The organism is Flavobacteriaceae bacterium GSB9 (genome assembly GCA_022749295.1).
GTDB lineage: Bacteria > Bacteroidota > Bacteroidia > Flavobacteriales > Flavobacteriaceae > Flavisericum.
The window spans coordinates 173,014-230,684 of sequence record CP062007.1 but is presented as its reverse complement, the minus strand read 5'-3'; the positions used below and the strand labels follow the sequence as shown (position 1 = coordinate 230,684).

The 57,671-nt window shown below is 36.6% G+C and carries 54 protein-coding genes (2 of these 54 only partly in view); 10 read left to right on the top strand and 44 right to left on the bottom strand.

The window, feature by feature from the left end; translation table 11 throughout:
- Nucleotides 1-1,494, bottom strand: partial view of an ATP-dependent DNA helicase gene (locus tag GSB9_00217; GenBank protein UKM63674.1) — the 5' portion only. 711 nt of this gene lie to the left of the window's left edge; 1,494 of the gene's 2,205 nt are visible here — the first part of the coding sequence; the start codon lies at nucleotides 1,492-1,494; the stop codon falls past the left edge of the window.
- Nucleotides 1,495-1,691: 197 nt separating this feature from the next.
- On the opposite strand from GSB9_00217, the gene GSB9_00216 reads away from it, so the two are divergent.
- The 3 genes from GSB9_00216 to lptB all read left to right on the top strand — a co-directional run bounded on the left by GSB9_00216 (nucleotide 1,692) and on the right by lptB (nucleotide 4,346).
- Complete coding sequence (locus GSB9_00216) at nucleotides 1,692-2,657, top strand: KpsF/GutQ family sugar-phosphate isomerase (GenBank protein UKM63673.1); 966 nt, start codon at nucleotides 1,692-1,694, stop codon at nucleotides 2,655-2,657.
- Entirely contained in the window at nucleotides 2,657-3,484 is an 828-nt protein-coding gene (gene tatC, locus GSB9_00215; GenBank protein UKM63672.1) for a twin-arginine translocase subunit TatC, read from the top strand. The genes GSB9_00216 and tatC overlap by 1 nt, the downstream gene beginning before the upstream one ends.
- Before the next feature lie 121 nt (nucleotides 3,485-3,605).
- A complete protein-coding gene (gene lptB / locus GSB9_00214; protein ID UKM63671.1) occupies nucleotides 3,606-4,346 on the top strand; it encodes an LPS export ABC transporter ATP-binding protein in 741 nt (246 codons plus the stop codon).
- Nucleotides 4,347-4,444: 98 nt separating this feature from the next.
- Here lptB and GSB9_00213 read toward each other — a convergent pair whose 3' ends face one another.
- Genes GSB9_00213 through GSB9_00211 form a run of 3 tightly spaced genes read right to left on the bottom strand, consistent with a single transcriptional unit; the run spans nucleotide 4,445 to nucleotide 7,702 of the window.
- Nucleotides 4,445-6,049 carry a PQQ-dependent sugar dehydrogenase gene (locus GSB9_00213; GenBank protein ID UKM63670.1) on the bottom strand — a complete coding sequence of 535 codons (1,605 nt, stop codon included), beginning with the start codon at nucleotides 6,047-6,049 and terminating at the stop codon, nucleotides 4,445-4,447.
- 9 nt (nucleotides 6,050-6,058) lie between these two features.
- Nucleotides 6,059-6,943, bottom strand: coding sequence for a DUF808 domain-containing protein (locus tag GSB9_00212; GenBank protein ID UKM63669.1), 885 nt, complete (start codon nucleotides 6,941-6,943; stop codon nucleotides 6,059-6,061).
- A gap of 3 nt (nucleotides 6,944-6,946) precedes the next feature.
- Nucleotides 6,947-7,702 (bottom strand): CDP-alcohol phosphatidyltransferase family protein, encoded by a 756-nt coding sequence (locus GSB9_00211; protein ID UKM63668.1) that lies wholly within the window; start codon nucleotides 7,700-7,702, stop codon nucleotides 6,947-6,949.
- 215 nt (nucleotides 7,703-7,917) lie between these two features.
- Between GSB9_00211 and GSB9_00210 the strand changes: the two genes are divergently transcribed.
- The gene (locus GSB9_00210) at nucleotides 7,918-8,988 is read left to right on the top strand and encodes a PorV/PorQ family protein (GenBank protein ID UKM63667.2); all 1,071 of its coding nucleotides are present in this window, start codon (nucleotides 7,918-7,920) and stop codon (nucleotides 8,986-8,988) included.
- Complete coding sequence (locus GSB9_00209; protein ID UKM63666.1) at nucleotides 8,985-10,163, top strand: DUF4105 domain-containing protein; 1,179 nt, start codon at nucleotides 8,985-8,987, stop codon at nucleotides 10,161-10,163. The genes GSB9_00210 and GSB9_00209 overlap by 4 nt, the downstream gene beginning before the upstream one ends.
- Before the next feature lie 9 nt (nucleotides 10,164-10,172).
- Here the strand turns inward: GSB9_00209 and GSB9_00208 are convergent, their stop codons facing one another.
- The 21 genes from GSB9_00208 to GSB9_00188 all read right to left on the bottom strand — a co-directional run bounded on the left by GSB9_00208 (nucleotide 10,173) and on the right by GSB9_00188 (nucleotide 33,239).
- Nucleotides 10,173-11,564, bottom strand: a complete 1,392-nt coding sequence (locus tag GSB9_00208; GenBank protein ID UKM63665.1) for a sugar transferase — start codon at nucleotides 11,562-11,564, stop codon at nucleotides 10,173-10,175.
- Nucleotides 11,565-11,714: 150 nt separating this feature from the next.
- On the bottom strand, nucleotides 11,715-13,067 hold the full coding sequence (locus GSB9_00207; protein UKM63664.2) for an O-antigen ligase family protein: 1,353 nt from the start codon (nucleotides 13,065-13,067) through the stop codon (nucleotides 11,715-11,717).
- 124 nt (nucleotides 13,068-13,191) lie between these two features.
- A complete protein-coding gene (locus tag GSB9_00206; protein ID UKM63663.1) occupies nucleotides 13,192-14,331 on the bottom strand; it encodes a glycosyltransferase in 1,140 nt (379 codons plus the stop codon).
- Entirely contained in the window at nucleotides 14,328-15,437 is a 1,110-nt protein-coding gene (locus GSB9_00205; GenBank protein UKM63662.1) for a glycosyltransferase family 4 protein, read from the bottom strand. The genes GSB9_00206 and GSB9_00205 overlap by 4 nt, the downstream gene beginning before the upstream one ends.
- Entirely contained in the window at nucleotides 15,437-16,717 is a 1,281-nt protein-coding gene (locus tag GSB9_00204; protein ID UKM63661.2) for a glycosyltransferase family 2 protein, read from the bottom strand. Before GSB9_00204 ends, GSB9_00205 begins: the two co-directional genes overlap by 1 nt.
- A gap of 58 nt (nucleotides 16,718-16,775) precedes the next feature.
- Nucleotides 16,776-17,834 (bottom strand): glycosyltransferase family 47 protein, encoded by a 1,059-nt coding sequence (locus GSB9_00203; protein UKM63660.1) that lies wholly within the window; start codon nucleotides 17,832-17,834, stop codon nucleotides 16,776-16,778.
- Nucleotides 17,835-17,839: 5 nt separating this feature from the next.
- The gene (locus tag GSB9_00202) at nucleotides 17,840-19,012 is read right to left on the bottom strand and encodes a glycosyltransferase family 4 protein (GenBank protein ID UKM63659.1); all 1,173 of its coding nucleotides are present in this window, start codon (nucleotides 19,010-19,012) and stop codon (nucleotides 17,840-17,842) included.
- Nucleotides 19,009-19,797: a glycosyltransferase family 2 protein gene (locus tag GSB9_00201; protein UKM63658.1), complete on the bottom strand. Its 789-nt coding sequence runs from the start codon at nucleotides 19,795-19,797 to the stop codon at nucleotides 19,009-19,011. The genes GSB9_00202 and GSB9_00201 overlap by 4 nt, the downstream gene beginning before the upstream one ends.
- Nucleotides 19,787-20,884, bottom strand: coding sequence for a glycosyltransferase (locus GSB9_00200; protein UKM63657.1), 1,098 nt, complete (start codon nucleotides 20,882-20,884; stop codon nucleotides 19,787-19,789). Before GSB9_00200 ends, GSB9_00201 begins: the two co-directional genes overlap by 11 nt.
- A gap of 1 nt (nucleotide 20,885) precedes the next feature.
- Nucleotides 20,886-21,755: a putative nucleotide-diphospho-sugar transferase gene (locus GSB9_00199; protein ID UKM63656.2), complete on the bottom strand. Its 870-nt coding sequence runs from the start codon at nucleotides 21,753-21,755 to the stop codon at nucleotides 20,886-20,888.
- Nucleotides 21,756-22,152: 397 nt separating this feature from the next.
- Nucleotides 22,153-23,559, bottom strand: coding sequence for an asparagine synthase C-terminal domain-containing protein (locus GSB9_00198; protein ID UKM63655.1), 1,407 nt, complete (start codon nucleotides 23,557-23,559; stop codon nucleotides 22,153-22,155).
- 24 nt (nucleotides 23,560-23,583) lie between these two features.
- Nucleotides 23,584-24,768, bottom strand: coding sequence for a glycosyltransferase family 4 protein (locus tag GSB9_00197; GenBank protein ID UKM63654.2), 1,185 nt, complete (start codon nucleotides 24,766-24,768; stop codon nucleotides 23,584-23,586).
- 2 nt (nucleotides 24,769-24,770) lie between these two features.
- Complete coding sequence (locus GSB9_00196; GenBank protein ID UKM63653.1) at nucleotides 24,771-25,805, bottom strand: glycosyltransferase family 4 protein; 1,035 nt, start codon at nucleotides 25,803-25,805, stop codon at nucleotides 24,771-24,773.
- On the bottom strand, nucleotides 25,798-26,916 hold the full coding sequence (locus GSB9_00195; protein UKM63652.1) for a hypothetical protein: 1,119 nt from the start codon (nucleotides 26,914-26,916) through the stop codon (nucleotides 25,798-25,800). The genes GSB9_00196 and GSB9_00195 overlap by 8 nt, the downstream gene beginning before the upstream one ends.
- A 2-nt stretch (nucleotides 26,917-26,918) precedes the next feature.
- A complete protein-coding gene (locus tag GSB9_00194) occupies nucleotides 26,919-28,055 on the bottom strand; it encodes a glycosyltransferase family 4 protein (protein ID UKM63651.2) in 1,137 nt (378 codons plus the stop codon).
- Nucleotides 28,055-28,861, bottom strand: coding sequence for a sulfotransferase family 2 domain-containing protein (locus GSB9_00193; protein UKM63650.1), 807 nt, complete (start codon nucleotides 28,859-28,861; stop codon nucleotides 28,055-28,057). The genes GSB9_00194 and GSB9_00193 overlap by 1 nt, the downstream gene beginning before the upstream one ends.
- A gap of 2 nt (nucleotides 28,862-28,863) precedes the next feature.
- Nucleotides 28,864-29,886 carry an acyltransferase gene (locus GSB9_00192; GenBank protein UKM63649.1) on the bottom strand — a complete coding sequence of 341 codons (1,023 nt, stop codon included), beginning with the start codon at nucleotides 29,884-29,886 and terminating at the stop codon, nucleotides 28,864-28,866.
- Entirely contained in the window at nucleotides 29,886-30,821 is a 936-nt protein-coding gene (locus tag GSB9_00191; GenBank protein UKM63648.1) for a hypothetical protein, read from the bottom strand. Before GSB9_00191 ends, GSB9_00192 begins: the two co-directional genes overlap by 1 nt.
- Entirely contained in the window at nucleotides 30,818-31,618 is an 801-nt protein-coding gene (locus tag GSB9_00190; GenBank protein UKM63647.2) for a hypothetical protein, read from the bottom strand. The genes GSB9_00191 and GSB9_00190 overlap by 4 nt, the downstream gene beginning before the upstream one ends.
- Nucleotides 31,600-32,559, bottom strand: a complete 960-nt coding sequence (locus tag GSB9_00189; protein UKM63646.1) for a glycosyltransferase family 2 protein — start codon at nucleotides 32,557-32,559, stop codon at nucleotides 31,600-31,602. The genes GSB9_00190 and GSB9_00189 overlap by 19 nt, the downstream gene beginning before the upstream one ends.
- A 416-nt stretch (nucleotides 32,560-32,975) precedes the next feature.
- Nucleotides 32,976-33,239: a hypothetical protein gene (locus tag GSB9_00188; GenBank protein UKM63645.2), complete on the bottom strand. Its 264-nt coding sequence runs from the start codon at nucleotides 33,237-33,239 to the stop codon at nucleotides 32,976-32,978.
- Between the two features lie 579 nt (nucleotides 33,240-33,818).
- On the opposite strand from GSB9_00188, the gene GSB9_00187 reads away from it, so the two are divergent.
- Entirely contained in the window at nucleotides 33,819-34,568 is a 750-nt protein-coding gene (locus GSB9_00187; protein UKM63644.1) for a hypothetical protein, read from the top strand.
- Nucleotides 34,569-35,026: 458 nt separating this feature from the next.
- On the opposite strand, the gene GSB9_00186 is transcribed toward GSB9_00187, so the two are convergent.
- The 18 genes from GSB9_00186 to GSB9_00169 all read right to left on the bottom strand — a co-directional run bounded on the left by GSB9_00186 (nucleotide 35,027) and on the right by GSB9_00169 (nucleotide 51,768).
- The gene (locus tag GSB9_00186) at nucleotides 35,027-35,845 is read right to left on the bottom strand and encodes a sulfotransferase family protein (protein UKM63643.1); all 819 of its coding nucleotides are present in this window, start codon (nucleotides 35,843-35,845) and stop codon (nucleotides 35,027-35,029) included.
- Complete coding sequence (locus tag GSB9_00185; GenBank protein UKM63642.1) at nucleotides 35,842-36,780, bottom strand: glycosyltransferase family 2 protein; 939 nt, start codon at nucleotides 36,778-36,780, stop codon at nucleotides 35,842-35,844. The genes GSB9_00186 and GSB9_00185 overlap by 4 nt, the downstream gene beginning before the upstream one ends.
- A complete protein-coding gene (locus GSB9_00184) occupies nucleotides 36,780-37,664 on the bottom strand; it encodes a glycosyltransferase (GenBank protein UKM63641.1) in 885 nt (294 codons plus the stop codon). Before GSB9_00184 ends, GSB9_00185 begins: the two co-directional genes overlap by 1 nt.
- Before the next feature lies 1 nt (nucleotide 37,665).
- Nucleotides 37,666-38,499, bottom strand: coding sequence for a glycosyltransferase (locus GSB9_00183; protein UKM63640.1), 834 nt, complete (start codon nucleotides 38,497-38,499; stop codon nucleotides 37,666-37,668).
- The gene (locus tag GSB9_00182) at nucleotides 38,499-39,272 is read right to left on the bottom strand and encodes a glycosyltransferase (protein UKM63639.1); all 774 of its coding nucleotides are present in this window, start codon (nucleotides 39,270-39,272) and stop codon (nucleotides 38,499-38,501) included. Before GSB9_00182 ends, GSB9_00183 begins: the two co-directional genes overlap by 1 nt.
- 4 nt (nucleotides 39,273-39,276) lie before the next feature.
- The gene (locus GSB9_00181; GenBank protein UKM63638.1) at nucleotides 39,277-40,077 is read right to left on the bottom strand and encodes a putative capsular polysaccharide synthesis family protein; all 801 of its coding nucleotides are present in this window, start codon (nucleotides 40,075-40,077) and stop codon (nucleotides 39,277-39,279) included.
- 10 nt (nucleotides 40,078-40,087) lie between these two features.
- Nucleotides 40,088-41,002: a glycosyltransferase gene (locus tag GSB9_00180; protein UKM63637.2), complete on the bottom strand. Its 915-nt coding sequence runs from the start codon at nucleotides 41,000-41,002 to the stop codon at nucleotides 40,088-40,090.
- A gap of 49 nt (nucleotides 41,003-41,051) precedes the next feature.
- Nucleotides 41,052-41,726 (bottom strand): sulfotransferase family protein, encoded by a 675-nt coding sequence (locus GSB9_00179; GenBank protein ID UKM63636.1) that lies wholly within the window; start codon nucleotides 41,724-41,726, stop codon nucleotides 41,052-41,054.
- A 4-nt stretch (nucleotides 41,727-41,730) separates the two neighbouring features.
- On the bottom strand, nucleotides 41,731-42,471 hold the full coding sequence (locus tag GSB9_00178) for a sulfotransferase family protein (protein ID UKM63635.1): 741 nt from the start codon (nucleotides 42,469-42,471) through the stop codon (nucleotides 41,731-41,733).
- Nucleotides 42,472-42,494: 23 nt separating this feature from the next.
- The gene (locus tag GSB9_00177; protein UKM63634.1) at nucleotides 42,495-43,754 is read right to left on the bottom strand and encodes an ABC transporter ATP-binding protein; all 1,260 of its coding nucleotides are present in this window, start codon (nucleotides 43,752-43,754) and stop codon (nucleotides 42,495-42,497) included.
- A 60-nt stretch (nucleotides 43,755-43,814) separates the two neighbouring features.
- Complete coding sequence (locus GSB9_00176) at nucleotides 43,815-44,165, bottom strand: four helix bundle protein (protein UKM63633.1); 351 nt, start codon at nucleotides 44,163-44,165, stop codon at nucleotides 43,815-43,817.
- Between the two features lie 178 nt (nucleotides 44,166-44,343).
- The gene (locus tag GSB9_00175; GenBank protein ID UKM63632.2) at nucleotides 44,344-45,177 is read right to left on the bottom strand and encodes an ABC transporter permease; all 834 of its coding nucleotides are present in this window, start codon (nucleotides 45,175-45,177) and stop codon (nucleotides 44,344-44,346) included.
- Between the two features lie 820 nt (nucleotides 45,178-45,997).
- On the bottom strand, nucleotides 45,998-46,285 hold the full coding sequence (locus GSB9_00174; protein UKM63631.1) for a GIY-YIG nuclease family protein: 288 nt from the start codon (nucleotides 46,283-46,285) through the stop codon (nucleotides 45,998-46,000).
- 216 nt (nucleotides 46,286-46,501) lie between these two features.
- Nucleotides 46,502-47,086, bottom strand: a complete 585-nt coding sequence (gene cysC / locus GSB9_00173; protein ID UKM63630.1) for an adenylyl-sulfate kinase — start codon at nucleotides 47,084-47,086, stop codon at nucleotides 46,502-46,504.
- 7 nt (nucleotides 47,087-47,093) lie between these two features.
- A complete protein-coding gene (gene cysQ / locus GSB9_00172; protein ID UKM63629.1) occupies nucleotides 47,094-47,882 on the bottom strand; it encodes a 3'(2'),5'-bisphosphate nucleotidase CysQ in 789 nt (262 codons plus the stop codon).
- 197 nt (nucleotides 47,883-48,079) lie between these two features.
- Nucleotides 48,080-48,397 carry a GIY-YIG nuclease family protein gene (locus GSB9_00171; GenBank protein UKM63628.1) on the bottom strand — a complete coding sequence of 106 codons (318 nt, stop codon included), beginning with the start codon at nucleotides 48,395-48,397 and terminating at the stop codon, nucleotides 48,080-48,082.
- A 131-nt stretch (nucleotides 48,398-48,528) separates the two neighbouring features.
- Nucleotides 48,529-50,970, bottom strand: a complete 2,442-nt coding sequence (locus tag GSB9_00170; protein UKM63627.1) for a polysaccharide biosynthesis tyrosine autokinase — start codon at nucleotides 50,968-50,970, stop codon at nucleotides 48,529-48,531.
- 3 nt (nucleotides 50,971-50,973) lie between these two features.
- Nucleotides 50,974-51,768, bottom strand: a complete 795-nt coding sequence (locus tag GSB9_00169; GenBank protein ID UKM63626.1) for a polysaccharide biosynthesis/export family protein — start codon at nucleotides 51,766-51,768, stop codon at nucleotides 50,974-50,976.
- 105 nt (nucleotides 51,769-51,873) lie between these two features.
- Here GSB9_00169 and GSB9_00168 point away from each other — a divergent pair, with 105 nt between their 5' ends.
- On the top strand, nucleotides 51,874-53,739 hold the full coding sequence (locus tag GSB9_00168) for an ABC-F family ATP-binding cassette domain-containing protein (GenBank protein UKM63625.1): 1,866 nt from the start codon (nucleotides 51,874-51,876) through the stop codon (nucleotides 53,737-53,739).
- Nucleotides 53,740-53,751: 12 nt separating this feature from the next.
- Nucleotides 53,752-54,561: a class I SAM-dependent methyltransferase gene (locus tag GSB9_00167; protein UKM63624.1), complete on the top strand. Its 810-nt coding sequence runs from the start codon at nucleotides 53,752-53,754 to the stop codon at nucleotides 54,559-54,561.
- A 61-nt stretch (nucleotides 54,562-54,622) separates the two neighbouring features.
- On the opposite strand, the gene GSB9_00166 is transcribed toward GSB9_00167, so the two are convergent.
- Entirely contained in the window at nucleotides 54,623-56,716 is a 2,094-nt protein-coding gene (locus GSB9_00166; protein ID UKM63623.1) for a DUF5723 family protein, read from the bottom strand.
- Between the two features lie 145 nt (nucleotides 56,717-56,861).
- Here GSB9_00166 and GSB9_00165 point away from each other — a divergent pair, with 145 nt between their 5' ends.
- Together GSB9_00165 and GSB9_00164 are read left to right on the top strand one after the other, a co-directional pair.
- Nucleotides 56,862-57,434, top strand: a complete 573-nt coding sequence (locus GSB9_00165; GenBank protein ID UKM63622.1) for a cob(I)yrinic acid a,c-diamide adenosyltransferase — start codon at nucleotides 56,862-56,864, stop codon at nucleotides 57,432-57,434.
- 176 nt (nucleotides 57,435-57,610) lie between these two features.
- Nucleotides 57,611-57,671: the start of a DUF2795 domain-containing protein gene (locus tag GSB9_00164; GenBank protein UKM63621.1), read on the top strand. 161 nt of this gene lie beyond the right edge of the window; the window shows 61 of its 222 coding nt (coding positions 1-61); it begins with the start codon at nucleotides 57,611-57,613; its stop codon lies off the right edge, out of view.

Here is a 57,671-nt window from a genome sequence, read left to right as displayed (position 1 = left end):
AGACAGTTTTATAACGCCATAAGTTTCAATGTCCTTTTTAAGGTATCCTGCTACTAAAACTTGCCTTAAAAGCGCCATCCAGTATTTATTGTCTTTCGCTTTTCCTTCGCCAAAAAAGGGTTGTTCGTTTGTTTTGTGTGAGGTTATAAGTGCATTTTCCTTACCAACGATAACATTAACCAAGTCTTTTGATTTGTACTTTTGATTTGTTTTTTCAATGACCTCCAATAATAATTTAACATCATCTTTGGCTTCGGTTTTCTTTTTGGGATGCCTCACGTTGTCATCCATATCGCCACCTTCGCCTGTTTCATTATCAAATTCTTCACCAAAGTAATGGAGAATGAATTTTCTACGCGAGATAGACGTTTCTGCAAATGCAACAACCTCTTGTAAAAGCGCATGGCCTATTTCTTGTTCGGCCACAGGCTTACCAGACATGAACTTTTCTAATTTTTCTATGTCTTTGTAGGCATAAAACGCCAAACAGTGCCCTTCACCGCCATCGCGCCCTGCTCTACCTGTTTCTTGGTAATAGCTTTCAATACTTTTAGGGATGTCATGATGAATAACAAACCGTACATCGGGCTTATCTATTCCCATACCAAAGGCGATGGTGGCCACTACCACATCAACATCTTCCATCAAAAATTTATCTTGATACTGTGAACGCGATTTAGCATCTAATCCTGCATGATACGGAACTGCCTTGATACCGTTAACTTGTAGTACTTGGGCCAATTCTTCAACGCGCTTTCTACTTAAACAGTAAACAATACCCGATTTGCCTTCATTTTGTTTGATGAACCGTATAATATCGGCATCGACATTTTTTGTTTTCGGCCGCACTTCATAATACAAATTAGGCCTATTAAATGAAGCCTTAAAGGTTTTAGCTCCAGTAATTCCTAAGTTTTTAATAATGTCTTCTTGCACTTTAGGCGTCGCCGTGGCAGTTAAACCTATAATAGGAATATTATCACCAATGCGGCCTATAATGTTTCGAAGGTTTCTATATTCTGGTCTAAAATCATGCCCCCACTCACTAATACAGTGGGCCTCATCAATAGCCAAAAATGAAATCTTAACAGTTTTTAGAAATTCAACATTTTCATCCTTAGTCAACGATTCTGGTGCTACGTAAAGCAGTTTGGTAATACCGTTAACGATATCTTCTTTTACGCGTTTTACCTCGGTTTTATTTAACGAAGAATTTAATACATGCGCAACGCCATCTTCTTTAGAAACCCCTCTAATGGCATCTACCTGGTTTTTCATCAGCGCAATTAACGGTGAAACCACAATGGCCGTACCTTCGGTCATTAACGCGGGAAGTTGGTAACAAAGTGATTTACCGCCACCCGTTGGCATTATGGCAAATGTATGGTTTCCTGATAAGAGACTATCTATAACATCTTCTTGAAGTCCTTTAAACTTACTGAACCCAAAATACTTTTTTAGGGCATCATGCAAGTCGGTTTTTGTTATTGACATGAACTGTATTAAAATTTTAACTATTAAAAATAACTATAATTTCTTAAAATCCATAATTGAATTTAATATAGCATTTGAAGAACCCTCATATTTTTTTCGTTAGTTTTGTAACGAAAAACCAAATTACAACAATTTTCAATTTTGATTATCACTAAAGATAATAAAATCTTTAAACATCAACTTAAAATTAACAAAATTTGAAAGACAAAAATGCTATTCTGAGCCTTGCCAAGCAAACTATTGAAATGGAAAGCAAGGCCGTTTTAAATTTGTCAAGATTAATAACAGACGACTTTGCCGATGCTGTACAGGAAATATATAACGGCAAAGGACGCGTTATCATTACAGGAATAGGTAAAAGTGCCATTATAGGCAATAAAATTGTAGCCACCCTAAACTCTACCGGAACTCCGGCTATTTTTATGCATGCTGCCGATGCCATTCATGGGGATTTGGGTTTAATCCTTAAAGACGATATTGTTATTTGTCTTTCTAAAAGCGGAAATACACCAGAAATAAAAGTGGTTGTCCCACTCATAAAAAGGGTAAACAACAAACTCATTGCGATTACAGGGAATAAGGATTCCTTTTTGGGGCAACATGCCGATTATATTTTAAATACTTACGTTGAAAAAGAAGCCTGTCCTAACAATTTGGCACCAACTACCAGTACTACAGCCCAATTGGTTATGGGAGATGCTTTAGCGATTTGCCTTTTGGAGTTACGCGGTTTTTCAAGCAATGATTTTGCAAAGTACCACCCGGGAGGCGCTTTAGGCAAAAAATTATATTTAAGGGTTGAAGATATCTCTTCGGCCAATCAAAAACCAAAGGTCGAAGCCAACACGAGCATAAAAGATGTTATTGTTGAAATTACCGAAAAAATGCTTGGTGTTACCGCCGTTGTTGAAAACGATAAAATAATAGGTATTATAACCGATGGCGATTTACGTCGTATGCTTACAAAAGTCAACGATTTTTCTAACCTCACGGCTAAAGATATTATGAGCCTTAACCCCAAGCGTATTACGGCTAGATCTATGGCTATCGATGCCATTGAGCTTATGGAAGCCCATGAAATTTCACAACTTTTGGTTGAAGAAAACGGCAACTATGCGGGTGTAGTGCACTTACATGATTTAATTAAAGAAGGTATAATATAATGGCAAAAAAGGATATTAACGAGATGTCTTTTTTAGACCATCTTGAAGATTTACGCTGGCACTTAATCAGAATTTGTTTGGCCGTTGTTATTGTTGCCACTTTAGCTTTTATTTTTAGTCGGTTTATTTTTGACCAGATTATTTTCGCTCCCTTAAGAATGAGCTTCCCTACATATCATTTTTTATGTGAGGCTTCAAAGTTTATAGGTGTTGATACCACTTTCTGTGCTGAAAAAATGCCTATGATCATTCAAAACCGTACCATGGCTGGGCAATTTTCTGCTGATATTTGGACCGCTATTTTAGGAGGCTTTATCATATCTTTTCCGTACGTTATTTATCAACTATGGAAATTTATAAGCCCCGGATTACACGACGACGAGCGTAAACATTCTCGAGGTTTCATTATTATTTCGTCATTATTGTTTTTTCTCGGCGTTCTTTTCGGGTACTACATTGTAACCCCTTTGTCTCTAAATTTTTTAGCCAATTATAGCATTTCGGAGGTAGTTGATAACCAAATAGACATCAGCTCTTACATAGCTTTGGTGAGGTCGTCTGCATTAGCCTCCGGCTTAATATTCGAGTTGCCTATAATCATCTATTTCTTAACAAAAATTGGTTTGGTAACCCCTCAAATTTTAAGGAAATACCGAAAATATGCCCTGGTAATTGTTTTAATACTTTCTGCCATTATTACACCGCCTGATATTGCCAGCCAGGTTATTGTGGCTATTCCTATTTTAGTGCTTTACCAAGTGAGTATTTACATTTCTAAAATTGTGGTTAGGAACCAAAAGCGCAAAGAAAAAAGCAACAAAGCGTAAAATAAAGCTTAGGCTTTAATAGTTGCATATGATTTTAGTATTTTTAGCGTTTATTAAAACAAGATTGATTTCGAGGAATGTATAGTAGTATTTAAATCGCGATTATCACGTAAACAAAACTATGATTTTAGAGGCCAAAAATTTAATGAAGTCCTATAGCGGACGAAAGGTAGTAAAAGATGTTTCGCTTAAAGTTGAACAAGGGGAGATTGTTGGACTTTTAGGCCCAAATGGTGCTGGAAAAACCACGTCGTTTTATATGATCGTGGGGTTGATAAAGCCCAATGGCGGCCATATATTCTTAGACAAAACCGAAATCACCAAATACCCGATGTATAAGCGTGCCCAAAACGGTATTGGCTACTTGGCTCAAGAAGCTTCGGTATTTAGAAAGCTAAGTATTGAAGACAATATTTTAAGCGTGTTACAGCTTACCAAACTCAGTAAAAAAGAACAACTTCATAAAATGGAATCGTTAATTGAAGAGTTTGGTTTAGGCCATATACGCAAAAACCGTGGAGATTTATTATCGGGAGGTGAACGTCGCCGAACCGAAATTGCAAGGGCCTTGGCCACCGACCCCAGTTTTATACTTCTAGATGAACCTTTTGCAGGGGTTGACCCTGTTGCAGTTGAAGATATTCAACGTATTGTGGCGCAACTTACCAAAAAGAATATTGGCATTTTAATTACCGACCACAACGTACAAGAAACTTTGGCCATTACCGATAGAACATACCTAATGTTTGAAGGCAGCATTCTTAAGGCCGGCGAGCCAGAAGAACTAGCCAACGACCAAATGGTACGTAAAGTATATCTCGGACAGAATTTCGAACTTCGTAAAAAGAAAATAAGGGATTAAGCGCTTTTCTATCTTATTATTTAAACCTCATAATCAAAAAACAAAAAAGCAGGTAATAATTTGTAAATTCTTACCTGCTTTTTTATGAATCCATTTTCTTAATGCTTAACAACTAACTTTTTTGTCGCCAAAACCGTATTCTTATTGTTTGAAACTTTTAAAAAATAAATGCCATTGGTAAAATTAGACGTATCAAGAATATACTGCTTTTCGGAAGTTTTAATTGATTTTATCACTTTTCCATTAACATCGAAAACCTGTAGCAAATTGACGTCGCCCTTAAAACTAGTCCCTAAACTAATGGTTGTTTTAGTATTTGCAGGATTGGGATATAAAGACAATGTATTTTTCAAAACCGTTGAAGTACTTAAAGGCTCGCCCACAAACTCCAGTTTTATAACGGCTCCTGCATCGGTAATAGTATAAATAATTAAACCATTGGCATCAATGGCCACATCTCTAAAGCGATCGCCTGATGAGTGAAATTCTTCGTATGAACCGTCTTCTAATGCCGAACCATCTGAATTTAATTTTGTTCTAAAAATAATACCAGCTTTCAATGTTGGTATTAAAAGAGATGTGTCCCAACCTGGAATTTTTCCAGCCTCATAAATATCAATACTAGACGGGGCCACCGTAGGCCACCCTGAAGAACTACCTGCCGTTGGCTCTGTGGCCAAGGTACTATTGTAAGTCCCTATTGGCGGCATAAAATTGGGCATATTGGCTGCTGATGTCGATTCTTCAATTGGCGATTCTGGGCAATCTGCTATTATATTGCTATATGAACCGCATTCAGATGGATAGTTAGACCAATTGCAGTACGCATAGCCCATATCATCATTATAGCCCGCGATAAGCGGCCAACCATAATTTTTACCAGATTCGATAATATTGAGCTCGTCATCGGTTTTGTCACCATGTTCAGAAGAATATATCTTACCGTTAGACCCTACAACCAATCCTTGGGCATTTCTAAAACCGTAAGCATAAACATAACTTTTTACACCTTCTAAAACGGGATTATCGTCTGGAATACTTCCATCCAAATTCAAACGGAAAATCTTACCTTTATAATCAGAATAATCTGTTGGGCTCGTTGGTAAATATTGTGAACGAATTTCATTGCAGGCATTGCCACCTCTATTTGCAGCAAAATCACCAATGGTCCAATAGATTTTCAAGTCTGCACCGATAACAATTTTTCCTGAAGTATGGTCCGTACTTGCTTCGATACCTTCAATAACCGTGAATGCACTAGCGCTATCGAGCTTACCCGTTGAAGCGTCATAATTGTAACGTTCTATTCTAAACCTATCATCTACTCCAGAGCCTGAATTGGCGTCGTAAGTGTAAAGCAAATACACATAGTTATTGGTATTGGTATTTATATTGGCATACAAATCTGGATGTATCGTCATTCCCATTAAACCGTTTTGGCTTTTCGATTGATATACTTTACTTGAGAGGTTTAACATTTCAGTTTTCGTTCCTGTTGTTGGGTCTACTTTCGACACAACTTTTCCTTGGCGCTCTGTAATCCACAAATAATTATCTGGGCCGAACAGCATCGTATTGGGGCGGTCTAATGCACTGTTCCCGGTGATGTTGGTTACCGTCCAGTCAGGACCAGATGTTATTGGGGTTTGTGCCGATAGGGCATTAAACAAAATTAATGCAAAAAACAGGGTGTAATTTTTCATGTTATACGTTTAGTCTGTGTGTTTAGTTTTCTTTTTAAATAGTTTCTTAAAACCTATTACGATTAAAAAAGTAGCAAATCCAACGGCTAAGCCCAAAATAAAGTCTTTTATAAACGATGGCCAACTTTCTAAAACATGATGGAAATAATCAATATTATGGGAAAATATCCCTCCAGCAACCAAAATAAGTGCAATGGTACCTATTACCGATAAACTTTTTATAATAAGCGGCAAAGCCCTAACCAACATATTACCCAAAGTAAAAAGCAACCCTTTATTGTTATCGCTCTGTTTAATGAGTCTATAGCCTAAATCGTCCATCCTAACAATAAGTGCAACAATACCGTAAACACCAACCGTTGCAATAATGGCAACAAGTGAGACTACCAGTATTTGGAACAAAACAGGTTTATCTAAAACAGTACCTAAGGCTATGATAACAATCTCTATGGACAGTATAAAATCGGTAAATATGGCCGACTTTATTTTTGTTTTTTCAACATCCAGAATTTCTCCTGCCTTCTTATTTTTCACTTTAGTGTGGTTGTTGTCGTGTTTATGGGGTACAACATATTCAACTATTTTTTCAGCACCTTCAAAAGCCAAATAAACACCCCCTAATATTAAAATTAGTGTTACCGCCCAAGGCAAGAACGAACTGAGCAAAAACGCAATAGGCAAAATAATCAGCTTGTTTAAAAACGACCCTTTGGTAATGGCCCACAAAACAGGGAGTTCTCTTGACGATACAAAACCCGTGGCCTTTTCGGCATTAACAGCTAAATCGTCCCCCAAAATACCTGCGGTTTTTTTTGTTGAAACTTTGGTCATCACCACAACATCGTCCATCAGCGCAGCAATATCATCTAATAAGGCAAAAATTCCAGAAGCCATTAATTATTTATTTGAAGTTAAATTGTAGATAATCGACATGGAAATGTAAAGTAAAATAATTAGAGGGATAGCGGCAAACTGCAAAACAATGAGCAACACCAAACACAACAAAATAAAAACGTAACGAATTGCATTGTTCTTAAAACTGAAATCCTTGAATTTTAATGCAAACAACTTAATGTTAGCATTAAGCAAATAGCAGCTCAGTGCCGTTACACCTATTAAAAACCATTTATTAAGAATGATGGCATTAATGGTATCGCTATTTTGAAACTCGATAATTAATGGTAACGCTATAATTAACAAGGCATTTGCTGGCGTTGGCAGACCTTTAAAATAGGTTTGCTGCTCATCGTCTATATTAAATTTTGCTAAACGATAAGCTGAAGCCAAGGTTATGGCGAGACCAAAAAAAGCTGTGAGGGATACACTATAGGTAACGCCATAAAAATCGGTGCCCCACCCCAAGGATGAACTGAAGGATTCCCCCGATTCTGTAGCCAACCCAATCAACTTAAACATTATAATTCCGGGCACTACCCCACTGGTAACCACATCGGCCAAAGAATCCAATTGCAACCCCAATTCACTTTGTACATTTAGTTTTCGTGCCGCAAAACCATCAAAAAAATCGAAGAATATGCCTAAAAAAACAAAGAAAGCAGCAACTACAAAGTTATTGTTTACCGCAAAGATTACCGCAATACATCCGCATAATAAATTTAACAGCGTTAGGGCATTGGGTATGTATTTTTTCATCTGTTTATAATTCATTGTTTTCTAATCGGTCAGATGTAATTCGCCATTGAACATCTCGGTAAGTTCCAAGATTTGTTATGTCTCATTTCATAAGCTTAGTTTACTTTGTAAAAATAATAAACAAATTTCGTCTAAAGCAAGAATTAAACAATATATACTGCAAATTCAAGTTTATAGGTTTGTAAATTATGTGCATATTTGTAAAAAAATTGGGATTGAAACCATACCTTATCACTTTACTGTGCTTATTGTCTATTTCGCTGTTTGGGCAAACGACCAGAAAATATTCCAACGAGTTTATGAATATCGGGGTCGATGCTGCCGCTTTGGGCATGAGCAGTGCCGTAACGGCACATACCGGCGATGTAAATTCGGGATATTGGAACCCTGCCGGCCTTTTAAAGCTTGAAGACAACCAGCTCGCCTTAATGCACTCCAGTTATTTTGCCAATATTGCCAATTACGACTATGCGGCTTTTGCTATGCCATTGGACCAACAAAGTGCCGTGGGAGTTTCTTTGATTCGATTTGCTGTTGACGACATTTTAAACACCACCCAACTTATAGACGAACAAGGCAATATTAATTACGACCGAATCAGTTTATTCTCTACGGCCGATTACGGCTTAACCTTTTCGTATGCCCGCTCGCTGCCCGTTCAGGGTTTAAATTACGGTGTCAATGCAAAAGTTATCCGAAGAATCATAGGAGATTTTGCCTCATCGTGGGGGTTTGGTTTAGACTTTGGAATGCAGTTTGAAACCGATAACAATTGGAAATTTGGCCTTATGGCCAGAGATATTACCACGACGTTCAATGCTTGGGCCATTGATGAGGAAGAATTTAAAACCATACAAGATGCTGTTGAAGGCCAAAACCAAGAATTGCCCGAGACCACCGAAATTACTATTCCCAAATTGCAAATAGGCGTTTCAAAGCTGGTGGATTTTAATTACGATTACACATTATTAACCTCGGTAAATTTGAACGTTCGTTTTGAAGAGAACAACGACATCATTTCAACTTCGGCAGCAAGTATTAACCCGGCCTTAGGTTTTGAATTTGGATATATCGATATGGTTTACCTTCGTGCTGGCATGGGAAATTTCCAGAACGAAACCCAGTTTGATAATTCTGAACAGTTGAGCTTTCAACCCAGTTTAGGCTTAGGTTTTAAATATAACGGCATACAAGTTGACTATGCATTTACCGATATTGGCGACCAAAGTGTAGCTTTATACTCCAACGTATTTTCACTAAAACTCGATTTCAGTATTTTTAGATGATGAAAAAAGCACTACTATTTTTAGCGTTAGTTTTTATTTCCATCGTTGCCATTGCACAAAAAAACCAATTATCTGAAAGTGCCGAAATTAGCGTATTAACCGTTGGCCCGGGTACTTCCTTAAACGATTCATTTGGTCATAGCGCTTTTAGAATTAAAGACCCCAAAAAAGGAATAGACGACGTTTATGGGTATGGCGAATACGATTTTGACGCCCCCAATTTTTATTTAAAATTTGCACAAGGTAAACTCCATTACCTCATTAACAAAACAAATTTTAATAGGTTCTATCAGGTTTACATCTATTTTAACCGTTCTATAAAAGAACAGGTTTTAAACCTAAACCAAGTAGAAAAACAACGATTGTACAACTACCTCATCAACAATTACAAACCTGAAAACAGAAAGTATCTTTATGATTTCTTTTTTGATAATTGTGCTACTAAAATAAAGGATGTGACCCTAGTTGCTTTGAACGATTCTATTACCTTTTACCCTCCAAAAAATTACAAAGAAGCTAGCTTTAGAACTTTAATCCAAAACAATTTAAATAGAAATTCATGGGGCAGTTTGGGTATCGATATCGCCTTAGGCTCGGTAATTGATAGAACGGCAACCCCAGAACAACACATGTTTTTACCTGAAAACATCCACGAATTTTTCAGTAATGCCACGATTAAAAACAGCAACCAGCCATTAGTAAAACAAAGCCAGGTAATCTATACAAAAAAGCAGGTAAAACAATCCCAATCGGTTTTAACGAGTCCGTTGTTTATCTTAGGAATCGTTGGGCTGATTATAATTTATACTACCTATAGGGATTACAAAACCAGCACCCGAAGTAAATGGTTGGACGTTTTGATTTTCGGCATTACAGGCATCATCGGCATTTTTATTTTATTACTTTGGTTTGCTACCGACCACTTGGGCACACACCAAAACTACAATCTGCTTTGGGCCTTTGCGCTTAATATTTTTGTCATAGGTGAGTTATTCAAACAAGACATTAGCGCTTGGTTTATAAAATACGTAAAGCTTTTAATTATTCTGCTTTGCCTATTAACCTTACACTGGATTATTGGTGTTCAGGTTTTTGCTATTGGATTGATTCCACTACTCCTAGCATTAGGCATTAGATATTTGTTTTTAACTCACTATTTTTCTAGTAGTCAATAGTCAATTTAATTATTGTCCCCTAAAGAAAATAACAGTGGTTAGTGTTTTTACCAAAATATTGGTATCCAGAAAAAAACCGCGGTGCTTAATGTAATACAAGTCATACTGCAATTTTAGTAAACTATCGTCAACCGAAGAGCCATAACGTGTTTTTACTTGTGCCCAACCTGTTAGCCCCGGTTTTACCATATGACGGGTTTCATAAAAAGGAAGCATTTTAGACAGTTCCTTAACAAAAACAGGGCGTTCGGGCCTGGGGCCTATTAAACTCATTTCGCCTTTAAGGATATTTATAAATTGTGGAATTTCATCTAACCTTGAATGTCTCAAAAACTTCCCAAACGGGGTGACCCGCACATCGCCTTTAGTGGCCCACTTCGCTCCAGATGGCTCTGCATTTATTACCATGCTACGAAATTTCACAATATTAAAAACCTTTCCGTTTTTGCCAACCCGTTCCTGCTTATACAATAGGGGACCTCTATTCGCCAAAAGGTTTCCCAACAGTACAATAGGCAAAAACGCCAAACCTATCACAAGACCCAGAATGGAAACCAAAACATCAAAAAAACGATGAAAAAACAAATACAGTTTATTTTGATTGTTTCTGCTAAAAGGAAAATACCTATAAAAATCCTTACCCACAAACTGCACGGGAATACGCTGGGTTAAATCTTCATACACCTGTGTGTATTCATTAATAGGAAAGCCTTCTTCCAGTAATTTTATAAGGATATAGTAAATTTCAGAAGTAATGTTTTCTGTACTATAGCTAGCCACTACAATTTCAGATAAATTTTCCTTATTAACGACCTCACGAATCTGTTTTGGACTATACTCGGGAACACCTTTAAATTTAACAGGCGACTGCTTATTGAGTTCGCAATTCACAAACCCCACTATTTTGTAATTCGGGTCTGAACGTTTAAACGTTTCTATGATGGTTTCGATATTCGATGTTTCGCCAATAATTAGTACTCTTTTGTAAAACCGAGGCGATACAATAAATGAAATATAGGCCCAACGCCACAAAAACAACGCTACTAAAATTGAAAAATAAAAGAAGAGAATCTGTAAACGGTTATCGGGTAAAACTGGTGTAAAAAATGGCGTTAAAAAATAGAACAGAACGGTTGTTGATACCGTAAACACAATACTTGTTGCTATTTTTTCCAGTTTACTGGACTTTTGTAAATCGTATAATTCGAAAATGGTGCCAAATACTGATATGTATAAAACAAGTACAAATACCCACCTCCAGTTTACCTTGGTAATTGTAAAATAATCAAAATGAAATGTGTTGCCCACAAAGTAAAGCACAGCAAGTATCGAAACCATATCCAAAACACGTAACAGGATTTTACGCTCCGATATATTAAAGTGAATACTGTTCTTGGACATAGGTAGTAGCTGATTTGAGTGGCTTAAAGATACTAAGTAATTTTTTATATGGGTTAAAATGACTACAAAACGTATAAAGATTAACTATTGGTGCTACACATTCAGCCTTCAAGAGAGTCACAAACATAAATTGTGATTAAGATACGTTCTTTAACGATTAGCTAATTTCTTTTTTAACCGAGGTTTGTCATATGTTACGTGCAATAAACTAAGCGCATATATAAACGCCGGAGCAGCAATACGCATTGCCGAATGGTTGATAGTTAGAAACCAGAAAAAATAGAACGAAAAAAATAAGGTATTGCTCCTATCACCTATCCTAAAAAACAAAGGTACCAATAACAATATCGCAAAGGCCACAATGCCCAGTAGCCCATGTTCTGATAGAATTCTACTCATTTCGTTATGCGATGCCGCATGAATGCCAGTTTCTTGAAACCGTATGTCTTTAACACGCCCAACGCCTACACCTAAAAAAGGACTACTTACAAAAGCTTCCACTTCTTCCATAAATATTGAAACCCGCCCCGTAGTGATATCTTCCTTCTCTTCGCCCATAGCGTTCTCATTAGCATAACGTTTTTCGATAAGTCCGCTAGTTTGCACCGAAGAGTACACCCATGTAGCTATAATAATGCCAATAAACAAAAAGAGCGACATAAACATGTTGCTTCTTGTTCGCTTATCCATGGTTTTATATTCAAAAAATAAAAAACAAAGAATCATAATCATGGCCGTAAATACACCACCACGACTAAAGGTTAACATGGCGCGAAACGAAAACAAAAGAATAAGACCTAAATTCACATAGCGCAACAGCGGCGTTTTACTATAATTAAAAAACTTCACCGTAGCGAAAAAAACGCCTAAACCCAATACAGTTGCCACTTGATTTGGTCCAAAGCCTCCTGATGCTGCAAAATTAGACTCTGTATTCCAGGCTAAGTCTGCCACATTGGGCGTGTAAAACACAATATAAACCACGGTACTCAATAGCGGATAAATTCCGTAGTTAATAATTTGCTCCAACTGACGTTTGGTCACCGAAACCCCCATGCAAAACAAAGCAGATAAGCCCAAACATACCGGACCACTTAAATTAAAGGCTACTGCTTTCCTGATATTGTAGCTAATATCCAAAAGGTATAACGACACATAGATACCGGGAATCAACAACACAATATAGATTACATATGACGTTGCTTTCAACTTAAACCCTTTATGAAACAGCCCTATTATAGAAAAAACAATCACTAAATACTTACTGGCCTCATAAAGCAAGCTCCCCTTAGTCATTCGCAACAACACTTCGGCGGCCAATACATAAGTGCAGGCTTTTAAAATCTCTAAGGTTTTGTCGGACTTTTGCGCTCTTATAATTTTAAAGAAAAAAAAGGACACTAGGCCAAAAAAATAAAACTTCGACAACCCCTCGTTATAATAAATAAGCATCCCGATACACACATGCAGCACTATATTTCTAATGTATTTATCTTTAAACACCAAAAAGCTTATTTACAGAAGTTAAAAAGTCCATGATATCGAGGTTTCACGTTATGCCTTAACCTCGATTATCGAGTAAATATATAATTTCTATTAAAATTGAAAGATTTAAACCCTAGGTATTTTATATATCGGCTTTTAAAACCTCATTAAAGATACGGTTGTTGTAATGGGCATAGGTAAATTGTTCGTAAAACGGCTCGGGCTGATGAATACATGCCTTGAACTGATTAGCATCCATCTGCAAACAAAATTGCAAACGTTGTGTTAAATTACGAGTTGTTAAACGGTTTAACAAGACTCCCTGCTTCCCATGCGTAATATACTGACCAATAGCCGACACATTGGAGACTACGGGCACACAGCCATAATTCAGGGCTTCTGAAACCACTTTAGGAAAACCTTCTGATTGAGAAGGCAATATCAAAAAATGACTTGATTTATAAATATGATGTACCGAATTTCTAGGTAAGGTGCCATGAAACGTAAACGACATGCCAGATTCGGCCAACCGCTGTTTGTAATTATCTATGCCTTCCCCCTGTCCTATAAAATGGATTGTATCAATTAAGTCCTTGTCCAATGGATTCAAGCTCAACAAACTCTCTATAAGCAGTTCAATACCTTTTGCAGCTTCCATGCGCCCCACAAAGCACAGCGTTCTTTTTCCGGTCGATACGTCTTTTGTATTTCTAGTTATCTTACCTGTCGCTAACTCTTCATTCGTAAGGCAAGGATTTTCAAAAGACAAACAATGTTTGGGTTGATTAGGCCAATTGCCATTAATTGTTACTTTTCGGTGTTGCTGTTTTAATACCCAGCGTTGAAACTGATACGCTAAGGGTGCATGTTTCTGCTTCCAATTACCAGCATATTTAAACCAACCTTTTTTTGAGCTGAAAAAGACTAGGTAAGGAATAACGTATACTCCCATACCTGTCGGTGCCCGAAACTGAAAATGGGTACTCCCTTTTAAGCTATTATGAATTATACTAAGTATTTTGGGGGCGTTCCACATCACTTTCAATTTATCCGATATACTTTTGCCGCCCACTCTTGGTAAGGCTACTAAACGAATGGCTTTAGACCTGTAAGGCAAAGCACTAAGTGGGGGTGCTTGATCATATAATACAGCAACATGCACAATCTTATCAAACACCTCCAACAAACCATTAATCTCCGTTACTGTAGCACCAAAACCAACCAATTGACCTTCGGTTGTTTTATAATGTTCGGTATGTGAAATTATAGTCAATTTTTTCATGGTAGCAATGCCATATACTGTTCTACAATAATACTCCAATCATGAGCTTTGGCCCAAGTTATTGCCTCTTGTTTATATCTGTCATTATGCTCTAAAATAGCACTAATGGCATTCCTGAAACTTCCTGCATCTCCTAAAGTCACTAACCGCCCAGATTGCCTATCTTTAATAGCATCTTCTACACCGCTACCTTTTGCCCCTATGGCTGGAACACCTAATGCATTGGCCTCTAAAACGGCAATTCCAAAACCTTCCACATCGCCCTTTAATCCAGGTTTGCTTAGCATTACAAAAATATCACTTTCGGCTACCCGCTGTTTTAAAGGCTGTTGTTCCAATACCCCATGAAAACTTACATGCCCATTAACCCCTAACTGCTCCGCCAATTGCTTAACCGAACCCGCTGCCGTGTCAATACCGACACATTGGTAATGAAGTTTTGGAAACGTTTTTATGAGTTCGGGCAACATGGCCACAACCGCTGCTTGCCCTTTACGTTCACTAACTCGGCCTACAGTTATAAGTTTAGGAAAGCCTATTTGTTGGCTTTCCTCTGAAACAGCTCCTCGATGCTGCCAATCTTGAAAAGGGACACCATTAGGAATTACATCCACAGAAATGGACAAATGCGATATCAATTGTTTGGTGTAATTTGAAACGGCCACGACTTTGTCAAACTGATGTAGCGACCACTCTACACAACTTTTGGAAAATCCAGTGGGCAAATTGACTTCTGTACCATGAACAATAGCAACAGAAAACCGTTTTCTCATTAAACCACATAAGCTTATATTCCATAACGAAAACTTCCCTGTAGCTAAAACATAATCTGTTGTCTTGAGCAATCTAAAAACTTTGATGAGGCGATGGATGTACATAAACAACCTAACATTCCTCTTTTTTATGCGCTGTATCTGGAAAGGCAATGTTTTATCGAAATCGGCTTCAGCGTTTCCATCATCCGAACGCTGATCGGTAACTAGATTGACTTGATACCCCTTATGTTTCAAGGCCTTGGCCAATTGCCAAGCATGATTGCCAATACCTCCAGGTTGTGGAGGAAATTCTGAAGCGACTATAAGCACTTGTTTAACATGGCTTCCCATTACAATCTATCTATTATTGGTCCTTCTTTTAACTTTTTGCTCGCTAAACGCCATGACCAAAACACTTGAGCACATACGAAAGGTAAAAATAAGCATGTCAATATTGCACCTATTACCAAGAGCGTTTTGTTTTTTTTGAACCGATAAGGTAGTATCGATAGTGGCACTGTGCGGCATAATGCAAAACGTGCAGCAACAGGTCCAAAATAGCGTCTATATAAATACAAAACACTTGGTATAGGGCGCGGTGCCAACCATTTTTTAGGCCTAAAGGCATCCCAACTGCCCATTTCACGCAATCCACCGGCCCCTACTTTTAAATGTAGTCGTTGCGCTTGAGGGTTCGATATGTTTTTAAAGCCAGCCAAGTAACTACGTAATCCAAACTCGCCATCACCCATACGCTGACCTTCAAATTGCCTATCAAACAATCCAAGCGTTTTAAACACATCCTTTTTAATAAGTACGTTGCCCGTATCGAGTTGGTCACTAATTTTAAAATATTTATAATCTTTGGGCACTTCAGCTCCTACTAAAGAAATAGAGACGCCTGAAGACAGTGAAGCATCAAATACCTCTAGACATTTTAAATGATTACTTATCCAATTCTTGTCCACCCGGCTATCGTCATCAAACAATAAGATATAATCGCCTTTTGCTTGTTTTATGGCTCGGTTTCGCGCCCGCCACAATGCCTTTTCTTCCTGATACTCTACGGAAAGATTCAACGAAAAAGTGTTATAAAACGCCTTCTTGAATGGTGTGGATTGGTCTACCACAATCACCTCAAAATTGGTGTAGCTTTGCTGTTCTAAATCCTTTAAAACATCCTTTAAATATTCATATCTGTTCAAGGTAGGAATAACCACCGTTACCAAAGGTTTACTTTGCAACAATTTAAAAGTTGCCTTATCCCATTGGGGATATTTTATCGGATTGGTATATGCGTCATTACGAGTAACCGAACGCGTACACAACCAACCATTAATTTCTTTGATGGGGTTCTTAAAAGTCATTAGTCTTATTAATAACACATAAAACACCCAAGCTGGGTTAAAATAGCGTCTGATAAAACGGTATTCGTCTTTAACAGCCAAGGTTTCAAATTGGGTGTAGGTTTCCGCATCACCAGTATATCCCTTCAGTACCGCCTGCCAAGACACATCGTACTGCTTGGCTACTTCACACGTATAACCATCTTCACTATCTAATGTCTCTAAAATCTCTTGCGGCAAATGATTGGCTTTAGGAAAGACATACCGGCCCTGATGAGTTGGCAATCGAAAATAGTGTGTAGGTTGTAAATATTTTAAAAACTGAAATGGCATCAATGTCTTTTTATTGGGGTTCTGTTGCAACCGTTTTAAAAAACCCTTTTAATGTTAAGTACCGTTCCCAAAGTTCCCGATTACGTTTACATAGGGCCCATACGCCTTCCGGCCCCAATTTATTGTGGAAAGATAGGACTTTTTCTGCGATTTGGTGTTGCTCATCAGGTGCTATCCAAACTACATGATTTTTCCAATTTATCGTATTCTGTAAAGGCAAATAACCATCTGTATGCACATACACCGGAATACGCCCCATCATAAGGGTTTCATAGAAGCGTACCGAAAAATTTCCGCCACCCCGAACACAAAGCACATATTGCGATTCCAAAATATTCTTATAAAATTCCTGTGTGGTTTGGTACCTAGCCTGTTGATTGCTAACCCCGGCCCGATACTGTTTACGTAAAACAAAATGGTCGCGAATAGCTTCACTTTTCTGGAGCCGTTTTAGTAAACGGGCTCTTAAGTACGTGGTGGGGATAATGGTTTCGGTTTCATAAGCACTTAGCCCGAGTACACTTTTTAAATTAAACCAACTTTTTTTCAATAGATCGATTCCGGCCTGTGCTTTTGATAAATGGGCCTGACCGCAAAAGCCCACTACTGGCCGTTGTTCATTTGTATCAGGTAAAAAACGGTTTAATAGATTTTGTTTCGACAAATAATCGCCAATAAAGACTGGCATCCCCTGATGCCCCAGCTGTTTTCTGGACTGGTAGCCACTTAACCTAAAAACGATGACACCATCGAACTCTGGAAATTTAACGCCATGGTCGCCAGATATAAACGACCACGCTATTTTAGCGCACTTTTTAGCCTCTAAAATGCATTCCTGCGCTAAGCCCAACTGGTTAGTTTTCGAATAATAATTCCACGACATGGGCAATACACAGACTTCCGCGTCATCCAAAGTCGCAACGATTTCAAAATCAGTATCTGATACCCCATACAACGCCATACGATCTTGATTTGTAAAGCCTTCGCCTTTTAAAAATGGCTTTAACAAAGGAAATAACTCTCCACGATACTTCTTTATATAATGCGATTTAGGGTAATATAACTTCATATAAACTATACCGTATAAAATTGATTAAAGACCTTTTGCTGTTGTTCTAAATTAAAGTGTTGTTTTACACGTTGTTTAGCCTGTTCCCTTATATTTTGTTTATCTTCTATAGGCAGCTTTATTACTTCAATTATGGTATTCGCCATAGCCGTAGCATTAACCGCTTTAACCAAAAAACCCGTTTCTCCTTCCTTTATGTTTTCCCTAAGCCCCCCTTTATCAAATGCCAAGGCTAACTTCCCTAAACTTTGGGCTTCCAAAACCGCATTACAAAAGCCTTCTATCACACTGGTTTGCACATATAAATCGGCCTGTTTTAAGATATTAAGCGTCTCCTGATGATTCATTTTTCCTAAAAACCGCACGTTATCATGCAAACCCAATCGATATTTTTGGTACAAATAACGTTCTTCTTCTTTTTTATGTCCACTTCCAATAACCTCCCAAACAAAATCCATGTGCTTTTCACGTAAAATCGCTGCTATTTCCAACAATAGGTCAATTCCTTTTATATAATGCAACCTGGCTATAGTGACTATACGAATAGTTTTATGGTTTTTAGCTTGTTCAGGTTCTCCATGTGCATCTAAATTAACGGCTGGGGTAATAATATGGTAAGGCGTTGTTTCAGGCAAGCCTAACCGATATGCCCTTTGCAACAAATCGTTTGAAATACTATGGACTTTATCGACCTGTTGCCATAGAATACTATAGGCATTATTGTGCTTTAAGGGATACACATTTATATCGTACCCTCTAAAACTCACAGCCATTTTAGCCTTAATGGCCTTTGGTACCAATTCGCGATCTATAGCCATGGTTGCAAAACCAAAATGCACCCAATCTACCTTCAATTTCAATAATGTAGCGTTAATATATAGTTTTTCAATAATGCGTTTAAATGGTGTACCTGCTTGTTTTTCTAGACTTAAAAACCGAAATACAGATTCGTAATATGGACATAGCCCCATAAAAACCTTGAGCATAGCAAGCACCTGCAGGTATTTATTTTTGTAAACCTTAGGATGGTAAATAACGTTACATAAATCAAATTTTTCTGTTGTTCTCCCTGTTACCAAAACCACCTTATGGCCATGATTTAATAGCCCCTGAATTTTCGACCTAAAAAAGGTTTCAGAGTAACTGGGGGGAGTAGGAAGTACCAACGCTATTTTCATGAAACCCTTTTTAAATTTTTATAGGTTAACAAACGCCTTTTTTTTGGATCGTACAACAACCATTCTATGTGTTGTCTTAAAGCTCTCGCTGAACGCCAAAGCTTTCTACTCCCTTTTCTTTTTTTACTCGGGTAAAAGGTTTTCATCACAGAAACACTTTCTGCATGAGCTCTAGCTAAATTTTTATTTACAATGCCTATTTTAGCTCCTAATTTTAAAATTCTAATGGCATATTCTGTTTCTCCGTAAGGCCCAGAGACGTCTTCTAAATAATAACCAAATTTATTGTAAAAGTCGATGGTTGTAATAAAAGGGTTGTCACTGTAACGAAACGTATTAACATTAAAATTCCTTATGGAAAAGTTTGGAATTTTACTAACGTTGGCGGTCAATGCTTTTAAATAGTTAAATCTATAATTCGCTGTTAAACGAACCATATCCAAAACATTGTTTTTAAGTAAATCCAGACATTCATCTAAGACACAAGCTACTTGTGGGCTCAACAAAAAATCTTCTTGACAATACAGAATATAAGCCCCCTTACAAGCTTTTAATCCTTTATTAATATTATTAGTTAAGCCTTGATTACCCTCAGACAATAAAAGTTGGTCATATTTAAGTGTTTTTATATGGTTTAAATGGGCTTCATTACTACCGTCGTCACTAATTACAATTTCATAATTACAAGAAAAACCAACCGCATCAATAGCTTCCAAACAGGCTTTCAAGGCCTCTGATCTGTTATAGTGTGTAATTAAAATACTAAGGTCTATTTTATTTTCCATGCTTCATTTTTCTGTAGAGTACTTCATGCGAAAGAATACATTTTCTTAGTGAAAAATGGTTTTCACAATATTTCCTGAGCGTGTCTCCCAATATCCTGTTCTGTTCGTTTGATTGATCCATTATCCTTTTTATACTAACGGCAAGATCTTTTGCATGTCCGGGTTTAAATAATAATTCCGGAAAATCTTTCAATACATAATCAACGCCCGATACTTGAGACCCCAATACTGGAACTCCCATGCTCATCGCTTCTACCAAAGCCATAGGCATACCTTCACGTCGGCCCGCATCTAAAGTTGGAATGACGTATAAATCTGCCTCTGCTAAATATGGTCTCACATCAGGTTTTTTACCTATAAAGTTCACTTGTTGGTCTATACCCCATGTTATACATTTTTGCTTTAAAGTGGATGCGTAATCATTGGTGTCTTCTCCTAAAACTGTTAATTGTATATTAGTGTCTGCTAGTAAAATTAAAGCCTTTATTAACACTTCTATACCTTTAACGGGCACTAAATTGGCAACCGTTATAACATGAAATTTATTCTCAATTCGAGGAAATCCGTTTTTAAAATGTTCGGGGTTATAAAAGTCGGTATCTATACCCAATGGTATTAAACCTTGTTGTTTTTTATTTGGAAAAAAGGCTAGCATTTCATCGTTAATTGTAACAATATAATTTGCTAAAAAGCTTCTAATCTTCCAGTGCTTATTACCCCAGCTCATCGCTTTTTTGGTATAGAGCCATTTCACACCAGCTAATCGTGCCGCCAGCACTTCTGTCCAGTCGCTACTCCAGTGCCACGAATGGATAATATCATACTTGTTAGATTTAAAAAACGTCACTATAGGGTTTAATCGCTTATATAAAGTAAAAAAAGGACGATAAGCTGTGGTGGTTTTTATAATATGTATAGGTACACCCAAGCCTTCAACAGTTTTAAAAAAAGAACCTCTATTATGAGAACAAGCAATTTCTACATCAAATAAGTCTTTATTAAGGCCTTTAACCAAATCATAAACCACCTTACCACTCCCTGCGGTATCAAAATTAGGTATGGTATAAAGGATTTTGATTTTTCCCATATTATCTGTTTTTCGAAACTCGTTTCACTCCTATCATTTTCTTTAGTTTAAGTAAAATATTTGCAGGACTCCAGTTGTAAGGTATTATTCCAATGTATGGAATATAAATTCTCTTAAAGATGGTTTTGTTTATTTTCTTGGCAAACTTTTCTCCTTTATCATATGGTAAAAAATAAGGCGTAGTACTATTCCATTTTACACCTAATCTTTCATGAATCACTTTTACTTTACCATTTAATTGCAACATGCTTTTGTAACCATGAGAGTTGTATTCTTCTGGCAGAATAAAAAATTTAACCGCTTTTAAATTTTTTATCATAGATTCTCTCAACCCTGGCATGTCATTACCCATTCTATTATCTATACATACTTGAAACCAATCCTTGAATAGTTTTTGTGTTATTTCGTTTTTTCTATAAACAATCACACCACTGTTAAACTCAGGAATAATATTTTTAAATCGAATATTGTTTATCTTATCCGTAGTATGGTATGATTTTTCAATACTGGTCGCTATATCTACCAATTCCAGAAGCTCAAAAAGAGGTGATATATCATCACATATAAAAGTGTCTGTATCTAAAAATATAGTCCTATCAAAAGGAGATTTTTGTATACCCAATACTTTAGACAAATATACATATTGCTTCATTTCTTCATGAATGATCACTTCATCAAAAAAAGCATAAACATCTTTTGAAGCTATATCTTGAGTACATACTAAGGCTACAGGCAATTCAGAGAACTGACGCAGAGAACGTGACGAAATCATCGCCTCATCAATAAATTTTTTTTGATTGGCTACATAAAGATAACCTACTCTCATACGCTTCTTATTAAATATTTTTCTAACACTATAAACTCCTTGCATTTCACAACCATCATACTAGCATTAAAACTACTTTCTATCACTCATCAAACAACTACACATACCGCTCTATTTCTTTAATTGTTTTCCCAAACTTACTCTTCATGGATAACTGTCTTCGCAGGTATAACAAACAATAGTGTTTAGTACCCCAAAATAATGTATTCTACATCTTATTACTTCTTCAAAACCTATCACTCCCAAAGACCAACAATCACCTCAACTTCCAACAATCGGCCCACTTACATATCATTTTACACTTTTTGTGCATTCATCAAACTTTATCATTCCTGCATCTATTCCTTTCTTTAGTTCCTAATCCTTTGATAAATCCCAAGCCTTTTCAGCTTCTTTAGATACTGAAATAAATTCAGCATGACAAAAAGTACTATGTCACTGCTTACCTTTTGTGATTCGCTTTTTTCATATTCTGTTTCCACCACAAACTCAATGTCAATAACATACTTAACGGATGCGCATAATACACCGTATCTTTCTGCGTAAATTGTTGATAAACCGTTTCCACGGCATGTCTTCCAACAAACTCTAAAAAGGATTCATCAAATATATAATCTTTTAGTTGCCGATCATTTACTTCACCTAAAAACTGTAATTCCCAGTTACGCTGAACCAATGGTTTTCCTAAAACGGTTTTTACTTCTCGAACAACTTTATTTTTAATGCGATAGGGCAAATTCCAAGGCGCTCTATTCTTATGGTAATTGTATAAATTATAAGGTTTTTGACTTTGCCACATGACCTTAGCCAGTTTAGGATTCCGTTGCTTTATATAGGCTATCTGCAACTGGCGATTGGCCAAATAGTCCTCAGGAATTTCACAAATAAACCGACACATCCGGTCGTCGTAATACGGCAAGTTTATGGGAAGTGCTTCTTTAAACACATTTAAATTCACACTAGTCCACCGCGGCGCCCAGTATAGCGATTTAAAAGCGCGAATTTTAGCCTCTTTATGTTCTATGGCAATTCCATCGAGTAATTTTTGCAAGCGCCATTTTAAATAACTTTCAAAACCACCTTCCAGTTCCCAGTGTTCCCATAGCAAGGTCGCCAATTCCAGACCACCTTTCTTTATCAACTTTTTATATAAAATATCTAATTCAGGCAACTCCTGTTCCGCTTGACCAATACCTGAATCAAACAATACATCACCCCAATGCCCTAATGAAAATTCGCCATGCATCTGTTTCAACTCAGGTAAGACAGCCATTTGCCTAGGATGGGTAAAATCGGAATAACATTCATTCATTTGTGCTAAGTCGTCAATCACCTGCCACAAATACCCTTTAGGAATTTCAAACGGCTTAAAATCAAAACCACAGTGTTTTGCAATCTGCGCCCCTATCTTAGTTTCGGGAAAACCATTTTGAAAAGCGTAGCTATACGACTGCACATCGGCCTTAAGATGATGTAACGCCGCAGCTTGGGTACGGCTATCCAAACCACCCGACAAGGGCAATATCACGGATTGGCTTAATGATTGCTCTTTAATGATGCTTTCAAATAAATCGGTAAACTCATCCAAAGCAGCTTGAAATGAAATCTCTCTTGGGCTATAATGCCATTCAAAATAAGGGCTTTCAGATATTATTTGATTTTTAGAATCAAGGTTATAATGCCTTGCGGGTTGCAGGGCAACCTCATCCCTATAAAAACGATCCTCACCTAAAAAAAAACCAAGTGCTACATAAATACACACCGCTTTTCTATCCATGGTATGTGAGCCCTGCTTCTGGATAGCATAGCACTGTTCAATAGGGATTATAGGGGTTTGTAAATTGGTCATTTGATTTCGAAGATACTTAAATTTTCAAGGTTCCAAAACCTGTTTATATAGTTTTTCCATACCCCGCAAAAGTTGTGTTTCACTATGTTGTTCTTCTACAATATTACGGGCCGCTTTAGTTATCGTATGCAATACATCATTAGGCAAGCTTTGCACTTTTAAAATTTCATTGGCCATAGCTTCAGGCGCTCCCACCGGCACCAACCACCCCGTAATACCATGGGTTATCAATTCTGGCATACCCCCACAATCAGTACTGATTACAGGTGTGCCCAAGGCCATTGCTTCAACCGCTACGTTGGCCAAACCCTCCTCAATGCTTGGCAACAGTAAGATATCAGTATTTCGCATCTGTTCATAAACTGAACTCTGGGACATTTTCCCAATTAAGCTAATACACTGCTCCAATCCTAAATCATGAATTAAAAACAACAGTTCTTCATCACCTTGACCACCGATGATGGTGTAATGAAAATCTAGGCCTTTCGCTTTTAATACGGCGCAGGCTTTCACTGCTGTGGGATAATCTTTTATCCAGTGTGCCCTGCCTACCGAGAGTAATCGTAAAGTATCATGGCGTTTTGTTTTATTTTGAAAATCAATCTGGTCCAATGGAAATCCAGTGTAAACAACTTCATCAATACCCGTGTAAGGTACTCCTATTGCTTTCCCTGTTTCCGAAATGGCTTTTGATACCGAATGCAAACCATCCAGTTTAGGATATACCGATTGCAAATACCTCATATTTTCAGCATTCACAAATGGACGCACATTCACATGAAAGCCGCGCTGACTTAATACGATTTTAAAATCTGGGTTTTGTAAATAAGGTTCCAACCATGGTAATAAAGATGGCCACTGCACATGTACAATATCGGGTTGTAAGCTTTTAAAAACCAAGCTTAAGTTTTGGGTTTGTATCGCCTTACGCTGCCCCTTAAAAAAATAAAACAGAGCTTTTAATACCTGCTCTACATTACCATACCTTAAGGCTAAAGCCAAACTGGTTTGTATGAAACGTAATTTAGATTGGTTACTTCCCAAAGACTGGTAATAAACACCTTCTACTGGTTCTGGATTATGCTCATTAAACCCAATAACGGAAACTTTATAGCCTCGATTGATGAGCCCCGTCATTAGGCGTCTAATAAACGGCGTGGTTTCAAAGGAGCCGTCAAAAATGATAATATGTTGTTTTTTCTGATTCAATATCAATACATTGATTTGTAAAAATCGCCAATCTGCTTTACTACCCGTTGCCAATCATAGCACATTACTTTTTCTCGAGAAGCCTTTCCTAGTCGTGTTAATTTTTCTTCATCCTTTAACAAAGCTACTAAGGCTTCAACAAAAGACTCCACACTATTGTCACACAACACATTACCTGTACCGCTCAAATACTCTGGTACACTCCCCACATTTGAGGTCACAACAGGTAAACCACAAGCCATGCCCTCTAATACAGCATTACAGGCCGTCGCATCCTTGAGAGGCAAAAACAACACCGTGGCTCTTTGATAAAAGTCCCTAAGCTGTTTATCAGGCACTTCCGAATACACTTGTATTTTAGGATGTTGTTTTATCTTCATAACAAAGGGTTTTGCCACAATAGCTATAGCTTCTGCCGTTGGGCATAGTTCTAAAACTTTTGAGATAGCCGTATTAAACAAATCAAAATCCCTTAAATGCTGTCCCACAAATAACAAGGTCGGATTTGGAGCCTTTTTTGAAATATTAGGTACAAAATAACCGGTATCGATTCCATGAGGGATATAGTTTACCTGTTCTAAACCCAACCACTCTTTAATGAACGCTACTTGATTATGCCCAACACATATAGCACCATCTAATTGTTTTAAATAGCTAGTGTCTGTTATGGTTTCCTTTAGTACTTCTGGCGGCTTATGAAAGGTTCCTATAAACTTAACATCCCGTCGTTTTATATATTTTGGTATATACCGAATATCACGTTCGGCATTTAAATAATGTACAACGGTTTTTCCCTTTAGTTGCTTTAATGCCTTATATAACTGCCATTCTTTTTGTACACTACTGGAATTGTATATGCCCGCATTTTGCGTATGCCATTGCCCGATATACTTGGCCATACGGTAAGGCAATCGCGGCTCTCCAGTTAGTACGGTCGCGTCAGGACAGTAATCTACCAAACGGCCATACCCAGAGTTTTGGGCATGGTGTGGGGAGCGGTGATGTACTAAAATGGTGTTCAAAATAGTTTTAAGCATTTATGATCATAAAATCTAAAATACGCTTAATATTTTTTGCCGGATGCACATAATCTTCAAAATAACGCCGGGCATTAGCTGACAATTTATGAAACAACGCTTTATCCTTCAAAACGGTTTTAATATGATGTATCAATTCGTCATCGGTATTAAAATATAACAGATGCTCCCCATGTACTAAGGGTTCTGGTAATTCAGCGGTTAAGGGTTCGGCAATAATGACTTTACCCTGCGACAGGTACTCGGGTAGTTTCCAAGCTGGGGAATTTGCTAAACCTCGTGTATAAATCACAATACCGGCCTGTTTCATCGCTTCCAGATATGCATGGGGTTCACTTGGAACGTTAGACAAAGCATTCCGATACTTTCGTTCAACTACATCTGAAGGTATAAAACCCCCTTTAAAGTTATTAGGAAATGTATTTTTTAATAAGGTTATAAGGCGATATCGCTGTTCATGAATGGCCTTTACATCGCTGTTTTTTTCTGGGAAACATCGCGTTTGAAACATGATACTATCCGATAGCTGCGATGTATGATTTTCAAACTGCTTAATGCTTCGGGTCATTTTAATGAATTCCCAATGCCGTAATTGGTTTCTATATGTGTTTTTAAGTCGTCTCAAAACCAAGCGATCGGGTTTTAGGCTTAAATTCCCTAAAAACAACCCTAAAAAGAAATGATATTTGTACTGGGCGTCTTCCGACTTTACTCCAAAAGCCAGACCAAAAGGGTATATTTTATTTCGAAACTGTTTGGGTAAAGCGTCTATATAATGGCTTACAAAATGACGTTTAAAGTAATAATCGCAAGACTGTAAAGCAGACTCAGAAAACTGCTCGGCATGGTCATACAAATCGCAGGCGAACCGTATTTTTTTATTGTTGATTTTATCGATAAGGGTATACAAAGACACTTTAGGATTGGCCTGTTTGGTTTTGTTGATATGCCCTTGACTATCTACTATTAATCGGCCCATGCGACGCTTATAAAATAGTTTCATGGCCGTTGAAACCTTCCCCGCCTGTTCCAGTTCAAATAACCCAGTTTGAATATTAGAACTGTGATTAAGCTCTTGCGGTGCGTGTATGATAACCTGATATGCGTCCATAATTACTGCTTTAAAGCATCGGTTACCGATTGTTTTAACACCCTATAGGTCGCTTCCAAGCTATAGGCCTCAACAACTTTTGCCCGGGCTGCGGTTTCCATGGCGTTACGGTCAGCAGTTTTAAAATGGTTTAAAACGGTATCGGTATAAGTGGCCTTATCACTTAACAAACCATCTACGCCATGTGCAATAACATCTTTAGGGCCTCCTGAACCATTTAAAGCCGCAACAGGCGTCCCGCAGGCCATCGCTTCAACCATCACCATCCCAAAGGTTTCTTTTTCACTGGGCAAAAGCAGTACATCGGCTTGCTGAAAATACTTGGGCAATTCATTGTGTTCCTTATGCCCTAAAAAGCGAACGTGATTTTCTAAAGCAAATCGTTTTACCTGAACCTGTAATGTTTCATAATAAGCCTCTGAAAATACAGGACCGATAATATCCAGCTGGGCGTCTTTAAACCCGTTTTGCACTAAGGCCTTCAAAGCATCAATAGCCAGATGGATTTGCTTTAACTCTACAATACGCCCCACGTATAAAAGTTTAGGGTCTTGTCTTTTATGTTTCCTATTCGGCTTAAAGCGATACGTATCTACCCCCAAAGGAAATACCCGTATATCCAACCCCTTAAACATCGGCATGGTTTGCATACTTTCTTTTTGCAACTGGGTATGCACTAGAATATGGTGTGCCCGTTGATAATATATTCTATTTTCTGGCGTATCGCTATAATGCTGCCCCCCCAGCATGGGAATGTATGGCTTCCCGGCGCTTAAAATATGCTTAGTCAAGGCATGCGAAAACGGACTGGAATGGCCCGACATATTAATAATGTTTACCTCAGGGGCGCTCCTTTTGTAAGCTTTTAAACAAGATTTAGACCACTGCTTCTTCCATTTTTTATGGTCGCCATTCCATTTAAAATCCACAGGATAAAACTGATAGTTTATATCATTATAGTCATACTGATACCCGCGCCACTTCGGTGTAAAATAAGCCATTGCACATTTGTATTCCGGATATTCCCCAGCCAGTTGTTGCAGCGCTTTGGCATGGGGCTGACTGTGGTAGGTTGCTACCGAAGCTTCTACCACACCAGCGGCTTGTGGCGTAAACGGGTGGATTATTGTAATCTTCATTAATAAATAATGTTGTTTAACTTCATTTCTAATCTCTGGCTCCAATTTAGTTTGAAGTTATTTAAAACATTTTTATTCAGCTCCTTATACAATATCAAATCAAACTTAATCACATCATTTAACAAATCACTATCAAATTCTAAGTCAATCATGGTTTGTTTTGATATATTATGTTCAGTATATTTTAAACTTTTCCATCCCATGTTTTTCTTCATAAGATACAAGGCCTCATCAAAGTTTTCCATTTTATATACATCTACTTTCATACTATTTCCTATAGCCATGTTAAGCATAGATTCTGAAACTGTACTTCTATTTAGCAAAAAATAATCATAAGGTCCTGCCAATTGCCTTGTCATTATATTATCCAATCTCATTTCCTTCAAGAGCTTTAGATAATCATTAAGCCTAAATCCATTTTTTTTTAAATCTTCATAAAAAAAACGACCAGGTTTATGATGCTCTTTAAAATCAGATATTAACCTAGATTTAGGGTCTCTTATAAAAGTTATGTACTTTATATCTTTGGAAGTCAACTTATGTAAACCATACCCTATATGACCTCCAATGAAGCTGACTTCATTCAACTTGTCAGCAAAATGTTCTTCCAAAACTTTAATCATTTGGGGCGCTGACGTATATCCGCCTGGCAACCTCAAACTTATGTTATTCCCTTTGAGGTTTTGTACCAAATAATTTACAGGTTCTCGATCTATTTTAGGCCTTAAAAAACTATTATAGTTATTCTTGACTACACTATAAAATGTAGTTCCTGCAGTTTTAGGTATGTGAATGAAAACAATCAATTCTATTTAATTTTAAGGTGTTGACGTTTCATTTTACTTTTAATATTGTCCACAGGCTTGTCAATTAAATGAACCAATAAAAAACAGACTAAAACTAAACACAAAAAATATGGAAATAATTTATTATAGGGCAATTTAAAGTTAGAAGTATTCTTATCAAAGAAAAAAATCGCCGAATAAAAAATTAAGACTAAATAATGGGCTAGGTAGATGGGGTAACTATACCGCCCAACATAATTATCCCAATGCTTTAATAAATTCTTACTTTTAAAATTAAATAACATATAAATAAGTAAGACCGCCAATACTAAATTTATATAAATTGACGCTTCACCATAAACTCCCAAATTTTGCTTATTAAAAAATAATGCATTTGAAACAAACAACCCATACACACCAATAACACTAAATAAGTTAACTCTTTTTAAAGGCTTTATTCTATTTATCCAATACAATGCAGCTCCGAGAGCAAAAGGTAATGAAGATGCCCATATAGCACTGTAACGATATGTTGGTATGTCATAAAACAAATAAGTAAACATATAATAACCAACACTTAAAATCAACCAAATAAACGTTCGCCTTCTTGTTTTTGAAATACCTATTGAAATTAACAAATAGTAGACGATTTCATTTGTCAAGGCCCATGAAGGCGGAACCAATCTAGGTTTGATATGATGTGGAACTTGATTTGGATATACCATCGCTATGTTATATAACCAATCTGGAAAGGTCACTGGAAAGTATAAATGTGGATGCCGTGTTATTTTTGGAAATGTAATTAAACACAATATTGTGCATATTAAAACACACCAATATAAGGGATACAACCTAAGAAAACGGTTAAGCCAAAAAATTTTGACTCCCTTAAAATCATAACCGTAGCTATGATGCATGATATAAGTCATGAGAAACCCGGATAAAACAAAAAAAAATGACACTGAGTAATTACCTAAAGCTGGTACATTAAAAACATGCAACAATACAACATTAACTGCCAATAAGGTTCTCAATATTCCAAACATTAGTTTTTTATGTATTGTTTAATTTTTTTTAATAGGCGCATTACTTTACGCTTTCTAACTCGTCTTTTCTCCTTTACATAATACCCATTAAACACATTCTTTATAGCATTTAATAGTAATTGCGCCTTAGTATGTGCATGATAATGCATACCATTATACGACACATAAAACGCCTTTGGGTTATCTTTATATTTCACCTCACAATATCGCAAGGTACGTTTCCAGTTTATAAAATGTAAATACATGACGTCTTCATGGGTTTGGGTATTTATCATTTTACCATGTTGCCATTGCCAAAGGTCTAAATGATATTCTTGGTGTGAATCCCTTCCGTGCTCTTCATTGCATAAATTTTTTGGCCAATATATATTTAAATTTAATGCATTTAGTTTCGGTTGGTTTTTTAAATACCTTGTCAAAACGACTTCATCTGTCCATTGAAATTTGGGATGCGCGAATAATGCTTTATAATCAGGCAACTGTTTATAAAGCTGGTTTATATCTGCTTTATTTTTAAATAAGGTAAAATGCCCGGATATGGCTTCTTTTCTACTCGATATAATATCATAATTTTCTAAAATGTCTGGGTGTATATATTTACGAATGTCTCCCCAAATAATATCCATATCGCAAATGCCCCAAAAATCATACTCTTTTATAGCATCGGAAAAAATGGCTCCGTAAGCAGGTTTTAAATCGCAAAACTTTCTTGGGGTTAAGGGGACATTTGCGTCTACTATGGTATTCACTTTTGTATTTAATGTGGATAATGTCGTAGGTAAAAACGTTATGTTTTCTGGATGCGTTTTAGGTATGGAGCAATCGGTAGGACATAACCAATCAATTGTTGGGTTTTTAGCTACAGAAAGTAAAAACGCATCAAACCACACAGGCCATTGCCCAAAATAGGGGATAATTAAGATGATTCTTTTCATTTAAACGCATTTCTGGTTACTAAACCATCTTTTAAAGCCACCAAAACTTTTTTTAGATATCGTGGTTTAAATAATTTCCCTTTTAAAAATAATTTCCAAAGTTCTTTAAACCCATTTAAAAATTCCTTTCTCCTGAAATATACAAATACATCATAGTCATGCCAAGAGCCATACCATAAATGTACACCGTAAGACGCTGTTGTTACATAGTTTTTGTAGTGATGTATATCGTAATACTTTGTATAAGGCAAAGCATAAAAATAAGTTGGTTTATATATAGCAATATCTTCTCTAAAAATATTATGCCTAAAATGAGTAGAAAAATTATAGCTTTCTAGAAAAGCATCTGTAATAACTTTAGGTATAGGAGGCACTTTAACCTTAGACTGCTGATAAAATGTTAAACATGTTAATATAAAAGGGTGTTTTTTAACAGCTCCAAAAACACCTACCCCAATACTACTTTCATGTTCTGCCACGAAAAAACAATCATTTTCAAGAAAATCATCCAAAGGTTTTGTAAGTAACATATCCGTATCTAAGTAAATCCCGCCATACTCATAAACAGCTTTTAATCTGATATAATCTGATACAAAAGCCCAACGTTTCTCGTTATATGCTTGCTTTACAAATTCACAATCTAAGTGAGTATTTTGCTCATTCCAAAGTACAAATTGGTATTCTGGCAAATGTTCCTTCCAACTAGCCATACAGAACTGCAACATTTTTGGCATGGCATTACCCCCAAACCAACAGTAGTGAATAGTCTTAGGTATACTCATATTACTTTCACGCACCTTAAATGATTAAACAATTTATCGGCCATACGTTTATTTAAATATCTCAGTGCTTTAAGCTTGAGTAAAACAGTAAGCTTGTTCAAGAAAAGCATGTTCTTTAGTTCTTTAAACACAAATTGATACGTTTTTTTATCTTGATGTTTAACAGCTGAATAATATAACTTCAAGCATTTTTTAAAAAAATAGGTTATTAATTCTTCATCCTTTAACTCAATACATCTTTTTAAATTGCTTAAATGATTATATGCATTTGACCATTTAAACCTTGGGATATAGTTTTCACTTTCAGCACTCTTGGTTAATGAGTGTCTTCGATAATAAAATGTCTCTTCATGCAATATCTTAAATTTTGCGTCCTGATTCTCATAAAATAAAGTCGCTAAAAATTCAGTTTCTTGCCCTTTATGTAAAAGCTCATTAAAAAAAACTTTTGAAGCTTCTATAAATGACTTTTTAAATAAAATAGATGGTGTAAAAATACTGGTCTTCCATGTTACATAGTCTTTATACAAATTACTATTTACTTTTACTCCAAAGTTTTTTGTATTACCATTTTCAAATAAATAAGCACCTTCCGATATTACAAATTGGCAATTATCGTCAAACATTTTAAGTTTTTTTTCTAAACAATCTGAAGTCATCACATCATCACTATCAAACCACTGTATATAATCCCCTTTACTCAATTTGAAACCATAATTTCTTGCGCCATTACCACCTGGTAAATGTTCATCTGTTCTACGATGGTATTGAAATCGAGAATCGTTGTCAATATATGCTTTTAAGACTTCTACCGTATTATCGGTACTGCCATCGTCTACTACAATACATTCCCAGTTTTGGTAGGTTTGTGCCAGCACAGAATCCAGTGTTTCGCCTATGAGTTGCGCACGGTTGTATGTGGGGATTATTATAGATACGAGAGGTTGTTCTGGCATGCTTAATAATTAGATAGCTAATATAATGAACGCATCTGAGTTTTTGGTTATTGGTCATGGGTTTTGTATTGAGGGTTATCTGTTGGGAATAGTGAATAGTGAATAGTGAATAGTGAATAGTGAATAGTGAATAGTGAATAGTGAAGCATACAAAAAACTAATCTTGTTTCAGTTGTGTGACTATTGAAAACGGATGCTATAAAGAGATGCTAAACCAAGTTCCTTAGCTGTGTGGCAGACAGGAGCATGACAGAGGTTTATTAACAATAAGATACTGAAATAAGTTCAGCATGACAAGGTATTGTAACAATAGCAGGTATTTTTTGCTAATTATGAGGGGCTTTTAAGAGTTTTCAGTTGTGGCTTTGGGGTGTCTAGTGGTGGGCAGTGCTTCATATAGCTAAGGCAAACATCATTTAGGCAGATAACTTTTTAGGTCCGTTTACATCGTTTGATACTTTTCTTTTTTTAGGTGTGGCGTATTCGGTTCCGGTAATTTCGGCGTAGACTTCTTCAAACTCTAACCCCATATACTTCGCAAATTCACGGATGGTTACCACTTGATGGCTTTTTTTACCCAATTCCTTCTTAATAGTACGGATAATTTTAGAGGCATAGCTGTAACTGCTACCCATAATGGCCTGTACATCTTTGGGGTAAATACATATGCGATTACTCATAATTACAATTCTATTTAGAGCAGCACAGTATTTATAGAGGTGTGCTAGCTTACGCCTCTTAGTACAGTTTTCATAATTTATCATTTAGTTAATTAAAAGCTAATTAACACATTTTCTTTTACTTAACAACCAAAAGAATAGCAACGTTATTAAAAAGTTTTCAACAATTTAATATTTTTTTTCTTACAAAAAGTTAATAAAAAAGCCTGTGTCTCCAATTATACACCATCCATACACCATCTATACTTAAGCCATACACTTGACATATGTTAGATGCTTTACTCTCACCTTGACAAACCAGCTATTTTCATTTTATTTGATTATTTGTGTAAACTACTATTATGCTATATATGCTATCCTTGCTATATTCTAGCTAAATACTTACAAACACCATAACAACCACAACACACTATATACTAACTATTTACACTTCACAAACACATAGGCAACCCATCTCTTTTTTAACCCGTATTTCTGTTCTATGTTTACCCTGCAATTGCAAAATTACTTGTGGTTAAAAGCCGGCTTAACCACAAAAATTTGTATAACGATGCTTAGAGCATCATAAAAATTAATATTATGGCTAAGGTTAATAGCATAATTAAAATTGAGGGCACTCTGGATGAGCTGACCTTTTACAAAAGTCAAGACGGTTACATGGTTCGCACCAAAGGAGGTGTTAGCAAAAACCGCATTTTAAATGATCCGGCGTTTGCCCGTACCCGTGAAAACGGCACTGAATTTGGTGGCGTTGCCACTAGCGGCAAACGCCTGCGTCGGGCGATCTCAGCATTACTAGCAGATGCAAAAGACAACCGAACAACCTCGCGGCTTACCCAAGTACTCAGTAAGGTTAAAAATGAAGATCTTACCTCGGTTCGTGGGCAGCGTAACGTGGCTACAGGTCTGGATACCGCTATGGGCAAAGCCTGGCTTAAAGGGTTTAACTTTAACAAACACGCCACTTTGGATAGTGTATTACAGGCTACCTATAGCTTAAATACGAGCACTGGAGAGGTTGTTATTAACAATCTGGTTCCGAGTCAGCAGTTGAGTGTGCCCGACGGTGCCACCCATGTGGGGTTTAGCTGTGCTTTTTTAAATCTCGATTTGGTAAATGATGTTAAGGATTTGCAGGTTAGTCCGGTAGTGAACCTACCCATTAATGGCACAGCCACTGCGGTTACTTTAACACCTCCTGATTCGGCAGCGGGTTCTGGGCATAATTTCTTTTTTTTGAAAACGGCTTTTTTTCAGGAGATTAATGGTTTGCAGTACCCGCTAAATAATGGGTCGTTTAATGCCCTACAGCTTATTGAGGTGATTTAAGCAATAACTAAGTGGTTGTCTGCCTTAGCAGGCATGACAAAAAACGGAGGCCCTTTTGGGCTTCCGTTTTTTTATGACATTCATGGTACAACGTCGTTTCATGAGACATCTGTTTTTAGTATGGTTACTTTCATTTAAAAGGCATTTCAGTTTTATACGGTATAGCTGTTCCGATGTGGATTCCTACCTACGCAGGAATGACAAATCTAAACTATAGTAAAAACACCTTAATTGAGATGCTGAAATCCGTTCAGTAGGACAAGGAATTGAGTTACATGTTTTACAAGACCTGTCACCCTTAACTTGGTTCAGGGTCTCAAAACAGAAACTAACGCCTAACTACTCACGTTTGTTATTTAAATCGCACTATTCACATCTCACCAACCCCAAAAAATAAATCATTTATAAATACTCCATATCGGTTGTGGAGAAACCACACTCTAAACAATAAAACTGTTTTACCCTTTTACTTTATAATATCCTTTTCTTAAAACACCTAAAACACTATTTTTCAACCATTTGAATCTAGCAAAAGAGTAAAACCAAAACAAATCAAACTTTAAGGTTTTATGTTGTTCTACAGTCTTGGTTAACTTTGCAGACATCTCATTATATAATTCTATATCTTCTTTATTACGTTCCTTAATAGCCACTATTGTTTGGGCATCAATGTCTTTTAAATCCGGTCTACGCTTTGTTTTATTTTCTATAGTATAATAAGGCATCTTCCAAGCATACCTCTGCTTTAGCAACATTAAACAGGCATCAAACTGTTCTATAGTCCCTACAAAAGCAAAATAGTTTTTTATATTATCTCTTGCTGTGTCCAACATAACCTGTTTATCGGTAGTCTGTAAACCACTTATAAAACGTATTTGACCATTATGTATATCACCCTCATCTATTTGTGTTACAAACTCATAAAGCGACATATCATCAGTAAACAAACCCTGTTGTCTCAACCTGTGATTAGGGCGTCGTTTTACGTAATAGTAATACGATATAATACGCTCAACAGGATCTCTTAAAAAGGTAATATATTCAGCTGAATCAGAGAAATAACGGTGTAGTCCAAATTCCATATGTCCTTTTATCAACTTTATACTATCACGTTGCTGCTGCGGCAAGTCTATAAACTCTTGGGTGTTTAATCTTACATGATTAACCACTTTAATATCAAAAATATCTGAGGGCCTGTATTGTTGTTCTAATACACGATGAAACGTAGTACCGCCACACTTTGGTAAGTGCATAAAAAGCAAGTGATTACTCATCATATATCTTTTAGGTTTAAGTGCGTTGCCCCTGGTTCTTTATTTTGTGCCACACTTTTTACAATAGCGTGTTTGGCGGTTATATAAAGTTGTTGTTCATATCGTAATCGCTTTGCTTGTTTAAACCGTCCTAATAGCAAAGCTTTAATAATTTGTCGCTTATACTTTGTAATTGTTTTTTCTATAACAACACCATCAAACGCATTCACATTGGCGTGTCGCTTTTTAAAGTTCTTAAGTTTATGCTGGTAATAGGCTTCTGAAAAAGGCTCTATTGGATGCTGTACACGATCTACTCTATCATGAATAACTTTAGCGTTTGGCACTACGCCTATTTTACCCCCATGAAATAAAACACGCTGACAATAATTATCGTCTTCGCCATAATGAAAAAACATTGGATCGAACCCACCTACAGTGTTTAAACACTTTAAAGATACTAACCAAGCCGCTGCATTTACAAAGGGTACTTCATAAACAGGTTTTATGGGATTTCCTAATACATAATCGGAATAAAAGGATGCATTATTTTTATAGTTTACATAATGCGAAAAGTTCTCGTCTAGCCTATCTAAACTTGGTGTGACATGTAACGGACTTAACACCCAATACTCAGGATGCGTCTTTTGAAAAGCGATTAGCTGCTCCAAGGCATCATCAACCACATACGCATCTTGATTAAGTAAAAACACTTGCTTCGCGCCATGGTTTAACGCATAGCTCATGCCTATATTATTGGCTGCTCCAAAACCTAAATTAGTCTCTTGTTTTAATAACGTGACGTTTGGAAACTGCTGTTCTATATAACCTACCGTACCATCGGATGAGGCATTATCCACTACCAAAACAGGGTAATTGCCACAACTTTTTAAACAACGCTTTAGCCATTTAAGACCGTTGTAAGTAACAATAATGATATAGGTTGTTGGTTTTACCATTAGCTAAAGATACGTTTTATGCGCTTTTTAAGATTTTTTACAAAATAATACCCTTTATAATGCTTTTTAGGTGTGAGTCTCTTTAACACTTCTGGATGTAATAATTGGGCGTAATCATTTTTTAAAATGTTGCGATAAACACTATAATCGTTAATCACACGGGCTTTATTTTTTTGCGTTTCCTGCTCGGCATGTACCCTAAACTTGGCTAAGGGCTTGTTTATTACCACTGCCGGGTGGTGTTTTACAATACGGTACCAATACTCGTAATCGAGTACTTGTTTTAAATCGGTTCTAAACCAGCCAATAGTATCAATAAGTCCTCTCTTAAACATAACGACACTGGGTTCACCTATTTTGTTCAACGGACTTTGCAAAAAATCTCTTCTTTTAAACATAGTCTTATCCAGATAAAGCAACTCTTTAAAACTGTTAAACTGGACTTGCAGGTTTTTGTAATCGTCCAACCATTGTTTCTGGGCATCATCTACAATAACTTTTTCTACAATAAACGCTCGCTTACAGGCTACCAACCCCACTTCTGGATGGTTTTTAAAAACGGTTAGCATAGCTTCAACACAGGTAGGCTCCAGCACATCGTCCTGAAACAAAAACTTAATATAGCGGCCTTGAGCTTGTTGCATACAATAGTTCCAATTGGCCCCTATGCCATTAGGGGCATGATGAAACACCCGTATGGGAATGGGGGTTTTGTCTTTATACTTTCCAACAATATCCAAAGTACCATCGGTAGAAGCATCATCGCTTACTACAATTTCAAGATTAGTGTAGGTTTGTGCCAAAGCACTATCCAGAGCTTCGGATAGATAAGCCTCGCCATTATAGGTAGGGATGCAGATGGAGACAAGGGGTTCTATTACCATTTTATAATCCTAATATTTTCTTTATTATAGCTTTCAATCTTGTTGTTTTATGTTCCGCTACATAGTCAACCTTTTTTTGTAAACGTTTATTTTGCCTTTTTAAGTTATCTATCTCAGTTAATAAACTTTTATAACTTCCATACGCTTCTATATAAGAGTTTAGGTGTTTAAGAGTTAGTTTTTTATAAAGATTATCTAATTGAGATTGAACAATAGAGTGATTTCTTGAAGCATTATTAATACGGTAAAAAAAACAAATTTCTGGTATTTGGTATACTTCAGCATCATTTTTTAACAAGCTTAACCAAAAGTCCCAATCTTCCAAACCAATATCAAAACTAGGGTCATATCCTCCTATAGTTTCCCAATCTTGACGTTTGTACATAGCACAATTAAAAATAATGTTCCCTTTTAACAAGGTTTTAAATTTAAATTTAGGCAAGTTCCAATCTTCATTTATATCTCCAAACTTTTGTGCCTTAGCATATACTATTTTTAAATTAGTATTGTCTTTAAATGCTTGTATGGCCAAATCGAGATAATTATCGGCTATTAAATCGTCGGCATCTAAAGGTAAAACATAAGTGCCTTTAGCGTTTTCTATACCAAAATTACGCGCTTGGGAAACACCGGCGTTATCGTGAGATAAATACTTAAATCTTGAATCTTTATCTAACCATGTTTCGGCAACTATTGAGGTGGTATCAGTAGATCCATCGTTTACAATAACACACTCCCAGTTAGTATATGTTTGCGATAGTACCGATTGCAAACACTCATCTAAATACTGGGCTTGATTATAACAGGGTACAATAATGGAAACTAATGGCTGCATTAAAACTTATTTATTAATCTTAGTTTAACCATCCACTGTATTTTTTTTGATTTTCTTAAGGTATGGACAAGTTGCTCTAACCTATTTAACTTTTTATAATCTTCTAAAAAAGTAGCGAACTCTTTAACTAAAACCTCTTTTCGCTCTTTATCAATAAGGTGCTTATTTGAAAGTAATGAGCTCATTCCATCATAATTAAACACACTTATAACCTCATTTACATAACGGTAGGAGAATCCTTTTTTACAAATACCCACAATAAAGAATTTCCAATCAGAAACAATATTAAGGCTTTCGTCATAGATATAATCATCAAAACAATGTCGCTTAATTAGGCTAGCCGGATGTGGCAAGGAATCAATCTTTAAATAACCAAAGGTTAACTTTTTGGGATAGGTTTTAACCCATTCTTTATTTTTATCTACCACCGTAATATTACCATACAAAATATCCTCTTTAGGGTTATAGCTAACAAAAGTTTCAAGTGCTTGGTCATTAACAAAAAGATCTCCACTATTTAAAAATAACAAATAATCTCCAGTAGCTTTTTTTATACCTTTGTTCATGGCATTATAAATACCTGTATCGGGCTCGCTTACCCAATAAGACAATCTATCTTTATTTACCTCTATTAACTCTTTACTTCCATCTGTAGAATTACCATCTATTACAATGTATTCAAAATCCCCAAAGGTTTGGTTAAACACACTATCAAATGTATGCTTTAAGCCTTTTACGTTATTGTAATTAATTGTTATTATAGAAATAAGCATGTTGTTATTTTCTAAGGTGCTTTAAAATAAAGGATTCTATTTCAGTTTCTGTATAAAAATGTGTGACATATTTATGACTGTAGACCTTTTTTAATTCAAGTTCTGAAAACTTAATATCTTCTTTTAACCTCTTGTAAACAGAAGAAATTTTCTTATCCGAAGTTTGATTTGCGTTTGATGTTAGTTTTAAATTGACGCCCAAAAAAGCTTTCATTGCCTTATTAAAACACCTATTCAGCTTTTCTAGTTTAATGATTAAAATTTTCAAATCATTATGCTCATAAATGGAATAGCCTTTTTCTTTATTAAAAGGACGTGCAAACACATCGAACCCCGTAAATTCTTTAAATTCGGTGTCAAACCAGTTAAACGTATAATCGTAATTTAGTTTATTTAAATAGGCAGATTTTAAATCATCTATTGAATGCGTTAATATATCTCCATCAACAAAATCATTTGGATTTTGCATAAAGTTTGATATCTCTCTTGATACCGGCTCTCTAACCAGTGAAATTATATATTTTTTATCATCTGGATGCTTCTCAATATGAGAAAACACTTTTTGAGCAGCTATATTATTTGTTTTATAATGATTGGTTGTTTTGAGTCTGTTATGTAACCATTCATCCGATAAAAAATGAACATGAAAAATATTATTCCATTTACTATATTTCTTTAACCGACTATAAACTGTTGATGAACCTACCTTACCTAGCGTATATATAATTATTGTTTTATTCTTTAGCTGATGATAAAAAATAGACCTATATACAGACTTAATACGTTTAAAAATTATTCTTTTCATACACTAAACTCTAATTATGTACTTTTTTATAGGTTTTAAAAATTGAATAAAGATTTGAATCTATATAAACATAACCCATAAAAGTTACTTGCATATACTTCTTCCAATGAACGTTTTTTTTAATACATTTTTTTAGTGCTGATTTCAAATAAAACAATCTTTTTCTAATGGTTAAATTGACTATCTTTTTATGCAAATCCGTTTTTAAAATCCAATTGTATAAGTTCAGTATTTCTTGTGACTGTTGATGACCTTTTAGCAACTTCTGCAAATAATCATCTTTCAACCTATTCTTTGTAATATAGTGGGTAAAAAACAACCCTTCTAAATACCATAGTTTAAAACCCATTAACAAAACCCATTTACAAATTTCACTGTCATCCCCTGATGCTAACCCCTTCCCTTTTCTTCCTGTTAACAGTGTTTTAAAATCACTTTGATATAGCTTAAACAAGATATCTCGTCTAGAAACCATTCCAGCTCCCCACACATAACCTCTTTTAGACACGTTTCCACTATGCTCAGCCTGTTTTCCTACTGCATAACTTAATTTTTCTTTTTGCCACCAAATTGGTTCCTTTCCTTCTAATACTCCTTCAGACTGCCCTCCAAGTGCACCTACACTAGGATTTAAAATCATAAAATCATAGGCGGTTTGTATATAATTGGACTGCAACCAATTATCATCATCACAAAAAATAATAATATCTCCACAACTAGCTAACACCCCTTTTTTTCTGGCATAGGACAACCCAGGTGTAGATTCCCGAACTACTTTAAAAGCAACATAAGTATTCAGTTCATCCCAAATATTTGTGGCATATTCGGCAGTATTATCTGTAGAATTATTATCCACTAAAACCACTTCATAAACAAAACCTTTATTTACTACTTGTTTGGCTAAATGGCTTAATGTTTCGTTCAATAAGTGTGCACTATTGTAGCAACAAACAATTACAGAGAGGTGTACCATGTTAAAAATCGTAATTAAATGTTTCTAAATCTTCTTTATAAACATCTTCCAGAACAGCTCTCGTTCCTTTGTCAATCAACCCTCTATAATCTAATGTTGTTTTACTTGAAGCATTAAGTTTAGACAAGGCTCTTACCTCTTTACAACCCAGTAACTGCCTTAAATTTCTTAAATGAAAATCTACATCTTCAAAGCGCCCCAAATACTTAACATTTAAGTTCTTGTTCTGGTCTTTTAACCAAAAGCACTGTGTATGCCATTGTGTATGTGGTGGATTATGAACCAACTTACCCGCTTTAAGCAATAATGCTGCTTCTTCTATACTTGCATGTTTTAGAATATCGTAATCCATATGCTTGCCATAAATGGCTTTATCTGGATTAATGGAAGAATGATAATACGATTCTTCCATTCTGGCATAATTATATAATGAAATAAAACGGCTAAACGGATTTCTTACAAAGGCAAAAGACAGCATGCTACCATATTTTTTTTCTCCCATAGCACTTATGTACTCTTTTACGGTATTGTGTTTGGAGGTTTCTATACCAAAACTTTTGCTTATAGCCGTCCCTGCATTTTTAGGTATGTGAATAAAGACAAAATTATTGGTATATGAGATATTATCGGAATTGAAATGCCTTTTTTGTTTGTTTTTATTGAATAAATTAAACATACGGTTATATCATTACCTCTTTAAAAAACCTTTGTTTAGCATATTGATATACTTTTAAATCAGCTGCTATAAAGCGATTCAGTTCTTGATTTGTAATAAAAATAGCTTCCACTTCCTTTTTAGATATCTTTTTATGCTTAGTACTGTTATCTACTTTAAGTATTGGTATTTTTTTCCAATCTAATTTTGTTTTAAATAACTCTAGAGATGCCTCAAAATGCTCAGTAAGCCCAACTGCCACAAAATAATTTTCTAAGTTTTCAATGGCCTCTTCAGATAAATTTTCATTAACCTCACCATTTGGCACCTTATCAAAATCATGATTGGTCAACATTCTAGTCATACCATTATCTGCCGCCATAGCCAAACCACTTTCTAAAAACGTTTTAAAAGACATTTTTTCTTCATTAATTGGTTTGTATAAATCTATTTCCAATAAATAATTATATAAAGAACACAATCTTGAAACGGGCTCTCTTAACATTGTGAAATACATAGCATTACCCCTTAAATACTTATGAGACCCAAAAAAATGATGACCCCTTAACAAATCTATCTTATTCCTATAACTTTTATCTTTTCCTTTAAAGTCTTGGTAAGATGCTCTATAAGTTTTACCATTAATTACATGTATGTTTTTTTTATTGTAATTAACATCAATAGTATTCATTAAAGATGTACCTCCACTTTTGTGTATATGGAGAAATATATGTGGTTGTTTTTTATTTAAAAATAGCTTAGTCACACATTAAAACATTTTATCTATTATTATTTCTCTTTAATTGTCCATTTTGAATCGAGTATTAAAACAGCATGATTATTTATTAATGGTGCATCAGATATTGTAAACACACCTATGTTTTGTCCATAATAATAAGTGTCTCTGTGATGGTTATCTGAATTAAAAACTTTATTAAAAGTCATAGATATAGTATATTGAGATGGAAATAGTCTAATGTTAGGAACTTTCAACTTTAAAAAAACGCGATTACTGACTTTATTAATATTAAACAAATCTGAATTTGTAGTTGCTACAGGCTTCAATTCTTTATCAGAAATAATTAGAATCACATTAAAAAAAGCATTTAAATCATCTTTATTCCTGCTTTCGAATAAAAATGTAATATCTAATTCAAGGTTTGTTCCAAAATTAACATTGATTTGATTATTTAGAATATCCTTTTGATTAACTAATAATTGCTCTAATTTTATACATTTAGAAAAAACATTAGAAATACTATTCTTAAATTCCGAATTATACATTTCTATAATTCTACCAATATCTCTTGAAAGCATTTTTTCCTTTCCTTTTCCCATCAACAACCCTACTGTAGCTGTTTTTGCTATTTGAGGCATCGAATGGGAAACAATAATTACTGCACATTTTTGTAACAAAGCAGTAATTTTATTAAAACATTTAATTCTAAACCCAATATCCCCAACAGCCAACACCTCATCAATAATGAGTACATCGGGTTCCATTTGCGCCGCTACGGCAAAGCCCAAACGTACCTTCATACCAGAACTATAATTTTGTACCGGCATATCAATAAACTCGCGTATTTCGGCAAAGTCTATAATAGCCTCTACTTTTTCGTCTATCTCTTTACGGCTAAAGCCTAAAATAGCGCCGTTGTTATAAATGTTTTCGCGTCCGCTCAAAATTGGGTTAAAGCCAGCACCCAACTCTATTAAAGCGCCTACACGCCCTTTTATGGTCACTTTACCGGCATCGGGGTTTATCAAACCATTTAGTATTTTAAGCAGGGTACTTTTTCCGGCACCGTTATGGCCTATTAAACCCAAACACTCACCACGGCGCAGCTCAAAACTCACATCTTTTACCGCCCAGAATTCTTTGGGTCGCAGTTGCCGTTCGTGTTTATTGCCCCTTACGCCACTTACTAAATCTTTTACGCCATACCACAAGCTGGTCTTAAGGTCTTTGCAAAACTTTTTGCTTAAGCCTTCTACCTTTACAAGGACGTCGTTGGTATTGTTTTCTATATGTTTATTCTTTTTGTTCATTTTTCTTCGTCAGACGTGATTCGTGAAACGTGAGGCGATTCACGATTCACGCTTGACGATTCACGTTTTCCGCTTTACATAGTTCCTAAACCCTAGTAACAATTGTTTCTCTTTTAAAATAACATCATCAATATTAGAATCTGTCACAATATAATTTAGTCTAACTGCAATTAAATACTGTGTCTCCAATTCGGCTACTGACCCCAAAGCAATAGATAAAAACTGAATTAATTCCTTATCACTTTTTCTACCGCATCCCTCAGCTATATTAGAAGGGATAGAGATTGCTGCACGACGCATCTGGCTAGTTAAACCAAACCGCTCATCATCAGGAAAGGCAGAAGTAACTTTATAAATAAGTTCGACCAAATCCATACCATATTTCCAAACATCCAACTCTTTATGATCCATAATTCTTTTTTTTCGGGAAACGGAAATCGGGATTCGTGAAACGGGAAACGACAATCGGGAATCGTGAAGCGTTTTTTCAACTACTCACATCACACGCCACACTATTCACTTTTCACTTTTCACTATTCACTTTTCACGTCTCACTTTTCACTTTTCACGTCTCACTTTTCACATTTTATTAATTTCGTTCAACAATTACAGGAATGGATAAACGATACCATACCAAGCTTAAAAACAGCAGCGGCACGCAAATAGCCAATACTATAACATATTGATTAACATATTGAAATTCGCCCCCCAAAAGTACCGTTCTGGTGACTTGGATGATGGAGGTTAAAGGATTATATTCCATAAGGGTTTTCATAATACCTGTTTTGGGAATGGCATAAACCACAGGGGTTATATACATTAAAAACGACAGGCCCAAACCTACTATTTTTCCCACATCTCTATACAACATACTTAACGGCGTAATGATTAACCCCAAAGTAATGCCCAACATAATAACAGCCAGAAATGCCAAAGGCAGCAACAGTAGCGTCCATTGAAATTCTACACCGAAAACGAGCATTAAAACAATAAGTAACGCAATCTTTATGGCGCTATTAAACACTAATTTATAAATACCCGATACCACCAATGCTTCTTTTGGGAAATTTATTTTACTTAATAAGCCCTTGGCTGCATTGGTACTGTTTGTTGGGGTATTAATGGCCTCCTTAAAAATAGACCAAATAAGGGTGCCTGAAAATACAAATACGGGGTACGGCACACCCGTATCAGACAATTTAACCGTTCCGGAACTGCTTAAAAATATCCAGACAAAAGCAGTGGTTAATGGCATAATAAACGCCCATAGAATACCAAAGTACGATTGCCGGTATTGGGCCTTAATATCTCTAACCGTAATTTGTTTGGCTAAAAACCGAGAGCTATAGATATCTTTTAAACTTGCTTTTAATAGCTTAAAAACATTTAAGTTGTTTTCTTTTTGGTAAATTCTGGTTTCCAATGGCATAGATTCTTTGGGCGATTTACAGTTTGTCTTGCAATTTACTAGATGCCTTTTGCTATAAAGAGTAAATATAATGAGGTAAATGCTTACTGAAAAATCATTTAAAGTAAAAAATGTTTTTATTGTAGATTTGACGAACTTTGAGATGCTTAAATAAATTCAGCAGGACATGAGTTAACTCGCTGTCATTCCTGCGAAAACAGGAATACATCAATAACTACATGAGATGCTGAAACGAGTTCAGCATGACAAATTATTGTCATTCCTGAGAAAACGAGAATTTCACAAAACCAATACAACAACCTGTCATTCCTGCGAAGGCAGTAATCCATTATTCAAAACCACCTGACCTTTTAATCATGCTTACTAAGTGGATACCTGCCTGCGCAGGTATGACAAAACAAACCATACTGCCACCCTGAGTACAGTCGAAGGGCCCTTTATTACAACACAACACGAGGTTTTAAAATACGTTCAACGTGCAAAGTATTATAAAAACATCACAAATTTCCGTCATTCCGAACGAAGTGAAGGAATCTCTTTTAATGGCAACACGAGATGCTGAAACGAGTTCAGCATGACAAAGTTTTGGTACAGCATGAGGAATCAACTTTATAGTGTCAGTTCGAGTGGTTTTAGAAAAATGCGTCTCGATACAAATTTGTTCGTCCCTCACAAATCCACTCGACGTGACGACCCATAACCAAACCATGTCAGTTCGAGTGGTTTTCGAAGCATGAGAACATTGTATCGAGTACCTTGTCAGTTCGAGTGATCCCGATTATTTTTATCGGGATTGTATCGAGAACCATGTCACCTAAAACTTTTTCTTAGACAAATTTGGCAATTTATCAAACTCATTATTAATCAGAACTTCCTTTTTAACTTTAGACCATTTTTTTATTTGCTTTTCAGATCGAATTGCTAGGTTTGGATCGGTAAATTCAGCATAAAAAACCAATTCAACAGGGCGTCTGGTATACGTATAACTGTCTTTGTGTTTCCCCGTTTGATGTTCTACAAACCTGTTTTTAAGGTGTGATGTGAATCCTGTATAATAGCTCCCATCTGAGCATTTTAAAATATAGACATAGTATATCTTCATGGTTTAAAGTCAAAATTTATAAACGCGTCTCGATACAAATTTGTTCGTCCCTCACAAATCCACTCGACGTGACGACCCATAACCAAACCATGTCAGTTCGAGTGGTTTTCGAAGCATGAGAACATTGTATCGAGTACCTTGTCAGTTCGAGTGATCCCGATTATTTTTATCGGGATTGTATCGAGAACCAAGTTCAGCATGACATGAATTAACAACCTAAAGCCGCTTTGTTAACAGCTCCAAAATCCGATTTACCGCATCTTCCGGGGGCTCTTCAAGGGTTTTGATTTCCAATGTAGGTTGCTCGGGAATCTCAAAAGGTGCACTAATCCCCGTAAAGTTTTTAATCTCTCCACTGCGTGCTTTTTTATATAAACCCTTCACATCGCGCTTTTCGCAAACTTCAAGCGGGGTATTTACAAATACTTCTATATAATAGGCGTCACCAACAATGGTTTTGATCATCTCACGAATACTATTATAGGGCGTAATAAAGGCAGCAATAACGACCATCCCCGCATCGATAAATAGTTTGGCCACCTCGGCCGTGCGGCGTAAGTTTTCCGTGCGGTCTTCCTTAGTAAACTTTAAATCCTTATTTAAACCCCGTCGTAAGTTATCACCATCCAACGTGTAGGTATGAACCTGTTGTTTATGCAGTTCCTTTTCCAATAAGTTGGCAATGGTCGATTTACCAGACCCCGACAGGCCTGTGAACCAAATTAGGCATGGTTTATGGTTGTTTATCAACCTTCTATCTTGCTGGGTAATGCTGTATTTTTGCTTTTTATTATGTTTCATAGGGGTGTTACTGCACTATAAAAAAGGGGTTCAATAAATTAGGCTTATTGTAGACCAAAGGGCGATCACTATCCACCTGAGTAACTTCAAGTCCTACGGCAACACAAATAGCATGCCCCGCCGCGGTGTCCCACTCCATGGTTGGCGCCAACCGGGGATAGATATCGGCGGCACCCTCGGCCACTAAACAAAACTTTAACGAACTGCCTTTTGACACTAAGTTTACCGTATAGCCTTCTTGTTGAAATTCCTTGATTAACACTTCGGTTTCTGCACTTTGATGCGACCGACTGCCCACCACACGCAGTGTTGTATTCAGATTCCAATCTGGCTTGATCGCTTGACGCTTATCGAGTACACCTTTACTAAAGGTATGATTGGGCACGACGCACTTATAAGCCTTTTGGGTTTTTACCTCAGCAAAATACAAGGTTTGTGCTACGGGTACATAAATAACGCCCAAGATGGGTTTACGCTTTTCTATCAAAGCGATATTTACGGTAAACTCGCCGTTGCGTTTTATAAATTCTTTGGTACCATCCAACGGATCGACCATCCAACAGGTATCCCAAATCTTGCGATCCTCATAATCAATTTGCTTGTTCTCCTCACTGATAATGGGGATATGGGTTTGTTTTAAATAACCATTAATCACTCTATTGGCCTCCTGATCAGCGACAGTTAAAGGGGAATTATCGGTTTTTAGAGTCACATCGAAGTCATTGGCATATACCTTCATAATGACTTGTCCGGCAGCCACTGCAGCTTCTATGGCGGTTATTAATAATGTATTCATGGGTTACACTAAATCGTATGGGCTGGCAAAATACTGAAACTCTTACAAAATTAAATAAATTTGATGTAGAAAATCTTTTTTTATGGGTTCCTGCCTTCGCAGTAGCGACTTAAAACTTTAAGGAATATATAAAACAGAGATACTGAAACAAGTTCAGCATGACAAAGGTATGTTGCGGCAAGACAAGGATTAACTTGTCACCCTGAACTTGTTTCAGGGTCTAGAGGGGCCCACAAATTTTTCCATTCCGGGTTCTTGCCCTCAATTAGATTGATTTTCCAATCGCGATGCCAATTCTTTAATTGCTTTTCTCGTTTTATGGCATCGTCTATATATTGAAATTCCTCAACATATACCAACTGCTTCAGGCGGTATCTCCTTGCAAACACGGACCCTTTACCAGATATGTGCCGTTCCATCCTATCGTCTATGCCTCCAGTAACGCCAATATAAAGTGTCCCTCTTGGCTTGTTCGTTAAGATGTAGACCCAATAATTGTGGTATGCGCGTCTCAAAAGTTTTAACTTTGTTTTCTATGGTTTATTTTTATGGATGCTGAAACGAGTTCAGCATGACAAACAAATTATTGTGTTAATGCGTTTGACTCGTCTAGGAAGATTGCGCTAACATCGTAATTGTTTACGACCTAAGCTTTAAAACGCTTTTTTATTTTTCGCCACCAATTAGTTTTAGGCTCTAGTTCACTGTGGTAGCCATGTCCATACGCACCATAACCATATCCGTAACCATAACCGTATTTGGCCTTCTTATCGTAAAAATTATATAAAAAGCTTATGTTTTTAACCTCACCCTTTTTATACTTGTCGTCAATAAACGCAAGCATATCTTTCTTGGTATAATCTTGGCGTACCACATATAAAGTAGCATCAACATACGTTGTTAACTCCAATGCATCGGATACCAAACCTACCGGTGGTGTATCTAAAATAATATAATCGTACTTTGCTTTTAATCCCGCCATAAAGGCATCCATGTGGTCGCCAATTAATAATTCTGACGGGTTTGGTGGCACTGGGCCTGACGTAATCACATCCAAATGCTCTACATTGGTCTTCTGAATAATATCCTCTAAGCCAGCTTGCCCGATTAAATAATTAACCGCCCCTACTTGGTTTTGAATCTTGAAATCGTCAAATATCCTTGGTCTACGCAAATCGAGACCAACCAACACGGTTTTCTTACCGCTCAAGGCAAATACCGAAGCGATGTTAATGGAACAAAAGGTTTTTCCTTCACCACTAACCGACGAACTGATCATCACGGTTTTGGTTCCGCTTACATTCTGACGTTTATAGATAAACTGCAAACTGGAACGCACCGCTCTAAATGCTTCTGAAACTGGAGCATTGGTCTTCTCCAAAACCACCAAATTTGTATCGGCTTCTGTCCTACCAATAACCCCTAGCATCGGTATTTTTGTTAAAGGCTCTAAATCGGAAGGCACATGGATTTTTCTATCAAAGAAAGTCACAATAAAAGCAACCAAAAAAATAGGAACCGACGCTGCTATAACAGCAAACACATAACGAACATTTAAATTCTTTACATTACGCCCTTGGCCAATATCTTTAGCGGGTTCTATAAGAACAATATCTGAAGTATTGGAAGCCTTTACCAACTCTGCTTCACCGCGTTTGGCTAGGTATAGGTTGTAGGTATTCTGACTCAACAAATACTCACGCTCAATGCCCTGAAGTTTTTGTTGGTTTTCGGGCAATACCGAAAACTCGCCTTCAAGCTCTGCCACATTGCGATTAATGGTTTGTATTTGAAACCTAATATTCGCTTTATTGGCAGAAATACTCTCATAAATTATTTGTTTGAGCCCCTCAATCTGTCGGTTCAAATCATCAAATACCGCCGCATCGCTTCGTACCGAATATTCCAACTTCGATTTTTCTGAAGACAACTCGATAATCTTGGCTATAGAACCCGTAATATTACTGTCTTCAATACCCTGTAATGCCGGGGCTGGAAAGTTGGTGAAATCTTTACTGGTCTCGAGGTAATTTTTAAGCAAATCGTAATATAACAACGACTCCTCTAACCCCTGTTTTTCGGTATCATAGTCTTCTATTTTTCTTACCAACAAGGCACTCTCGCTATTAATGTTAAAAATCTTATTCTGTTGCTTAAATCGGTTTAAAGAGTCGGCCTTTTTACCCAACTCCGCTTTCACCCTGGCCAACTGCTTATCAATAAATTTTACAGTATTGATGGCATATTGGTTTTTACGTTGCAGCAGCTCGCGATCTAAAATAAAGATCGAGGTATTTAGGTAATCTACAATTTTCGCTTTATTACTATGGGTAAGTCTTAACTCCAGCAAAGAGGAGTTATTTTCATGTATTACCCGAAAGTTTTTAACAAACTGACTTACAACTCTATTAAAGCTAACATGTTCAATAAAAAAAGTTTTTCCCTGTAAAGATTTTGCCGAATCTTTCGTTACAATACTACCCTTAATAACATCAAGATTAATATAGTCGCCCACTTTATAGGTTTTAGACATGCTTAACGTTTGAACAGGAACATTTTTAATGGCCTTAGTGGTATAATTTTGCAGGTTAACAGATTCAACTTCACCGAAATCGTAAGACAGCTCAAAATGGGTATCGTCTACAAAAGTGATTTGAATAGGATGCCCAATGACCTGAAAAGCATCTTGGTCGCCTATAAATTCAAAAGGGGCCGCTTTATAAATATCCGTTTTACGAAAACGTCCCGATTTTAAATACGTTAAGTATAGGTTTAAACTATCCACAACCTTCTCATGATGCTTTCTGGACTTTAAATTAAGCAACACATCCTGAACCTTACCCGAAACACCACCATAGTTGAATATTAAACTGGTATTGGAAGTGAACAGGGGGTTTTTATCATCTTGGATCATTAACGACGCATCCAAGGTGTACGGAAACTCCTCCCGTATGTTTTGCTGGTACACGACATACACCCCAATAACTAAAGCTAACAGAAACCACTTCCAGTAGCTTAACGTCCTGTATATAAAAGCCTTAAAATCGAAATTAACCGCATTGGGCTGTTGTCCGTAGTCGTCTTCCATAGGTTATAAACTGCGTATAATAAAATAGGTGCTTACCAATACCGAAAACACACTTAAAATCGCTGTTAGGTTTTGAATTGCGGTTTGACCGCCACCCAGCGCTTTTCGTTTTAGGGGCTTAACCATAATGATATCATTAGGTTGTATATAATAAAACTCCGATTTCATGGCATTAATATCGGTAAGATCAATATGGTGTATTTTTTGTCCTTCTGGGTATTGTCTAACGATCATAACATCACGGCGATCGCCTGTTAACCGTATATCACCAGCATTGGCAATAGCCTCCAATATATTTACCCTATCGCGATAAATAACATGCGTTCCGGTGCCCATCTCGCCTAAGGTGGTATACTTTAAACCGGCTAGTTTAACGGTAACAAATATCTGTGCCGTTTCCTTAAAATATTGCTTTAGTAATTCATTTTTTACCAGATCTTCAATTTCTTCTACGGTATAGCCCAGCACATTAAGCTCGCCCAAAATAGGGAACTCGATATTTCCATGTAAATCGACCGTAAAACCACTGTAGTACAAAGCTTGTTCAGACCCTCCCCTATTTGAATTATTTGATGATGTGGTAGGGTTGAATATCTCTACCAATTCCTTATCCAACGCTTTTACATTGATGCTTAACAAATCGTTAACCTGAACGCGATAAGGTTTAGAAAGTTCATTTATAGGCAAAGCAATGTTAGAACCTGTACCTTTGTCCTGCAGATAAACAATATCCTTATTGGTTATACATGAAACTGAAAGCATACAAACCAACAAAGAAACAATAAAATAGCTCTTCATATTGAGGCACATTGATTTAAAGCAAATATAAGTTTTAAGCCTTAACAATAAAACTTTTGCCTTATTTTTTGGTTATTTGTACGTTCTTTGTAAAAAATACGAGCTTTGAATTATTTAACAGTAGAAAACATATCGAAATCTTACGGTGAACACACCCTTTTTGAAGACATTTCCTTTAGCGTCCATAAAGACCAAAAAATAGCTTTTGTGGCCAAAAACGGCACGGGAAAGACCTCCATTTTGAATATTCTTTCGGGTGATGACCAAGCCGATTCCGGGAATGTTATTTACCGAAAAGACATAAAAGTTTCTTTTTTGTCGCAAGACCCAAAATTTGACACCAATTTAACGGTGGAAGAAACCATTTTTGCCAGCGACAACCCCATTTTAAAGATTATTTCCAATTACGAAAAAGCACTTTTAAACCCTGAGGACACCGATGCTTACCAAAAGGCATTTGATGCCATGGAGCGCCATCAGGCCTGGGATTTCGAAACCCTTTACAAACAAATACTCTTCAAGCTTAAACTTGATAATTTAGAACAAAAAGTAAGTACCCTTTCGGGTGGACAGAAAAAGCGATTGGCATTGGCCAATGCCTTAATCAATAAACCCGATTTATTGGTTTTAGACGAGCCCACCAACCACCTGGATTTAGAAATGATTGAATGGCTGGAAGCCTTTTTTGCTAAGGAAAACATCACCCTTTTTATGGTCACGCACGACCGTTACTTTTTGGAACGTGTTTGCAACGAAATTATTGAATTGGACGACGGCCAACTGTATAGCTACAAGGGCAATTATTCCTATTATTTAGAAAAACGCGAGGAACGTATTGAACGCGAAGCTGTTGAAACCAATAAAGCCAAGCAGCTTTTTAAAAAGGAATTGGCTTGGATGCGCCGCCAGCCCAAAGCACGAACTACAAAGTCGAAATCTAGAATTGACGATTTTAACGATATCAAGCACCGTGCCCACCAGCGCCGCAGCGACCACCAAGTGCAGTTAGAGCTCAATATGGAACGCTTGGGCAGTAAGATTTTAGAGTTCCATAAAGTATCGAAAGCTTTTAAAGACAAAACCATTTTAAATAGCTTCGATTATACCTTTAAAAAAGGCGAGCGTGTAGGGGTTATTGGAAAAAACGGCACGGGGAAAACCACTTTTTTAAATATCTTAACGCAAACCGCAAAACCAGACTCCGGTAAGGTAGTAAAAGGCGATACCGTAAAGTTTGGTTATTACACCCAAAGCGGTATTAAAATTAAACCCGAACAGAAGGTTATTGACGTTATCCGTGAGTTTGGCGATTACATTCCATTAAAAAAAGGGCGGCAAATTAGTGCCCAACAGCTGTTGGAGCGTTTTCTATTCAGCAGAAAAAAGCAATACGATTTTGTTGAGAAATTAAGTGGTGGTGAGCGCAAAAGGCTTTACCTATGTACCGTTTTAATTCAGAACCCCAACTTTTTAATTCTCGATGAGCCCACTAACGACCTCGATATTGTAACACTAAATGTACTGGAAGAGTTTTTACTGGATTTTCCCGGATGCATCATTGTTGTGTCGCACGACCGTTATTTTATGGACAAGGTTATAGACCATCTTCTTGTGTTTAAAGGCGAAGGTCTTATTGAAGATTTCCCTGGAAACTACACCGATTATAGAGTTTATGAGGATAGTCAGCCAGTAGTTTCAAACACCAGTTCTGAAGACAAAAAGGAAAAGGAAGCACTAAAACAAAACGAAGCCTCCAAACTATCATACAATGAAGAAAAGGAACTGAAAAATATTGAAAGTAAACTTAATTCGCTGGCTTACGACAAAAAAGAATTAGAAAGCAAATTCCTTAATCCTGATTTAACACAAGATGAAATCAATGAACTCTCGGAAGAATTGCAGAAGATTTTAGACACTATTGAAGCCAAAGAAGAACGCTGGTTTGAATTATCTGCAAAATTGGAAGGATAAAACTTCATTAAAATGTTGAAACACCAGAACTCAGCTCAAAAAGAATTGATGTTTTACCAAGCCACGCAATACATAAAATTCCTCTTAAAATCGACCAACCAGCATGGGGTACACTCCCCTTTTGTATACAATTTGGTAACGCAATGTTTTTATGACAAAAAAAGATATGCCGATTACCGCATTATTTTAAACTACCGAAAGGCACTAAAAAAGGATAAAACAGAAATAAACGTGACCGATTTGGGCGCTGGTTCGCGTGTTGCCATACAAAAAACAAGAAAAGTTTCAGAGATTACCAAAAATGCCGGTACCACAAATCATCGGACAAAACTATTGTACAGAATCGTTAGATATTTTAAACCACTAGCCGTTTTAGAATTGGGTACATCGTTGGGTATTGGCACACATGCTATAAGTTTAGGAACCCCAAATGGAAAAATCGTTTCTATTGAGGGTTGCCCTAATATTTCAACATTCACGAAAAATCGTTTGCAAGAATACGATGCTCAAAACGCTGAAATCGTAACTGGTGATATTACTAATGAATTAAAAAAACGCACCAAAAACCAATATGATTTGGTGTTTTTTGATGGCAATCACCAAAAGGAACCTACTTTAAGCTATTTTGAAACCTTACTGGAAACCGCCCACAACGACTCCATTTTTATTTTCGACGACATTTACTGGAGCAAAGGCATGACCGAAGCTTGGCAAATTATAAAAAAACATCCTAAAGTGACGGTAACCATCGATACGTTTTTTTGGGGGTTGGTATTTTTTAGAAAAGAACAAGCCAAAGAACATTTTTACATTCGATTATAAGTCAAAAAAAATCCCGAAGCTTCAAAGCTTCGGGATTTTTAATTTTGTAGAATTCTGTTTTCTACTTCATTAAGTTAATTTCAACACGTCTGTTTAAAGCACGACCAGCTTTGGTAGCGTTGTTCGCTACCGGTTTGCTTTCTCCATAACCTTTTGACGACAATCGGTTTGAGGCCACGCCATTTTCAATCAAGAAATGCATTACAGCACTCGCTCTTTCTTCCGATAAATTTTGATTCAGGGCATCGCTTCCCACACTATCGGTATGGCCCTCAATAGAGAATTTAGCCGAAGGGTACTCCTGCAAGATTCCTACAATTTCCTTTAACACACTATTTGACTCCGCTTTAATAGTAGCTTTTCCTGAGTTAAACAAAATTGTTTTCGCATATTCATTCAATGTTTTTTGAACTTCTTCAGTCACTTCAGGTTCTGGCTCAGGCTCTGGGCACCCATTATTTGAAACGGTTCCTACAACATCTATGCACTCGTCATCTTTATCCAATACACCATCACCATCAGTATCTGGCCAAGGGCATCCTTTGTTTTCGGCCGCTCCAGAAACATCAATACACACATCAACATTGTCGAGCACACCATCGCCATCCATATCTCCCCAGGGGCAACCGCTATTTTCAGAAGAGCCTTTCTCTTCAGGACAGTCATCAACATTATCCAGCACCCCATCGGCATCGGCGTCTCCCCAAGGGCAACCATTGTTTTCAACAGGTCCAGCTTCTTTTGGGCAAGCATCTAACTTATCAATTACTCCGTCTTCATCTTTATCCTTAGCCTTCCCTTGGTATACTGGTATTTTAAGCCCAGCATATACATCAGCACCTTTGGTGTTGTCGCTTGTTAAAGCCGTAAGCACAGACCCAGAACCTAGATATAAGGGGCCCGCTCTTAAACCAGCACCAGCCTGAAACCCATTGTACTCCACCACACTTAAAGGCAGATAAAAACTAAACCATTTACTTTCAAAACGTGGGGTTAAGGAGGCAATGTTTAAAATACTGCTGGTATTTTCCTTACCTTTTTTGGTCAATGCAAAATCGGTATTTAAGTTTAAATAGAACTTACCGCTAAAATTCCAGTCGGCATTAAAATGCAAAGCCGTTGGCAGGTGTGTTTTGTACCCAACTCTAGACTCATCTGATCTAGAAATATCTTCTAAAAAAGCTTGAAAATCTTCCGCATTATCAAAATCGTCTTCAGATACATCGTTAGCGTCGATTTCATATAAATCTTCTTGGCCTTCTTTATAATTTATAGCGCCTAAATCGGTAAGTGAAAGGCCTAATTTCAATTTATATTTGTTTTTATGTTTTAAAGCGTAACTGTCTCCTTTTGCATTTGTTTTGGTGTAATTGGCATGGTTGGGGCGCCATTCGTATACAAACCCTAAATCGACACCAAGACCATTGGCATCCGGCAATTCGTAGTCATAATTATCATTGTCAAATTCAGCAAAGCGACCGTATGTGATTTCACCTGTAGAATTAAAACTACCCGTGGTTGGTCCTGCCCCATCTGCATCATAATCTACGGTAACATTTCTACCATATATATAGCCACTTCCTATGCCTTGCAAATATTTCAGTGATAATCCACCTTTCAAAAAGTGCTGTTCGTTATTCATTAATACTCTGGCGAACGTTACACCAACTTCTGCCCATGCTTGCCCAAACGCATTAAAATCGCCTTCGTTAACAACAAAATCGTCCGTTTCGTTATTATCGATCTCATCTATTGTATTGCCATTAATTTCATTAATATTTACCACATACCGTGCCCTGCTAAATACGGCAATAGAACTTTTAGGCGATAAGTTAAACATGAACGACGGGCCAAGGACATCTTCATATAAGCCTATATTATTGTTGTTGGATGGCGACTTAGTAGCATCTAAATCGAAATCGTAATCATCTTTTAAGGCGTCTAAAACATTTACGCCGTAATAATCATTTCCAATAATAGCACTTGCTCCTACAAGATTTATATCGGTTTTAAAACGGGAATCGACAATGTTAGCCGGGTTGGAAATCACACCGTTAACGCCACTATAATTGTCGCTAAGGTAACCGATGAATGATTGCGCTTGCAGGCTCATAGCGCCTAGCAAGAACAAAACTGATAACGTGGTTTTTTTCATAGTTTTTAGATTTGGTTGTAAGATTTTTTGTTGCTAACCAGCGAAAATAAGTTTTTTCCGTTAAAACGATGTTAAATTATAAATACTTTTGGCACATTACAATACCAAGAATTGGTGATTTATTTTTAACCCTTATATTTAAAACATGAAAATATACACAAAAACAGGAGACCGCGGCACTACTGCCTTATTTGGAGGTACTCGTGTACCAAAACACCACCTTCGCATTGAAAGTTACGGAACCGTTGACGAGTTAAATTCGCACTTAGGCCTGGTTCGTGACCAACAGATTAACGACCATTATAAAAACATTTTACTCGAAATTCAAAGTAAACTGTTTACGCTCGGTGCTATTTTGGCTACCGATCCCAAAAAAGCGATTTTAAAAAATGGAAAAGAACGCTTAGACATTGTTAAAATCACCAACCAAGATATTGAGCTTTTAGAACATGAAATTGACACTATGAACGAAGCCTTGCCCCCCATGACACACTTTGTATTGCCTGGCGGGCACCAAACCGTGTCATTCTGTCATATTGCACGATGCGTTTGCCGAAGGGCGGAACGACTAGCCTCAGCACTTAATGAACTAGAGCCTTTTGACAGTAATGCCCTCACGTATTTAAACCGCCTTTCTGACTACCTTTTTGTGTTGGCACGAAAATTGTCTTATGATTTGAAAGCGAAAGAAATTAAGTGGATTGCGGAAAAAAAGTGAAATTCACATCTAATTAATTTCTTTAAAAACCTATAAAATTTAACTAGCGAAAATAAATTTGCACAAGTTTAAATTGTAAAAGAATACGTTCTTAAAATTAATGATTAAATAATTCATTTTTTCCTTGTGTGTTTAAACTAAAAATTTATTTTTGCAAAAAATAAAAAGCACATAAAATGTATTGGACTTTAGAATTAGCATCTTATTTAAGTGATGCGCCATGGCCAGCAACGAAAG

Coding starts and splice junctions, on each gene's coding strand:
- tatC (UKM63672.1), top strand. CDS start 2,657: ATGGCAAAAAAGGATATTAACGAGATGTCTTTTTTAGACCATCTTGAA.
- lptB (UKM63671.1), top strand. CDS start 3,606: ATGATTTTAGAGGCCAAAAATTTAATGAAGTCCTATAGCGGACGAAAG.
- GSB9_00213 (UKM63670.1), bottom strand. CDS start 6,049: ATGAAAAATTACACCCTGTTTTTTGCATTAATTTTGTTTAATGCCCTA.
- GSB9_00212 (UKM63669.1), bottom strand. CDS start 6,943: ATGGCTTCTGGAATTTTTGCCTTATTAGATGATATTGCTGCGCTGATG.
- GSB9_00211 (UKM63668.1), bottom strand. CDS start 7,702: ATGAAAAAATACATACCCAATGCCCTAACGCTGTTAAATTTATTATGC.
- GSB9_00209 (UKM63666.1), top strand. CDS start 8,985: ATGATGAAAAAAGCACTACTATTTTTAGCGTTAGTTTTTATTTCCATC.
- GSB9_00208 (UKM63665.1), bottom strand. CDS start 11,564: ATGTCCAAGAACAGTATTCACTTTAATATATCGGAGCGTAAAATCCTG.
- GSB9_00206 (UKM63663.1), bottom strand. CDS start 14,331: ATGAAAAAATTGACTATAATTTCACATACCGAACATTATAAAACAACC.
- GSB9_00205 (UKM63662.1), bottom strand. CDS start 15,437: ATGGGAAGCCATGTTAAACAAGTGCTTATAGTCGCTTCAGAATTTCCT.
- GSB9_00203 (UKM63660.1), bottom strand. CDS start 17,834: ATGAAGTTATATTACCCTAAATCGCATTATATAAAGAAGTATCGTGGA.
- GSB9_00202 (UKM63659.1), bottom strand. CDS start 19,012: ATGAAAATAGCGTTGGTACTTCCTACTCCCCCCAGTTACTCTGAAACC.
- GSB9_00201 (UKM63658.1), bottom strand. CDS start 19,797: ATGGAAAATAAAATAGACCTTAGTATTTTAATTACACACTATAACAGA.
- GSB9_00200 (UKM63657.1), bottom strand. CDS start 20,884: ATGGGAAAAATCAAAATCCTTTATACCATACCTAATTTTGATACCGCA.
- GSB9_00199 (UKM63656.2), bottom strand. CDS start 21,755: ATGCAAGGAGTTTATAGTGTTAGAAAAATATTTAATAAGAAGCGTATG.
- GSB9_00198 (UKM63655.1), bottom strand. CDS start 23,559: ATGACCAATTTACAAACCCCTATAATCCCTATTGAACAGTGCTATGCT.
- GSB9_00196 (UKM63653.1), bottom strand. CDS start 25,805: ATGCTTAAAACTATTTTGAACACCATTTTAGTACATCACCGCTCCCCA.
- GSB9_00195 (UKM63652.1), bottom strand. CDS start 26,916: ATGGACGCATATCAGGTTATCATACACGCACCGCAAGAGCTTAATCAC.
- GSB9_00194 (UKM63651.2), bottom strand. CDS start 28,055: ATGAAGATTACAATAATCCACCCGTTTACGCCACAAGCCGCTGGTGTG.
- GSB9_00192 (UKM63649.1), bottom strand. CDS start 29,886: ATGTTTGGAATATTGAGAACCTTATTGGCAGTTAATGTTGTATTGTTG.
- GSB9_00191 (UKM63648.1), bottom strand. CDS start 30,821: ATGAAAAGAATCATCTTAATTATCCCCTATTTTGGGCAATGGCCTGTG.
- GSB9_00189 (UKM63646.1), bottom strand. CDS start 32,559: ATGCCAGAACAACCTCTCGTATCTATAATAATCCCCACATACAACCGT.
- GSB9_00188 (UKM63645.2), bottom strand. CDS start 33,239: ATGAGTAATCGCATATGTATTTACCCCAAAGATGTACAGGCCATTATG.
- GSB9_00187 (UKM63644.1), top strand. CDS start 33,819: ATGGCTAAGGTTAATAGCATAATTAAAATTGAGGGCACTCTGGATGAG.
- GSB9_00186 (UKM63643.1), bottom strand. CDS start 35,845: ATGATGAGTAATCACTTGCTTTTTATGCACTTACCAAAGTGTGGCGGT.
- GSB9_00185 (UKM63642.1), bottom strand. CDS start 36,780: ATGGTAAAACCAACAACCTATATCATTATTGTTACTTACAACGGTCTT.
- GSB9_00184 (UKM63641.1), bottom strand. CDS start 37,664: ATGGTAATAGAACCCCTTGTCTCCATCTGCATCCCTACCTATAATGGC.
- GSB9_00183 (UKM63640.1), bottom strand. CDS start 38,499: ATGCAGCCATTAGTTTCCATTATTGTACCCTGTTATAATCAAGCCCAG.
- GSB9_00182 (UKM63639.1), bottom strand. CDS start 39,272: ATGCTTATTTCTATAATAACAATTAATTACAATAACGTAAAAGGCTTA.
- GSB9_00181 (UKM63638.1), bottom strand. CDS start 40,077: ATGAAAAGAATAATTTTTAAACGTATTAAGTCTGTATATAGGTCTATT.
- GSB9_00179 (UKM63636.1), bottom strand. CDS start 41,726: ATGTTTAATTTATTCAATAAAAACAAACAAAAAAGGCATTTCAATTCC.
- GSB9_00177 (UKM63634.1), bottom strand. CDS start 43,754: ATGAACAAAAAGAATAAACATATAGAAAACAATACCAACGACGTCCTT.
- GSB9_00176 (UKM63633.1), bottom strand. CDS start 44,165: ATGGATCATAAAGAGTTGGATGTTTGGAAATATGGTATGGATTTGGTC.
- GSB9_00174 (UKM63631.1), bottom strand. CDS start 46,285: ATGAAGATATACTATGTCTATATTTTAAAATGCTCAGATGGGAGCTAT.
- cysC (UKM63630.1), bottom strand. CDS start 47,086: ATGAAACATAATAAAAAGCAAAAATACAGCATTACCCAGCAAGATAGA.
- cysQ (UKM63629.1), bottom strand. CDS start 47,882: ATGAATACATTATTAATAACCGCCATAGAAGCTGCAGTGGCTGCCGGA.
- GSB9_00170 (UKM63627.1), bottom strand. CDS start 50,970: ATGGAAGACGACTACGGACAACAGCCCAATGCGGTTAATTTCGATTTT.
- GSB9_00169 (UKM63626.1), bottom strand. CDS start 51,768: ATGAAGAGCTATTTTATTGTTTCTTTGTTGGTTTGTATGCTTTCAGTT.
- GSB9_00167 (UKM63624.1), top strand. CDS start 53,752: ATGTTGAAACACCAGAACTCAGCTCAAAAAGAATTGATGTTTTACCAA.
- GSB9_00166 (UKM63623.1), bottom strand. CDS start 56,716: ATGAAAAAAACCACGTTATCAGTTTTGTTCTTGCTAGGCGCTATGAGC.
- GSB9_00165 (UKM63622.1), top strand. CDS start 56,862: ATGAAAATATACACAAAAACAGGAGACCGCGGCACTACTGCCTTATTT.